Here is a 57,671-nt window from a genome sequence, read left to right as displayed (position 1 = left end):
GGTCGCAGGTGTCGAGTCCGGCGGCACGCCACACCTCCTCGCGCATCTCGACGATGACGGTGGAGGCGTCGGCGGCGTACGGGTAGCCGTGCAGCTGCATGACGCCGTACGGGGTCTCGGCGATCTCGAAGCGGAAGGCGTCGAGCGCGAAGTCTGCGGCGAGCCAGATGTAGCGGTTGCGGTGCTCGGTGACGGCCGGGCCGAAGGCGTCCGCGTGCGCCTCGCGGGTCGCGCTGTGCACCCCGTCGGCGGCGATGACCAGGTCGTGGCGGGCGGCGAGCTCGGCGGCGGGCGGGGCGGCGGTGCGGAAGCGGAGGTCGATGCCGAGGGCGGTGCAGCGCTCGTGCAGGATCTCCAGCAGCCGGCGGCGCCCGAGGGCGGCGAAGCCGTGGCCGCCGGAGGTGTGGGTGCGGCCGCGGTGGACGATGTCGATGGTGTCCCAGCGGACGAACTCACGGCTCAGTGCCCGGTAGACCTCCGGGTCGGCGTGCTCGATCCCGCCGAGGGTCTCGTCGGAGAGGACGACGCCGAAGCCGAAGGTGTCGTCGGGTGCGTTGCGCTCGTACACGGTGATCGCGCGGTCCGGGTCGAGCCGTTTGAGCAGGGCCGCGGCGTAGAGGCCGCCGGGGCCGCCGCCGATGACCGCGACGCTCCGCACAGGGGTCGGCATGGCCGTCACCTCCCCCGCCACTTCGGCGGCCGCTTCTCGGTGAAGGCGGCGTGGAACTCCGCGTAGTCCTCGCCGTGCATCAGGAGGGCCTGGGTGTTGGCGTCCAGCTCGACGGAGGCGGCGAGCGGCATGTCCAGTTCGGCGGTGAGCAGCGCCTTGGTCTGGGCGAGGGCGAGGGCGGGGCCGTCGGCGAGGCGGCGGGCCAGCTCGGCGGCGCGGGCGTCGGCCTGCCCCTCCTCGGCCAGCTCGCTGATCAGCCCGATCCGCTCCGCCTCGGGGGCCCGGACGGGGTCGCCGAGCATCAGCAGCCGGGTGGCGTGGCCGAGGCCGACGACCCGGGGCAGAAGGTAGGCGGCGCCCATGTCCCCGCCGGAGAGGCCGACCCGGGTGAAGAGGAAGGCGAAGCGGGCGGAGGGGTCGGCGACCCGGAAGTCGGCGGCGAGGGCGAGGACGGCTCCGGCTCCGGCGGCGACCCCGTGGACGGCGGCGACGACCGGGAAGGGGCACTCGCGCAGGGCCCGTACGACCTGGCCGGTCATCCGGTTGAACTCCAGGATCGCGGCGGTGTCCATGGCGAGGGTGGCGCCGATGATCTCCTCGACGTCGCCCCCGGAGCAGAAGCCGCGCCCCTCGCCGGCCAGCACGAGGGCGCGGGCGGATCGCTCCCGGGTCAGCTCGGCGAGCAGGTCGCGCAGATCGGCGTAGGCACCGAAGGTGAGGGCGTTGAGTTTCTCGGGGCGGTCCAGTGTGACGGTCACCACACCGTCGTCCCGGGTGATCCGCAGATGGCGCCACTCCTCCACGCGCGGGGCGGAGCTGGGAAACGAGCTCATGAAGGGGTTCCCTTCAGCATTCGGGCGGGTTGCCGACCGGGCGCGGGTCGCGTTCCACCACCGAAGTTATCACTCGTACGTGACCGTCGTCACGAGGTCGCGATACGCCGACCGTGAGACTGTTGTGGCGAAAGTCCTGTTTGCACCGGCCGACCGCCTCTATGGCCAGGGCCGTGCGGTTCGTAAGGTTGACCCCAGGAAGTCTCGATACGCGATGCCGATGAGTCGAGTGATGAGTCGAGTGAGTCGAGAAACCCCGACGAGGAGTCGGGAGAGCCCGATGACGAGTCGGAAGACCCCGATGAGTCGAGAAGTCCCGCTACAAGGAAGACCCGCTCCCGAACGGAACCCCGCCGTGCCGCCCGATGTCCCTGTTCCCGCCTCCTGGCGGATCGCCCTGCCGCACTCCACGGCAGCCGTGCCGATCGCCCGCGCTCTCGTCCGTACCGCCCTGTCGGACATCCATGCCCCGGCGGACAGCGACACCGCCGAGCTGCTCACCGCCGAGCTGGTGGCCAACGCCGTCGAGCACACGGTGAGCAGCGAGCCGATCGAGCTGGTCGTGGAGCTGCTGCCCACCGGCTGCCAGGTCGAGGTGCACGACCACGACCCCGCTCCGCCCGGCGACCTGTCCCGGCCGCCGCACGGTTACGAGGTCGACCCCTGGCAGGAGCACGGCCGCGGCCTGCTGCTCATCCGGACCCTCAGCTCCGCCTGCGGTCACCGCACCACGGAGCACGGCAAGGCCGTCTGGTTCACGCTTCCGGCGATACCGTCCCAGCCGGGCCCGTCCCCGGAGAGCTGACCAGCCGGGACCGCTTGCGCCCGTAGCAGGCGTAGAGCAGCGAACCGGCGGCGAGGAAGACCGCGAACTGGACCCAGGTCGTCCAGCCGGTCCCGTACATCAGATACAGGCAGAACACCACGCCGAGCACCGGGCTCACCGGGTAGAGCGGCACCCGGAAGGAGCGTTCCAGCTCGGGGTTGCGGCGGCGGAGCACCACGACGGCCACATTGACGGCGACCATGGTGGCGAGCGTGCCGATGGTCGTCAGGTTGACGACGACGTCGAGCGGGACGAAGGCCGCCGGTACGGCGAAGACGCAGGCCACGATCCAGGTGTTGGCGACCGGCGTGTGGGTCTTGGGCGAGACCCGTTCGAAGACGCGCGGGATCAGCCCGTCGCGGGACATCGACATCAGGATGCGGGTCTGCCCGTACATCACGGCGAGCACCACGGAAGCGATGGCCACGACCGCGCCGAAGGCGATGATGCCCCCGCCGACCGAGGAGTCGGTGACCTGGTTGACGACCAGCGAGAGGGCCGCGGGCCGGTCGGAGACGGCGTCCGCGCCGAGGGCTCCGATGGCCGAGAGCGCCACCGCGCAGTAGAGCAGCGTGACGACGCCGATGCAGATCAGGATGGCGATCGGAATGTTCCGGCGGGGGTTCTTGACCTCTTCGCCGGCGGTCGTGATGGCGTCGAAGCCGATGTACGAGAAGAACGCCAGCGAGGCGCCCGCCGTGATCCCGCCGAGGCCGTGGCCCGCGAACGGCACGAGGTTGTCGTCCTGGAACGCGGTGAACGCGATCACGCAGAACGCGAGCAGGATGCCGATCTTCAGGACCGCCATGGCGGCGGTCGCGGTCGCGCTCTCCCGGACGCCGCGCACCAGCAGGGTGGCGGCCATCGCGATCACGACGACCGCCGGGAGGTTGATCACGCCGCCGTCGCCGGGCCCGGCGGAGACGGCCGCGGGCAGCTCCCAGCCGATCAGGCTGTTCAGCAGCTCGTTGACGTACTGGCTCCAGCCCACCGCGACCGCGGAGACCGAGACGCCGTACTCCAGCATCAGGCACCAGCCGACGAGGAACGCCGTGCGCTCGCCGAGGGCGGCGTACGCGAAGGAGTACGAGCTTCCCGAGACCGGGATCGCGCTGCCCAGCTCCGCGAAGGAGAAGGCGGTGAAGATGCAGGTGATCGCGGCCAGGACGAACGAGATGACGACGGCGGGTCCGGCCTCGGCGACGGTGTCGGAGAGGCCGACGAAGATGCCGGTGCCGACGATGGCCCCGACGCCGAAGCAGACGAGCTGGAAGAGGCCCATCGTCCGCTTGAGGCCGTGGCCCTCCAGGTCGCCGCCGGACTCGGCGATGAGCTGGTCGGGGCTCTTGCGGCGCAGGCCGGGACGGTGTGCGGTGCCGGGATTCGGCAGGCCGGGGCTCATGCGGGACGTTCTCTTCTCTGGTGGTGCAGTGGGGGGACGGCCCCGTGTGCGCGTGGGCGGCGACACAGGTAAGGGGTTCGAGCGTGCGAGCCCGAACCCCACCAGAGGCGACATCGTAGCCACCCCCGCGCATGTTCACCCAATCGGGCGAGGAACCATGCAAACCGCTGACCCCGAGGCGGCTACACGTCCGCCAGCGTCGCCACCAGCACGGCCTTGATGGTGTGCATCCGGTTCTCGGCCTGGTCGAAGACCACCGAGTGCGCCGACTCGAAGACCTCGTCGGTGACCTCCAGCTCGGTGAGCCCGTGGGCGGCGTGGACGTCCCGGCCGACCTGGGTGCCCAGGTCGTGGAAGGCGGGCAGGCAGTGCAGGAACTTCACGTCCGGGTTGCCGGTGGCCCGCAGGACGTCCATCGTCACGGCGTACGACGCGAGCGCGGCGATGCGCTCGTCCCAGACCTCCTTGGGCTCCCCCATCGAGACCCACACGTCCGTGGCGACGAAGTCGGCGCCGCGGACGCCCTCGGCGACGTCGGCGGTGAGCGTGACCTTCGCGCCGCTGACCGCGGCGAGCTTCTCCGCCTGCTCCACGACGGAGGGGGCCGGCCAGTACATCTCGGGGGCGACGATCCGGATGTCCAGGCCGAGCAGGGCGCCGGTGATCAGGTAGGAGTTGCCCATGTTGAAGCGGGCGTCGCCGAGGTAGGCGAAGGCCATCCGTGTGACGGGCTTGTCGCTGTGCTCGGTCATGGTCAGGACGTCGGCGAGCATCTGCGTGGGGTGCCAGTCGTCGGTGAGCCCGTTGAAGACGGGGACGCCGCCGTACGCGGCCAGCTCCTCGACCACCTGCTGACTGTCGCCCCGGTACTCGATCCCGTCGAACATCCGGCCGAGCACCCGGGCGGTGTCCTTCACCGACTCCTTGTGGCCCATCTGGGAGCCGGAGGGGTCCAGGTAGGTGGTGAAGGCGCCCTGGTCGGCGGCGGCGACCTCGAACGCGCAGCGGGTGCGGGTCGAGGTCTTCTCGAAGATCAGCGCGATGTTCTTCCCACGCAGCCGCTGGGTCTCGGCCCCCGCCTTCTTGGCCGCCTTCAGCTCGCCGGCCAGCGCGACCAGGCCGAGGAACTCCTCCGCGGTGAAGTCCAGCTCCTTGAGGAAGGGGCGGCCGGTGAGGTCGATGGCCATGGTGACGGCTCCAGGGTGGGACGGGATCTGGCGGTGATCCCAGCAGGGATCGTGCGGGGATCGACGAACAGTGCTGGAAGTCTATACGACTACCTGCATTCCTATACAGCCCCCTGGGTCCGGAATCCGCTGGTCCCCTGTCTGATAAGTGCCTGCACTACACAGGGTCCCGCACCACCGGGCAGCTCATGCAGCGCGGTCCGCCCCGCCCCCGGCCCAGCTCGCTGCCCCGGATCTCGATGACCTCGATGCCCTGCTTGCGCAGATAGGTGTTGGTGGTCGCGTTCCGCTCGTACGCGACGACGACGCCCGGCTCGACCGCCAGGACGTTGCAGCCGTCGTCCCACTGCTCGCGCTCCGCCGCGTGCACGTCCTGGGTGGCGGTGAGCACCCGGATCGAGTCGAGGCCGAGCGCTGCGGCGATGGCGCGGTGCATGTGCTCGGGCGGGTGGTCGGTGACCTTCAGCTCGCGGGGGCCGCTGCCCGGCTCGATCGTGTACGAGCGGAGCATGCCGAGCCCGGCGTACTGGGTGAACGTATCGCCGTCGATCATGGTCATCACCGTGTCCAGGTGCATGAACGCCCGGCCCTTGGGCATGTCGAGCGCCACGATCGTGCGCGCGGAGCCCGCGTCGAAGAGGCCGCGGGCCAGCATCTCCACCGCCTGGGGGGTGGTGCGCTCGCTCATCCCGATCAGGACCGCCCCCTGCCCGATGACCAGGACGTCACCGCCCTCGATGGTGGAGGGGTAGTCGTCCTGCCCCTCCGACCAGTGGTGGAAGACGCCCGCGTCCGGTCCGGTGAAGAGCGGATGGTGGCGGTAGATCGCCTCGAAGTGGACGGTCTCGCGCTGCCGCGCGGGCCAGCGCATCGCGTTGATGGAGACCCCGTCGTAGATCCAGGCGGAGGTGTCCCGGGTGAAGAGGTGGTTGGGCAGCGGGCCGAGCAGGAAGTCGTCCAGGTCCATGACATGGAAGCGGACGGAGGTGGGTTCGCTGTGCCGCTCCAGGAACTCGCGCTTGGTCATCCCGCCGACCAGCGCCTCCGCCAGCTCGGCGGACGGCAGCTCCTCGAAGACGGCGCGCAGGTGCTCGGTGGCGAGCGGCCCGTACTCCTTCTCGTCGAAGACCCGGTCGAGCACGAGCCGCCGTGCGACGGGGATGTCCAGGGACTCCTGGAGGAGGTCGCCGAAGAGGTGCACCTCCACTCCCCGGTCGCGCAGGACGTCGGCGAACCCGTCGTGCTCCTCCCGGGCCCGGCGCACCCATAGGACGTCGTCGAAGAGGAGCGCGTCCTTGTTGGAGGGGGTCAGCCGTTTCAGTTCCAGATCGGGGCGGTGCAGTATGACGCGGCGCAGCCGCCCGGCTTCGGAGTCGACATGGAATCCCATGTCTTCATCCTCACCGGGCGGAGCACCGTTCACCCCGCGAATCGCCCACGGTTCGCGCGGGTCTCAGAGCCGGGGGTCCACCGGCTCCGACTCCAGGGCCAGGACGGCGAAGACCGCCTCGTGGACCCGCCACAGCGGCTCGCCCTCCGCCAGCCGGTCCAGGGCCTCCAGTCCGAGCGCGTACTCCCGCAGCGCGAGCGAGCGCTTGTGGCCGAGGAACCGGGAGCGCAGGCGCTCCAGGTTCTCCGGGCGGGTGTACTCGGGGCCGTAGATGATGCGCAGATACTCCCGGCCGCGCACCTTGATGCCGGGCTGGACCAGGCGGCCCTTCGTGTCCCGGACGAGGGCGCCGAGCGGCTTGACGACCATGCCCTCGCCGCCGCGCCCGGTCATCTCCAGCCACCAGTCGGTGCCCGCGCGGACGGACGCCTCGTCGGCGGGGTCCACGACGAGCCGGCGGGTGACCTGGAGCAGCCCGGTCGGGTCGTGCTCGACGAGGCGGTCCAGCCAGGCCAGCTGCTCGTCGTGGGGGACGGCGGCCAGCGAGCGGCCCTGCACGGCGAGGATCTGGAACGGGGCGATGCGCATCCCTTCCAGCCCCTCGGTGGGCCAGCAGTAGCGCCGGTAGGCCTCGGTGAACGCCGCCGCGTCCTCGGCCCGGCCGCGCTGCCGCCCGCCGAGGCCGCCGACGTCGATTCCGCGGGCGGCGGCCGTCTCCAGGGCGGCGATGGCGGAGGGGAGGACCGCGCCGGAGGCCGCGCCGACGGCGGCGTACTGCGAGCGCAGCAGTCCGCCGGCCTTGAGCGACCAGGGCATCAGCTCGGCGTCCAGGAGCACCCAGTCGGTGTCCCACTCCTCCCAGAGCCCGGCCGCGGTGACGGCGGTACGGAGCCGGCCGAGGACCACTTCGGTCACGGCCCGGTCGTCCAGGAAGGGCCGCCCGGTGCGGGTGTACAGCGCGCCGGTGGGGCCGTCCGTGCCGAAGCGGGCGGTCGCAGCGGCGGCGTCCTTGCAGATCAGGGCAGTGGCCCGGGAGCCCATGTGCTTCTCCTCGCACACCACCCGCCCGACGCCGTCGCTGCGGTACTGCGCGAACGCCTCGGCCGGGTGCTCCAGGAAGCCTTCCTCGCGGGAGGTGGCGGTGGGGGCCATGGTGGGCGGGAGGTAGGCGAGGAGCTGCGGGTCGACGGCGAACCGGCTCATGACTTCGAGCGCGGCGGCCGCGTTCTCCTCGCGCACGGCGACACGGCCGAGGTGCCGGGTCTCCACGACCCGGCGGCCCTGGACGTCGGCGAGGTCCAGCGGCCTGCCCTCCCGGCCCCCGGGCGCCTCGGTGGTGAGCGGCCTGGTGGGCTCGTACCAGACCTTCTCGGCCGGTACGTCGACGAGTTCGCGCTCCGGCCAGCGCAGCGCGGTCATCTTCCCGCCGAAGACCACGCCGGTGTCCAGGCAGATGGTGTTGTTGATCCAGGAGGTGGTGGGCACCGGCGTGTGGCCGTAGACGACGGCGGCGCGGCCGCGGTAGTCCTCGGCCCACGGGTAGCGCACGGGCAGGCCGAACTCGTCGGTCTCGCCGGTGGTGTCCCCGTACAGCGCGTGCGAGCGGACCCGGCCCGAAGTGCGGCCGTGGTACTTCTCGGGCAGTCCGGCGTGGCAGACCACCAGGTTGCCGCCGTCCAGCACGTAGTGGCTGACCAGCCCGTCGATGAACTCCCGCACCTGCTGCCGGAACTCGGGGTGCTCGGCGTCCTCGCGCGCCAGCTGCTCGATCGTCTCGGCGAGGCCGTGGGTCTGCTGGACCTTGCGGCCCGCGAGGTAGCGGCCGAGCTTGTTCTCGTGGTTGCCGGGGACGCAGAGGGCGTTGCCCGCCGCGACCATGGACATGACGCGGCGGAGCACACCCGGGCTGTCGGGGCCCCGGTCGACGAGGTCGCCGACGAAGACGGCCGTACGCCCTTCGGGGTGGGCACCGTCCACGTATCCGAGCTTGCCCAGCAGGGTGTCCAGCTCGGAGCGGCAGCCGTGGATGTCGCCGATGATGTCGAACGGGCCGGTGAGGTGGCGCAGGTCGTTGTACCGGCGCTCCAGGACCACTTCGGCGCTCTCGGCCTCCTCCTCGGTGCGCAGGATGTGCACCTTGCGGAAGCCCTCGCGCTCCAGGCCGCGCAGTGAGCGGCGCAGCTCGCGGCGGTGGCGCTGGATGACGTGGCGGGGCATGGACGCGCGGTCGGGGCGGGCTGCGTTGCGTGCGGCGCAGACCTCTTCGGGGAGGTCGAGCACGATGGCGATGGGCAGCACGTCGTGCTCCCGGGCCAGCCGGACGAGCTGCTTGCGGCTCTCGGACTGGACGCTGGTGGCGTCGACGACGGTGAGCCGTCCGGCGGCCAGGCGCTTGCCGGCGATGTAGTGGAGCACGTCGAAGGCGTCGCGGCTGGCGCTCTGGTCGTTCTCGTCGTCGGCGACGAGGCCCCGGCAGAAGTCCGAGGAGACGATCTCGGTGGGCTTGAAGTGCTTGCGGGCGAAGGTGGACTTGCCCGATCCGCTGGCGCCGATGAGGACGACGAGGGAGAGGTCGGTCACCGGCAGGGTGCGGGAGGCGCCGCCGCCGGTGGTGGTGTCGGTGCTCGTGCTGTCGTCGTTCGTCATGCGGCTTCCGCCTCCTTCTTCTTGTCGGTCTTCTTGTCGATTTCCGTGTCGGTCAGGGTGAAGACGGCGAGCTGGGTGGGCGGGCCGACCTCGGGGTCGTCCGGGCCGACGGGCAGATGCGCGACGGTGTACCCGTGGCGCTCGGCCACCTTCCCCGCCCACACCCGGAACTCGGCCCTGGTCCACTCGAAGCGGTGGTCCCCGTGGCGTACGTGCCCGGCAGGGAGGGTCTCCCAGCGGACGTTGTACTCCACGTTCGGCGTGGTCACGAGCACCGTGCGGGGACGCGCCGAACCGAAGACCGCGTACTCCAGCGCGGGCAGCCGGTCCAGGTCCAGGTGCTCGACGACCTCGCTGAGCACGGCGGCGTCGTACCCCTTGAGCCGCTTGTCCGTGTAGGTGAGGGAGCCCTGCTGAAGGGTGACCCGGCCCGCCTGCCGCTCCCCCATCCGGTCCAGCTTGAGCCGGCGCGAGGCGATGGTGAGGGCGCGCATCGACACGTCGACGCCCACGATCTCGGTGAACCGCACGTCCTTGAGGAGCGCCTGCACCAACTGGCCCTGGCCGCAGCCCAGGTCGAGCACCCGGTGCGCACCGGCCCCGCGCAGCGCTTCGAGGATCGCGGTGCGCCGGTGCTCTGCCAGCGGGACGGGCTTCTCCTCGGTGTCGGTGCTCTCGTCGACCGCGTTGTCGACGCTGTCCACGTCGAGGTCGTCGGACTCCGCGAGCCGGACCAGCTCCAGGGCCTGATCGGCCTGGCGGGTCAGTCCCCAGCGGTGGGAGAGGTAGCGCCGGGTGATGAGGGGGCGCTCGGGGTGGTCGGCGAGCCAGCCCTCACCGGCCCGCAGCAGCTTGTCCACCTCGTCGGGGGCGACCCAGTAGTGCTTGGCGTCGTCGAGCACCGGCAGCAGGACATAGAGCTGGCGCAGCGCGTCGGCGAGCCGCAACTCCCCTTCCAGCACGAGGCGTACGTAGCGCGAGTCGCCCCACTCGGGGAACTGCTCGTCCAGCGCCACCGCCGTCGCCTCGACCCGCTCCCAGCCGAGCGGCACGAACAGCTTGCGCACCAGCTCCGCACCGCCCCGGGCCGGCAGCGCGGGCACCTCGATCCGCAGCGGCAGCGGGGCCCCGGCCCGCTCGGGCATGGAACGGCAGACACCGCTCAGCGCGGACGTGAACACCGTGGCGAGCGCGACCGAGAGCAGCGAGGAGGCCGCGTAGGGGCGGTCGTTGACGTACTGCGCGAGCGCCGCGTCGGGCGCACCGCCCCGGCCCTTGCCCTTGCCGCGCCGCACCAGCGCCACCGGATCCACCTCCAGCAGGAGTGCGGCCGTGCAGCGCTCGGCGGACGCCTCGGGATAGAAGACGTGCGCGGTGCCGTGCGAGGTGGAGAACGCCTGCGCCCGGTCGGGATGCTTGTGCAGCAGGAAACCGAGGTCCGTGGCGGGACGTTCAGGGGTGCCGGTCGTACCGATTGTCAGGAACACCTGTCCGAGTATGGTCTTCATTCCGCACCTCCCACCAGGCATTTTCAGCGCTCCAGCAGCCCCGCCAGCTCCTTGATCCGGTCCGGCCCCACCCGGCAGCAGCCCCCGACGAGCCGCGCCCCGGCCCCCGTCCAGGCCCGCACCCGCCCCGGGTCGAAGGTGCTCCGCCCGGTCCACCCCCTGCCTCCGGCGTCCCAGCCCTCCCCGCTGTTCGGGTAGACCACGGCCGGCTTGCCCGTGACCGCCACCGCCACCCGGACCGCCTCCTCCGCCTCGGCCGGATCGCAGCAGTTGACCCCGACGGCCACCACCGCCTCCCGCCCGGCGGCCACCGCGAACGCCTCCTCCAACGGCTGCCCGGCCCGGGTCCGCCCGCCCGCGACGCTGTACGAGAGCCAGACCGGCAGCCCGGTCTCCTCGGCGACCCGCACCACCGCCTCCGCCTCGTCCACGTCCGGCACCGTCTCCAGCGCCAGGACATCGGGTTCCGCCTCCGCGAGCGCCGCCATCCTGGGGCGGTGGAAGCGCTCCAGCTCCCGGACGGTCAGCCCGTACCGCCCCCGGTACTCGCTGCCGTCCGCGAGCATCGCCCCGTACGGGCCGACCGAGGCGGCGACCCAGACCTCCCGCCCGGGATCGGCCCGGCGGGCCGCACCGGCCGCCCGCCGGGCCAGCTCCACACTGCGGGCGAGGAGCGCCCCGGTCCGTTCGGGGCCGATCCCGTGGCGGCCGAACCCTTCGAACGTGGCCTGGTAGCTGGCGGTGATGAGCACCTGCGCTCCGGAGCGCAGATAAGCCAGGTGGGCGGCCTCGATCTGTTCCGGGGCGTCGGCCAGCAGCCGGGCCGACCAGAGCGCGTCGGAGAGATCGCACCCCTGTGCCTCCAACTGGTTGGAGAGTCCGCCGTCCAGCAGGACGGGGCCTTCCGCCAGTGCTTCGGCGAGCGTACGGCCGGTGCTCACAGCCATCTCCTCCTCGTCAGTCCCCCTGTGGGAGGAGCGGTTCAGTTCAGCTGGGACTGGATCTGCGAGGAGATCAGCTCCAGGTGGTCCAGGTCGTCCAGGTCGAGGACCTGGAGGTAGATCCGGGACGAGCCGATGGCCGCGTACCGGCCGATCTTGTCGACCACCTCGGCGGGCGAGCCGGCCAGCCCGTTGGCCTTGAGCTCCTCCACGTCCCGGCCGATGGCCGCCGCCCGCCGGGCCACTTCGGCGTCGTCCTTGCCGGTGCAGACGACCAGGGCGTTGGAGTACACCAGGTCGTCCGGCTCCCGCCCGAACGCCTTCGCCGCGGCCCTGACCCGGCCGAACTGCTTCTCGCTGTCCTCCAGCGAGGCGAAGGGGATGTTGAACTCGTCCGCGTACTGCGCGGCGAGGCGCGGGGTGCGGGTCGCTCCGTGGCCGCCGATGAGGACGGGCACCTTGGCCTGGGCCGGCTTCGGCAGCGCGGGCGAATCGGTGAGCTGGTAATACGTGCCGTCGTAGCTGAAGGTCTTGCCGACCTCCGTCGCCCAGAGGCCGGTGACGATCGCCAGCTGCTCCTCCAGCCGGCCGAACTTCTCCTTGGGGAACGGGATGCCGTAGGCCTTGTGCTCCTCCTCGAACCAGCCCGCGCCCAGGCCGAGTTCGACGCGTCCGCCGGACATCCGGTCGACCTGGGCCACCTGGATGGCGAGCACGCCGGGCAGCCGGAACGTGCCTGCGGTCATCAGCGTGCCGAGCCGGATCCGCTTGGTCTCGCGGGCGAGACCGGCCAGCGTGATCCAGGCGTCGGTCGGTCCGGGCAGGCCGTCACCGGAGCCCATGTGAAGGTAGTGGTCCGAGCGGTAGAAGGCGTCGAAGCCGAGGTCCTCGGTGGCCTTGGCGACGGTGAGCAGGGTGTCGTAGTCGGCCCCTTGCTGGGGCTCGGTGAAGATTCGAAGATCCATGCACCCATCCTGCCCCTTCACCGGCGGCTCTTCCTCAGGGCCCCGCCGCCGACGGGGCGGGGCCGCGTATCCCGCCGTAGGGGCCGTCGCGCTCCCTTTCCCGCTCCCCCAGCCGTCTCAGCAGCCCGTGCACGCGGTCGAGCGACTCGTCGGCCGCGTCCATGGCCTCGATGCACTGCCAGTAGAGGCCGTCCTCCCCCGTGTCGCAGGCCACCGAGACGAGCGCGATCCCGGCCTCGCCGAGGAGCAGCGCCAGAGCGGTCAGGGCCGCCCGCACATCGGCGATCCCGGAGAGCTGCGCCGCCCGTGCGCCCCGGGAGAGGACCGCCGGTTGGTCCGGCGCCGAGCAGCCGCCGCCGATCTCACCGAGTGCCCGCGCCTCCCCCCGTAACTCCATCGGGCCGAGCAGCGCCAGCCGGCTGCCGACCGTCCGCGCGAGGGCCTGTGCCTGCCAGGCCTCCGCCATCACGTCCAGCGCACCCCGGCTCTCCGCCAGGGCCCGCCGCCCCGTCTCGATGAGTCGCTCCGCTTCCATGCGTTTCCCCCGTCCGTACGAAAACCCGCTCACCTCTTTCATTACCCACAGTGAGGTAGATGGCACCGTAAGGCCAGAGGAAATCGGAAATCTGTGGACACCAAGTCGATTGTGAATAAGTCGATCACTCCGAAGAGTGACGATCCTGGGGTTCCGGCGGGCTCGGGACGGGGAAGCGCTTCTCGTTCCGGTCCATCTTGGCCGCCAGCGCCTGGAGCGGGTCGATGCCCAGCACCTCGCAGAACTGGAGGAGATAGGCGAGGACATCGGCGACCTCGTCGGCGACGCGATGGGCCGCTTCGGGTTCGTCCATGATCCGGGCGGACTGTTCGGGCGTCAGCCACTGGAAGATCTCGACCAGTTCGGAGGCCTCGACACTGAGGGCGGCCACCAGGTTCTTCGGGGTGTGGTACTGCTCCCAGTCCCGGACCGCCGCGAACGCGGCCAGCCGCCGCTGGAGTTCTGCCACATCGAGTTCTGTCACGGCCCCAGGTCTACCACCGCCGCCCCGGACACCGCCGCCCCGGACGCCCCGAGGGGCGTCCGGCGGCGAGGCCGACGAGAAGGGGCGGGAGGGAAGGGCTTTACGACAGGCCCTAGGACTGGGCGAGCCCGGCCGGTGTGACCCCTTCGACCTCCATGCCCTCCGGGGCGAGCAGGAAGACGTTCCGGTCGACGCGGTGCATGCCGCTGCCGAGTCCGAAGACCACACCGCTGCTGAAGTCGAGAATCCGCTTGGCCACATCCGTCTCGGCCGCTGTCAGGTCGAGCAGCACCGGGACCTGGGCGACCAGGTACTCCGCGACCTCGCGGGCGTCCGCGAAGACCTGCACCCGCAGTACGACCAGGCGTCGCTGTTCGGCCGCACGCTCGTCCGGGACCGTGCGGTGGTCGATCCGGGACGGCCACTCGTCGCGGCCCCGCAGGGGTACGACCTGGGCGAGCCCCTCCCACTGTTCGTCGGTGGCGTCATATCTGTCGTACCTGTCATACCTGCTCACAGGGCCACCCCGTCGTCAAGCCGGTCGGGTTCGCGCCGGCTGCGCTCACTGTTCATCGGGCAATCCTCTCGCCCCTCACCCGTTCGGCGTACCAACGACACGGCTAAGGGCCGGATCGAGTCACTCACACCGAGCCCTCACACCGCGATTACCTGGACGCCCGCCTCGCCGAACCGGTCCCTCGCCTCCGCCGTGATGTGGGAGTCGGTGACGAGCACATCGACCAGGCCGAGGTCGCAGACCCGCGCGAAGGCCCGCTTGCCGATCTTCGAGGAGTCGGCCGCGACCACCACCCGCTGCGCCCGTTCCGCGAGGAGCCGGTTGACGCTGGCCTCGCCCTCGTGGTGGACGTAGGCGCCGCGTTCGATGTCGATGGCGTTCACCCCGAGGACGGCGACGTCCAGCGTGATCTCGTTCATCACGCCGACGGCCAGCGGTCCGGTCAGTTCGTACGACTGGGGCCTGGCGACACCGCCCGTGACGACCATCTTGATCTGCGGCCGGATCGCCAGCTCGCTCGCGATGTTCAGGGCGTTGGTCACGACGGTGAGCGTCGGCTGCCCGCCCGCGACCGCGGTCTCGCCGACGATGTCGGGGCGGACCGCCAGCGCGCGGGCCACCTCGGTCACCGTCGTACCGCCGGTCAGGCCGACCACCTCTCCGACGGCGACCAGCCCGGAGACCGCGCGGCCGATGGCCTGCTTCTCGGGGGCGTGGCGGCCGGTCTTGTAGCGCAGGGCCAGCTCGTAGGAGACGCCGTGCGCGACCGCTCCGCCCCGGGTCCGGGTGAGCAGGTGCTGTTCGGCGAGCTGGTCCAGGTCGCGGCGGATGGTCGCGGCCGACACGGCGAGCGCCGCCGCCGCCTCCTCGACCTCCACCCTGCCGTGCTTGCCGACGAGTTCCAGCAGCGCGTCCCACCGGGCGTCCCTGGCCACGTGCGTCTCCTTCACCGTCCGGTGCCGGGCTCCGCGCTTCCCGGGAACGCGGTCGCCGGTGGCCGGACCGCCGCAAGCGTCGCACAGGCGCCGGGCGTTCGACTCCGCACCCCGCGCATCTTGCTTGTTCTTGCTCGATAACTGCATGTAACGTGCAGGATTCTACATCGAGGCCCCATCCGCCCCTCGTCCCGTGGAGTGCAGACGTGTCGTACGCCGAGACCGAGACCGCCAGTCAGCCCGCCTGCTGGCGTCGCGCCGCCGCACTGGCCGATGACCACCGGGCCGTCCTGCCCGCCGCCGGGGAGCGCGTCGCCGTCGTCGGCTGCGGCACCTCCTTCTACATGGCGCAGGCCTACGCGGCGCTCCGCGAGGGCTCGGGCCAGGGCGAGTCGGACGCCTTCGCCGCCTCCGAGTTCCCCCACGGCCGCGGCTACGACCGGGTCGTCGCGCTGACCCGCTCGGGAACCACCACCGAGGTGCTGGAGCTGCTGGCCCGGGTGCGCCCGGCCTCACGCACGGTCGCGGTCACCGCCGATCCGCTGACTCCGGTACGGGAGGCGGCCGACGATCTCGTCGTGCTCGACTTCGCCGACGAACGGTCCGTCGTCCAGACCCGGTTCGCCACGAGCGCCCTCACCCTCCTCCGGGCCCACCTGGGTCTGCACACCGAGGAGGCGGTACGGGACGCGGAGCGGGCGCTCGCCGAGCCGCTGTCCGAAGGGCTGCTGGAGCGCACCCAGTTCTCCTTCCTCGGCCGGGGCTGGACGGTCGGCCTGGCCCATGAGGCGGCGCTGAAGATGAAGGAGGCGTCGCTGGCCTGGACGGAGTCCTACCCGGCGATGGAGTACCGCCACGGGCCCATCAGCGTCTCCACGTCCGGTACGGCGACCTGGATGTTCGGCGCAGCGCCCGAGGGCCTGGCCGAGCAGGTCCGCGCCACGGGCGCCCAGTGGGTGGAGAGCGGACTCGACCCGCTGGCCGACCTCGTACGCGTACAGCGGCTGGCGCTCGCCCGTGCGGCGGCGCAGGGGCTCGACCCGGACGCACCCCGCCACCTGACCCGGTCGGTGGTGCTGGACCAGGCCTGAGGGAGGATGGACGGCAGGAGGAGGCCGACGCCCCTCCGCGCACCCGACACCCCCACGCCGGAGAGCCCTCATGCACCTCGCACTGCCAGTCGCCGCCGAGGAACCCAAGGGCGGCATCGCGGGGTGGGCCACCGGCCTGGTCGAGACGTTCGGCGGGCCGGGTGCCGGTTTCGCCATCGCGCTGGAGAATCTGTTCCCGCCGCTGCCGAGCGAGATCATCCTCCCGCTGACCGGCTTCGCCGCGTCCCAGGGCGTACTCAGTCTGGCCTCCGCCCTGTTCTGGACGACGCTCGGCTCCGTCGTCGGGGCGGTGGCGCTGTACACGATCGGGGCCGTATTCGGCCGGGAGCGGATGCACGCCCTCTGGGCCAAGCTGCCGCTGGTCAAGGCCTCGGACCTGGTGCGTACGGAGGAGTGGTTCGCGCGGCACGGCACGAAGGCGGTCCTGCTGGGCCGGATGGTGCCGGTCTTCCGGAGCCTGATCTCCGTGCCCGCGGGTGTGGAGCGCATGCCGCTGCCGGTGTTCGTCGGCCTGACGACGGCGGGCAGCCTGGTGTGGAACACCCTGCTGGTGATGGCGGGTTACTGGCTCGGCGACCGCTGGGACGTCGTCGGGACGTACGTGGGGCTGGTGTCCAAGGTGGTGCTCGCGCTGGCCGCGCTGGCGCTGATCTGTTACGTGGTGATGCGCGCCCGGGGCCGCAAGGGTTCCCGGCGCGGCGAGTGACGGGCGACGCCCCGCACGGATCCACCGCCCGGCACCGCCCACCCCGGAGCACCGCCCGGCGCTCCCGGACGCCGTGGCGCTCCGGGAGGGCCGCCCGGAGGTGTCCGGGGTCCGGCCGGCCCGCTCAGGACTCCTCGAAGTAGGCGTCCAGGGCGGCGTCCAGGGCGGCCGGCCACTCCTTGAGCTGGGTCCGGCTCGCCGCCTCGACCTCGGCGTTGAACCAGCGCCGGGTCGACAGGTGCACGGTCACGGTGAACCGGCGGCCGAACCGGGCCGGGTTCATCTCCACCGCGCCGATCTCGGCCCAGTCGAACTCGGCCTCCTGGTCGTCCAGCCGGAACCTGATGCCTTCCCGGGCCACCCGGATCGAGCCCCGGCGGTCGCTGACCTCGAAGACCGGGCCTTCCCCGGCCTCCTTCTCCTCCGCCTGCTCCTGGGCGTCGGACACCTCCGCCTCCGGCTCGGCGTCGGATCCGGGCACCGCCGCGTCCTCCGCTCGGGGCGCGTCCTCCGGCTCCGGGTCCGTCTCCGTACCGGCCTCCGCTTCCGGTTCGGTCTTCCGGATCGCGGCGGGTGCCGACAGGCCGGGGAGGGGGATGAACGCCGGGTCGGTGCCTGCGGCGAACTCGGGCTTCTTGTTCGAATCTATGCTCTGCTCCACGGCGGGCAGTATGGTCCACGAACCTGTACGTGACCAGTCGTCACCGTCTCAGGACGGCCGCCGGAGCCCGAGACCGGCTGTCAGAGCACGCCCCGGCGCCACTCCCGTACCAGCAGATGGCCGAGGTACGCGCCGCCGATCGCCATGGTGTAGATCCCCACCGGCAGGTCCTCGAAGAGCGGGAGCTGCTGGGCGCAGAGGTCGGCGGCCACCAGCAGCAGGCCGCCGGTGACGGCGGAGAGCAGCAGGTGGGGGCCGGATCCGCGAGTGAGGCGCCGGGCGATCTGCGGGGCCGTCAGGGCGATGAAGGCGATGGGTCCGGAGACGCTGACGGCGGCCGCCGAGAGCACGATGGCGAGGACCACGGCGAGGGTCTTGGCCTTCTTCGGTTCGGAGCCGAGCCCTTCGGCGATGTCGTCGCCCATCTCGCCGATGTCGAGCCGCCGGGAGATCAGCGCGATCAGCGGGGCAGTGGCGAGCAGAACCAGCCAGATGGTGGTGGCGTCGGTCCAGGAGCGGGCGGTCAGGCTGCCGTTGACGTAGGCGGTCAGGACGGACGCCTTGTCGCGTTCCAGGGCGTAGACGACGTACTGGGTGACGGCGGCGCCCATCGCGGCGACCCCGATACCGGCGATGACGAGCCGGGCGGGGTTGCGGAAGCCGGTGCCGGTGGAGACGTACACGAGGGCCATCGCGACGACCGCGCCGATGAGGGCGCCGACGGCGACGGGGACCGTGTCGGGGAACATCAGCGCGCAGATCGCGGCGCCCGCCCCGGCTCCGGCGGAGAGCCCGATGACGTCGGGGCTGCCGAGGGGGTTGCGGGTGACGGACTGGAAGAGCGCGCCGGAGAGGCCGAGCGCCGCGCCGACCCCGATGGCGACGGTGAGGCGGGGGCCGCGCAGCCGGTTGAAGACGAAGCGGTCCTTGCCCTCCGCGTCCCCGACGAGGGCCGCGGGCAGGTCGGCGAGGTCGAGGCCGAGGCGCCCCCAGGTCAGCGTCGCCACGGCGGCGGCGAGGAGGAGCACGAGGAGACCCGCGCCCGCGAGGACGGAGGCGCGGCGCATCGGTATCGCCACGGTACGGCCGACGAGCAGGTAGCCGCGGGGGGCCTTGACGGACTCTCGAAGGGGTTCGGTGACGGTCATGTCGTGCCCCGCATCCTGCGTACGGCGATGAGCAGCGCGGGTGCGCCGATGAAGGCGGTGACGACGCCGACCATGAGTTCGGTGGGGCGCATGACGACCCGGCCCACGACGTCGGCGAGGAGGAGCAGGGTGGGGCCCAGCAGCGCGGAGAACAGCATCTGGACCCGGAAGTCGACGCCGACCAGGGCCCGTACGACGTGCGGTACGGCGAGGCCGACGAAGGCGATCGGGCCGACGGCGGCGGTCGCGGCGGCGCTGAGCAGGGTGGCGGCGAGGAGCCCGCCGCCCCGGGTGCGCGCCGGGTTCGAGCCGAGGGAGACGGCGGTGGCGTCGCCGAGGGCCAGGGTGTTGAGGCCGGGGCCGAGGGCCAGGGCTAGGAGGAAGCCCACGGCGGCGAAGGGCAGGACGGACCAGAAGACGTCGAAGTCCCGGCCGCCGAGCGCTCCGACCACCCAGTAGCGGTAGCTGTCGAACACCTGCGGCTTACTGAGGGTCACCGCCTGGATGAACGCCATCAGGACGGCGGTGAGCACCGCTCCGGCGAGCACCAGGCGCACCACGCTCGTGCCCGTACCGGCGGAGCCGATGACATGGACGAGCACTCCGGCGACCAGTGCCCCGGGCAGCGCCCACCACATGGTGTCGGTGGCACCCGACGCGCCGAACCAGGCGGTCGCGGCGACGATGCTCGCGGAGGCGCCCGCGTTGATGCCGAGGAGTCCGGGTTCGGCCAGCGGGTTGCGGGAGACGCCCTGCATGAGGGTGCCGGCGACCGCGAGGCAGAGTCCGGCGAGGACCCCGAGGACGGTTCTGGGGTAGCGGCTCTCGATGATGGCGGTGACGTTGGCGTCGGCACGGGAGCCGAGGACGTCGAGGACATCGCCGAGCGAGGTGGAGCGGCTGCCGAACATGACGCTCGCGCAGAGCGCGACCGTCAGCGCGGCGACGGCCGCGAGCAGGAGGAACGCCGTCCGAGCGGCGCCGGTACGGGAGGTACCGGCGCCGCTCGGCGGTGCGACCGTGGTGGTTGCCATGGGAGTGAAGTGTGCCTGGTGGCTTCGGCGGTTCGGATACCCGGCCGGGGTTACTTGCCGGCCTTCTTGACGGCCTCGTCGATGATCGGCAGGTAGCGCTCGATCGTCCACGGCACGGTCAGCGGGTTGATGATCGAGGAGGCGGTGACGAAGGAGTTGTCGTTGCTCGCGACGACGGCGCCCTTCTTGATCGCGGGGATCTCGCCGTACAGCTTCTGGCCCTCGATCTCCTTGCGGTTCTTCGCGTCCGTGTAGAACGTGAAGACGATGTCGCTGTCCTTGAGCTTCTCGGCGTTCTCCAGGCCGATGAGGGCCGAGTCGGTGCCGGGGGTCTCCTTGAAGCCGTTGACGACCGGGTCGACCTTCAGGCCGAGCGAGGAGACCATCTTGACGCGCTGCTCCTCGGGCTTGAAGACGCCGAGGGTGCCGGGGCCGGAGTTGTAGATGTAGGAGAAGGTGACGTCCTTGTAGTCCGGCCGGGTGGCCGCGGCGTCGGCGAGCTGCTTCTCGATCTTCGTCTTGAGGCCGTCGGTGTCCTCGGTCCGGCCGAGCGCCTTGCCGATGATGTCGATCTGCTGGTCCCAGTCGGTGCTCCACGCCTGGTCCGGGTAGGCGACCGTGGGGGCGATGTCCTTGAGGACGTCGTACTGCTTCTGCGTGATGCCCGACCAGGGGGCGAGGATGACGTCCGGCTCCAGCTCGGTGATGGCCTCGAAGTCGATCTCCTCGCCGCCCGCGAACTGCTTGGGGAGCTTGTCGCCGGACTTCTTCACGGCTTCGTTGATCCACGGGAGGTAGCCGGACTTGTCGCTGCCCCACGGGTAGCTCTCGATGCCGACCGGGGTCTGGCCGAGGGCTATCGCGGTCTCGGCGGAACCCTGGCCGAGGGTGACGATGCGTTCGGGCTTCTCGTCGATCTTCGCGGTGCCGAGCGAGCTCTTGATCGAGACGGGGAAGGCGCCTGCGCTCTTGCCCGCGTCCTTCGCCGTGTCCTTGCCGCTGTCACCGTCCGAGGAGCAGCCGGCCAGGACGACGGCGAGGGCGACGGCGGTGGCCGAAGCGGCAAGGGTGTGACGACGCACGCGGGTGAAGCCGAGCATGGGTGTTCCTCATGGTTGGACGAGCGAGTGAAGGTTAGGCAAGCCTAAGCTAAACGTAACAGGCGCCCTTGGCGGGCCCTTCACCTACCACCCCAGGAGCGGGATTGGATCTCTGCCAGCTGGTGCTCCGTCCCAGCGCACAGTGTCGTTCAGCCTGATCAGCACCGTGTAGCACGGCGCCTCATCCAGCAGGTGATCAACGGTGCCGAGCCATCCGCGCACGCACACCTGCCCTATGGGCCGCTACAAGGCTGGGACGTCAGCTCCGCGAGGCACGCCTCAAGGCCGGTTCGACCCCCGATCAGCGCCCGACGGCACGCGTCGCCCGCGGTGACTGTTTCGCTTCCTACGGAGGATGGAGTCAGGCTGTCGCAGTGTCCGTTCCGCGGAAACCGCGAATCATCACGTTAAGCACCGGCGAGGCCGGTGAAGGCTGACTCTGCCCGATATCCTCGTACCCCCACGACTTGTAGAGCGCGTGGACCTTCCCGTCGCCCGCGGCCCGGTTGACCATGAGCGTGACGTACGGCTCGTCGCGGGTGGCGAGGAGGGCGTCGTGGATGCGGCGGGCCGTGCCGGTCTTGCGCCAGGCAGGATGGAGGCCGCCCTCTTTCAGGACCACGGCCGGACGCTCGGTGTACTTCTCCGCAGGTGACGGGCTTATCCGTTGCCAGTAGCGGTCGCCGTGCTCGATGGTGTTGCCGTACCCGTAGCCGACCGGGTGCCCGTCCGCGTACGCGAGGACGACTGTGAACCCTGGTTCGGCCGCGTGCCGGTCGATGCGTTCGCCGAACGAGGTCACCGCGTAGTTCGGCAGGTGGAGCAGTGGGGCGCGTACCTCGGCGTACACATCGAGGAGGTCGCCGCGGATGGCGTCCAGGCTGGTGAAGGTGCGCAGCTCGGTGGCGGGTGCCGTGGTCATGCGGCCGTCCTCCAGGTGGTGGTGTGCTCGGTCCAGGTCTGGACGGTGGTGCTGCGCGGGGCGGTGGCGCGGAGCGCGGACCCGAACTCTTGGAGCATGCGCGACACCCGGGCGTGGCGGGTGGCGGCGTCTGCGGGGACCTTCATCGCGGTGGCCGTGGCGGCGTCGGCTTCGCCCTGCCCAAGCTGGGCGTGTGCGAGCCGGGCGGTGTTGATGGCGCGGTCGCGCTGCATCTGAGGGCGGAGCAGGGTCAGGCTTCGGTGGGCGTGCGATTCGGCCTGTTCGAAGTTGCCCAGGCGGAGGTGCGCGGACAGAGCGAGTGTTTCAAGCTCTGCTCCGTCGTGGACGGCAGCCATCCACACCGGGCGAGCGAGATCCGGATCCGCGCGTTCCAGTGCGTCCTGAGCACAGCCAAGGGCATGCCGTACGGCTGAGGTGTCGCCGGTGAGGCCGAGGGTGGCAGCCTGGCGGGCATGTCCCAAGCATGCGAACAGCGGGTCGCGGCGGGTGAGGTGGAGGTTGCGGGCGACATCGTTGGCGGCGCACGCGTCGGCTGGGCGGCCCATGTGCCGGTACATGGTGCCCGCGTGACTCCAGATGCGGAACTTGATTGCCTGGTCCCCCGACATCTCCGCGAGGGACTGGGCCTCGCGCATGTGCGCCTTCGCGACGTCGTAGCGCCGACCGTCAATTGCGGCCCACATCGCAGATGAGCGGAATGCGGCTCCGGAGGCGTAGAGACTGCTGCGTACCCGCTGCGTGGCGCTGCCCGCGTTCTGGAGGTTGAGTGCCTCGTCGGCGAGCGCGGCGGCCCGCTCCTCGATGCCAGGTTGCCCGCCGTGGCGGTGGTCGCTGGCGATGATCTCGGCGAAGCGCTTGTTCAGCCGGTTGACGTCGCTCATGCCGATTCGGCGCGGTGACGCAGTCCCTGGCGCTGCTGCTGCGGCAGCCGCCGCTGCGATGCCGCCGACGAGGGTACGGCGCTTCATGTCGTGCTCCTCCTGATGCGATGGCGCTGGGGTGGGCGAAGGCCGGCCCCGTGGCACGAACCCTAAGGCGACGGCGGGTAATCCGGTGACGTCCTCAAGTGCGGTACGGGTTGCTGATTTTGGCCAGGCAACTCGGCCCGCTTTCCACGCCCGGACCGATGACCCGTCGAGCCCGCCTACGCGTCCCGTCAGTTGTTCAACGGCCCTGTTCACGGCGTCGGCCAGGCTGTTGGAGCTGTATCCGTGCTCGGTCATCCACGCCTCAAGGACGGTGTTGCGGATCGCGTCCATGCGGGCACGGTAGCCCGCGCGCTCTCCAGCCACCAGGTAAAGGGCAGGTCAAAACGCCCTAGGTGAGGCCGTCGGGCGAGCAGCTGAACGCCCTAACCAGGCTGCCACGCAGCGGAGTTATCTGGGTGTCGGTCGCTCCCCGCGAGCGGCTGTTGACGGCTCGGTCTGCCCCTGGAAAGTCACAAAGGGTGGAGCGGGCACCGAGACGACACGAAGGCTCCATCCCATGCCGATTCTGAAGAAGCCAGTTGAGGCGGTCCTCGCCAGCCACCCCACGTACAGCGAGATCTTCCCGTGCGAGCCGTCCACGGCCGAGACCGGACGCAAGCTCGTCCGGGGGGTTCTCGGGATGTGGCACCTCAACGACCTCGCCGACCGTGCCGAGCTGATCATCACGGAGTTGATCGCGAATGCCTCCAGGCACACCCCGTGCCCCCAGATCCGCCTCGTTGTCGGGCGGCCGAGCGCGACACGGGTACGCGTCGGGATCGTGGACGAGGAGCCTTCGCGTCTGCCGGTGCTGAGCCATGCGGGCGAGGAGGACGAGTCGGGGCGCGGACTGCTCCTCATCAGTGCCGTGGCCGACCGCTGGGGCTGTGATCTTCAGAGCTCGGGCGGACGCCTGCGGGGCAAAGAGGTCTGGGCCGAACTCGGTACTGAGGGCGCCGAGTGAGACCGCGGCTGCGGTGCCCTCGCTTCTTCTGGCTATCGTCCGCCCGCCGATTCAGTTCTGGGCCGGCGCCGCCAGATATCAGGCCGCCGGACCGACCGTATCGACGTTCTGGGGGAAGGGCCGTTCCTCGATGGATTCGTCATGGATCACCGGTGACTGCTGGCTCGGTTGCGAACGCACCGGAGTGCGGGTGATCTGGCTCGGCCCCGTGCAGTGGGACGGGCAGCACGCCCCCTTCTATGCATGTGCGCCGTGCCTTGATCGTCTCAAGGTTCAGGCCCTCACCCACCTCATGGAGCGTTGATCGACCTCTGCTTGATCAGCCCTCATTCACACAACTTCCCGGCGTGAGCGGGCGGTCCGGCCAGAACCTCCTGCGCGGGCCACGTCCCCTCGTGCCGGGTGGCCAGGAGTTGGTCCGAGGGCCGGCCGTCCGGCATCGCCTCTCTGGCGGCTCCTGGTGGGCATTCCAGCCCAGCTCACCAACAACCAACGATGAAAAGGAGTGCAGCATGACGCGCAGCACCGTAGTGGCTAGCCGTACCGAAGTACGCCCCCGGATTCCGGGCACATCGGACGGCTTCGACCTGGACGTCTCGCTCGTGGAGATCGCTGACTCGGCAGGTCTGGTCAACCTGACCGACGACAACTGCGGTTCCACCTGCGGCGCCTGCACCACCAACGTCGCCTGACGCCTGGCCCCAACCCCAGGTTCCCTTCGGTCTGGTGCCGTCGCGTCTTCGCGCGGCGGCACCAGCCGCCCATCCCCTCGCGCTTGGAGGTCATCGGTGGTTGCTCAGCCCACAGAGTTCCGCGCCGGTTCCACCGCTCTCGTACGTGCCGTGGCTCGACGGTTTCTGTCGGTTCCTGCGTGCCCTGACCCGGATGACCACTCGCCCGAGGGCTCCTCCGCCTGCGTGACGTGGCTTCGCGGTGTCTGGGCGGACCAGGACATCGCCGACGCCGTGGAGCACTCCAGCCCAGCCTTGGCCATGCAGGTGCGGGCCGTGTGTACTGCCGAGAATCCTCCCCATCGAGACGTACGGCGCGCGGCGCTGTCGGTGGCCCGTTACCTGTCGCGGGCCCAGCACCGGGCGACACCCTTCGGTCTGTTCGCCGGCGTGACCACTGCGGCGTTCGGCCCTGGGGTGCGTGCGGACTGGGGCGAGGAGCACGTAGCCGTCGGTCGTGCGGGGTCCGAGTGGCTCACTGCTGTGGTCGAACGGCTCGAGTCCTGCCCGGAACTCCTCGACCAGCTGCCCGTCGTCGTCAACAACACCGTGATGAGCCGGGGAGACCGGCTCATCGTGCCGTTCCAACCCGATGCCAAGGATGACCGGATGCGCGCGGTCGAGGCATCCCTGGCGCTGACAGAACCGGTGCGAGCGGTCCTCGCCGAGGCCCGGACGCCGATTCGCTGCGGAGCTCTCACGGAAAATCTCCGGGCGGAGTTCCCCGAGGCCGGGACGGAGAAGGTGCGCCGTCTACTGGCGGAGCTGGTCCGGCGGCGAGTGCTGATCACCAGCCTGCACGCTCCAAGTACCGAGACCGACGCCCTCGGGTATCTGCTCGACCAACTCGACGCGATCGACGTCGACAACCTTGCGCCCGTCGCGGAGGCAACACGTGAGCTGCACGCGGTCCGGACGGGTTTGGAGGAGTGCGCCACGCGCGGCGGCCGGAACAGCACCGCAGCGCGCATGCGGGCCCTCGTGCCCGGCCTGCGTCGGCACCCTGTCGCGCTTGACCTGCGGTTGGATGCGCAGTTCGTCCTACCCGAGGAAGTGGCCCGGGAAATCGAGCGCGCCGCCTTCATCCTGACCCGGGTGAGCACCCGCCCGTACGGGACAGCCGCGTGGAACGCCTACCACCAGCGCTTCTACGAGCGCTACGGCATCGGCACGATGGTCCCGCTCGCGGAGGTCGTCGCGGACAGCGGCACCGGCTACCCAGACGGCTACCCGGGCAGTCCTGCCGGTTCGCGTCGGCCCGGTGTCTCCGCTCGGGATGACGCCCTCGTACGCCTGGCGCAGGGTGCCGCGCTCGATGGCCGTGACGAGGTCGTGCTCACCGACGAACAGGTCGAACTCTTGGACGTGGGCTCCGACGAGCCACGACTGCCGCCGCATCTGGAGGTGGGGGTGCGCGTGCACGCCGCCAGTCTGGAGGACTTGCAGCGCGGACGATTCCGGCTGGAGGTCGTGAGCGTGTCGCGCGGGGCCGGAGTTTCGACAGGCCGGTTCCTCGGCGTACTGGCGCCCTCCGAGCGTCAGGCCCTGACCACGGAGCTGGCCGATCTTCCGGCCGCGGACAGCGACACCGTGTCCGCCCAGCTCTCCTTCCCGCCGCTGCTCCCGGAGAGCGCTCATGTCACCCGCGCCCCGCAGGTCCTGTCTACCCTGATCAGCCTCCAAGAGCACTGCGCACCGAAAGACACCGTTCTCACCCCGAAGGACCTGGCCGTGGGGTGCGACGGCCGCCGCATGTACCTGGCCGCTCCGGAACGGGGGCACCGCGTCGAGGCCGTCGGCATGAACGCGCTGAACCTGCACACGCATACTCCGCCGTTGGCGCGGTTCCTCACCGAGCTGTCCCGCGCCCAGTGCGCGCAGGTCACCGCCTTCGACTGGGGCGTCGCAGCAGCGATGCCGTTCTTGCCGCGCCTGCGGTACGGGCGTACGGTGCTGACCCCGGCGCGCTGGCGTCTGGAGGCGTCCGAATTACCCGGTCGTGCTCGCCCGCGTACTGAGTGGGACACCGCGCTCTCCGAATGGCGGGCGCAGCGGGGATTGCCTCGCCGCGTGCTCCTCGCAGAGGACGACCGGCGTCTCTTCCTCGACCTCGACGAAGCCGGCCACCGGACGCTCCTGCTCCGACACCTCGACCGCACTCACCGGGCCGTGCTCATCGAGGCCCCGGAACCAGAAACGTACGGCTGGTGCGGCGGGCGAGCCCACGAGATCGTGGTGCCGCTCAGAGCGACCCGATCGCCGTCCTGGCCGCCCCTGCCCGTCCCCACTCAGGCTCGCGCCCTCTCGGCGGCTCAGCTGCAGACTCCCGCCGCTTCGTCAGTGCTGCTCGCCGCCTTGTACGGAGACCCCCGCCGCCAGGACACCTTGCTTTCCCAGCACCTCCCCGGCCTCCTCGAACGACTGGGCAACCCGCCGTGGTGGTTCATCCGCTTCCGTGACCCGGACCAGCACCTCCGCGTCCGCATCGCCCTCCCTGACCGCAGAACTTTCGCTCAGACGGCGCGCACCGTGAGCGCGTGGGCCGACGACCTGCGCAACGCCGGCCTGCTGGCAGACCTGCGCTACCCCACCTCTTATCGAGAAATGGGTCGTTGGGGTTCCGGCGCCGCCTGGGAGGTGGCCGAGGAAGTGTTCCGGGCGGACTCGCGCAGCGTTCTGGCCCAGCTCACAGAGCCCCAGAGACCGGCGCAACGCACGCTGGTGGCGGCCCACACCGTCGCCATCGCCTCTGCGTTCCTCGGCAGCACCGAGGCCGCGATGCGCTGGCTGGCCGACCACGTCTCGCCGAAGGCGCCTGCGTCCGTTCCCCGCCCGCAATTCAGCGAGGCCGTACGGCTCGCGAACCCAGCCGACGATTGGGCCGCCCTGCGCGCTGTCCAGGGCGGAGACGCCATCGTGTCGGGTTGGGCAGAGCGCGATGCGGCACTCGCCGCGTACCGGTTGCACCTTCCCGGCCCGGACACCCAGGGCATCGCCGTCGATGATGTCCTGACCTCCCTCCTCCACGTCCACTTCGTGCGGCACGTCGCGGTGAACTTCCCCGAGGAAGAGGTGTGCCTCTACTTGGCGCGCGCTGCTGCTCTGGCGTGGACTGCCCGCACCACCAGGAGGCCGACGTGACCGTGCTCCCAACGCTCGGCCTGGTCGATGCCATTGCTGCGCAGCTCGCCGACCCCGGCACGGTGCCTTCCGTCCTTCAGACACATCGGCAACATCTCGCCTATGGCCCGCCCGGAATCGCGCTTCTCCACATCGAGCGGGCCGCTAACGGCCTCGGACCGTGGCAGCATGCGCACGGCTGGCTCGCTGCCGCGTCTCACGGATCCCTCACGAGCGGACCCGACAGCCACCCCTTCTACGGGGTGCCCGCCTTCGCCCACGCCCTTGCCTGCGCCGCCGACAGTCTTCCTGGCTCCTACCAGCGCGCCTTGGACGCGATGGACCGGCAGATCAAGATCGATGTCAGACGCCGCCTCGACGCAGCGCAGCGCCGCATCGACGCCGGATGTCTGCCGCAGCTGGCTGAGTTCGACACCATCCGGGGCCTGACCGGGTACGGTGCCTACCTTCTTCGCCGGGACTCCGGCAGCCCTATGATGCGCGCTGTCCTCGACTACTGCGTACGCCTCACCGAACCGATCAGGCAATCCGGCGAGGACCTTCCAGGTTGGTGGACGGCAACCGGGCCCTCGGGCAGCCCGGACGAACGATTCCCCGGTGGGCATGCCAACACCGGCATGGCCCACGGCATCGCCGGAGTGCTCGCGCTTCTAGCCCTCGCCGCCCGGAAGAGCACCGTTACGGACGGGCACCTCAGAGCACTGCGCGCCATCCTGGCCTGGCTCGACCGCTGGCAGGAGGAGACGGGCCGAGGACCGGCCTGGCCGTATTGGGTCACTCGGGGCGAGCTACGCACCGGTCGCCGCGCCGCGTCCAAGCTCCGGCGGCCGTCATGGTGTTACGGCACCGCCGGCCTCGCCCGCGCTCAGCAACTTGCCGCGCTCGCCATCGGAGACACCGAACGCCAGATCACGGCGGAGAACGCGCTCGCCGCCGCCCTCTGCGACCCGGACCAGCTCGGAGCCACGACGGACAACGGCCTTTGCCACGGTTTCGCCGGCCTCACCCACATTGCCGTCCGCACGGCCGCAGACGCCCATCCCTCAACCGTCGGCCGACTCCGAGCCGCGATCCCGGGGCTTCTGACCGCGATCTGCTCGGTGGACAACGACCTCGAACGCGAGGCCACGGCAGGCGTCACCGGCACCGGAGCGGGGCCTGGCCTGCTCGACGGAGCTGCCGGAACCGCCCTGGCTCTTCTCGCTGCCGATGCCGCCACACCACCCCAGTCCGACTGGGATTCCTGCCTGCTCATCGCCTGATGCACCGACCGAAGGACTTTCATGCCCCCCGACCGCTGGCACCAGCACAACATCACCTTCATCGACCGCGACAGCGCCCGGCACGCCATCGACGAACGCGTCGGGCCCGCCCTGATCACAGCCGAGACCGCAGGGCAGCTCACCGCCTGGTGGTTCATGAACAAACAGCCCTGGCCGCTGCGGTACCTTGCCGACGAGCCCTCCCCGATCATTGAGTCACTGCTCAGCGATCTCGTGGGCGAGGGGGCGGTCGTGTCGTGGCTGCCCTGTGTCTACGAGCCCGAGTGTGCGGCGTTCGGCGGCCCGGACGCCATGAAGGCCGCCCACGGACTGTTCCACAGCGACTCCCGCCACCTGCTCACCTACCAGCCGGGCCCGGAGCACCTGGGGCGCAAGGAGACTGCGGTCCTGCTGGCGAGCGTCATGATGCGCGGCGCCGGACTCGACTGGTTCGAGCAGGCGGACGTATGGGCGAAGGTCGCCGCCCTCCGGCCGGTCACCAGTGCTCTGTCACCCGCACGAGTCGCCGAACTGACTCCGTTCGTGCGGAAGCTCATGAGCGCTGATGCTCACGCCCTGTCCCTCCGGGACGGTCCGCTCCACGGGCACGGGGCGTGGGTGACCGCTTTCGAGCGGACGGGGGCCACACTCGCCCGCCTCGCGCAACGGGGCGCTCTCACACGCGGACTGCGAGCCATCATTGCCCACCACATCATCTTCCACGCCAACCGCGCCGGTCTCCTCAGGGACGACCAGAGCGCTCTGTCCAACATTGCACGAGAGGCAGTCATGGGAACGAGTGACCACACTGCGCCGCCGACCGAGTCAACGACCAACGTCGATAGCGTGAAAGGGGTGAACACCGACACGATCACCACCCCGACGTCCGATGCCGAGCGCCTCCGTAACGCCCTGGTGGACCAGCTCCGCGCTGACGGAAGCGTCCGCACTCCCGCCGTGGAGACCGCGTTGCGGACCGTGCCCCGTCACGTGTTCGTGCCCGATGTGCCGCTCGAAGACGCATACGCCAACGCGCCGGTGCACATCAAGTACGACACCGACGGCAGCTCGATCTCTTGCGCCTCCCAGCCGGGCGTGGTCGCCCTCATGCTGGACCAGCTCGACGCCCGGGAGGGCGAGCGCATCCTCGAACTGGGCGCAGGCACCGGTTACAACGCCGGTCTGCTCGCCCATCTGGTCGGTGAGAGCGGTCACGTCACCACGCTCGATGTCGACGACGACCTCGTGGAGGGCGCCCGCGCGCATCTGTCCGCCGCCGGAACCACCAATGTTGAGGCGGTGGCGCGAGACGGGGCCCTCGGCTACGCGGAAGGTGCGCCGTATGACCGAATCGTTGCCACCGTGGGCGCGCACGGCGTGCCACACGCCTGGTTGCAGCAGCTCGCTCCCGGTGGTCGGCTCCTCGTTCCGCAGCGCCTCAAGGGCACGGTGTCCCGGTCCATCGCCTACGAGCGGCGCGATGGCCGGTGGATGTCCCTCGGTAGCGAGATGAACACCTTCATGCCGCTCAGGCGGGGCATCGCCGACGACGACCGCCGGGTCATCCCGCTCAGCACGGACGGAACCGTACGGCTGCAGGCCCCCGCCGGGCAGAAGATCGACGCCGAGACCCTCGTCGGCGTCCTGCACCAGCCGCGTACCGAGGAGTGGACGGGCATGACGGTCCGCGCCATGGAGTCGCCGGAGTGGATGGAACTGTTCCTCACCTGCTCCCTTCCCTCCGGCCTGATCCGGATGCTGTTCCCGCAAGCCGCCAAGGGCACTCTGCTCACCGAGGACCCCTACCCCTCCTCGACGGCAGCCGTCGACGAGGGGGCTGTCACCTACCTCGCCCGGCGCCTGTCGGAGAAGAAGACCCCCGAGGGCGGCAAGCTGTGGGAGTTCGGGGTCATCGGCCACGGCCCCGGCAGCGATGAACTGGCAGCGAAGGTCGCCGCAGCCATCCGCACATGGGACCTGGAGTACCGAGACCGCGAGGCCGCGTTTGAGCTCCAGCCCCTCGACGCCCCCGCGATCGAGCAGCGCGCCGGCCTCTTCGCGCTCGACACCCCGCTGAACCGCATCGTCGTCGACTGGCGGTGACACCTCACGCGTAGTGGACGGTGGCCGCCGGTAGGCATCCGGCGGCCACCGTCGTCCTGCCCGTCCTCACGCACTCCGGGGGAGTCCATGGACCCGCAAGGATCCACAGTTCAGCGCTTTCCACTCGTCGCCCGATTCCGGCCCGCCTGCCTTCCCCTGTCGAAGCGCGTGCGCGCGCTCGTCGACCTGGCCGACACTGCGGTGACGGAGACCGATCAGGGGGTGGCGTCCTCCGTCTACAACCAGGCCGCGCTCATTGCCTCCGATCTCGGCCTTCCCGACCTGGCGCGCGAGATGTGCCATGAGCACGCCGCCGCCTATCTCCATGCCTGCCCCCTGTCCGCCATGAGCGCGATTCGCTGCCTGGAGCCTGTCGTCAATCTCGCCCGCCTCCAGATCCGTGGCGGATACGCCGACGTGGGCCGTCAGCGGCTGCTTGACTTGTACGCGGCTGTCGAGGCGGGCAGGCCTGCCCGGTTCGAAGGTGTCGCAGTTCCGGCTGACCTCACCGCGGCGGACAAGGACCGCCGCGAAGTCGTTGCGTGGCTATGGCGCGTGCTCCTGGCCGACGGCACGCGCACCCTCACCACCGAGGGACGCTGGACCGAAGCCCTGGCACACATCGAGGCCCACCGAGGCGTGGGCAAGCGAATGCTCGATGGACGCCAAGTAGCGGTACTCGCCTCGCTCGCCGAGGGAGATACGGCACACGCCTCGGCACTCCTCGCCGACACGATGCCCGGCGAGACGTGGGAGCAGACCGTCACGGCATGCTTGACCGTCCTGTCGCGCCGCGCCGCGGGACAGCTGGCCGACGCTCAGCTGGCGGACCTTGCCACCACCTACCTTGACCGGCAGGCCGAACCAGGGATGACTGTCTTCGACATCAGGCTCGGCCTGACCGTCCTCGACGCAGTCGGACCCGCCGATCTCCCCGCAGCGCGCCGCATCGTCGAGGACTTGCACCGGAGGGCGACAGAGGCCGAGGACGGCTACGCGGCCCGTGAGAGCTTGGCGAACCGTCTGTTCATCGAGCTCGCCACGGACCGGCATGAGCAGGACTGCCGTGCTCTGGTGCGAGCTTGTGCCCTCGAGGCAGCAGCCCTCCCGGACCATATGCAAGGGGCGCTGTCGACGGCTCTGCGCGCCGCCGACTGCGTCATCCGGGAGAGTCTCGCGCTGTCAACGCCGGAGCGCCCGCGGCAAATGCGAAGCCGGGACGGCGGCTACAACGCAAGGCGAGGGGGCCGAGCGCTGTGCTGAGCTACGGGCCGTTGCTGCACGAGCTTGAGCACCGGGCGCCGGACGTACGCTGAGACGCTGGATACGCCAGGCCAGGGTCCTTGCCACGGAGCGGGCGTCATCCAGGGCGCACTGGTCGGCATAGAGCGTATCCCTGGGGAAAACCCCCAGTTCAGTGCGGAAATGCGATGTGCCCCTGACAGGATTCGAACCTGCGACACCCGCTCCAGTAAAGCGATGCTCCCTACAATCACCAACCATTCAATCTCCCACAAGATGATTGACCCACAGACTATTTCTCCGTACCGTCGGGCGGACCGCCGGCCTTGCCGACCGCCGTACGGACGGAGCCTCATGCCCCCGCTCGACCTGACCGCCGACGAAGTCCTGACCACCACCCGGGCGGTACGCAGACGCCTGGACCTGGACCGCCCGGTGGAACGCGCCCTGATCGAGGAGTGCCTGCGGCTCGCCGCCCAGGCCCCCACCGGACGCAACCGGCAGCGCTGGGACTTCGTCCTGGTGACGGATCCCGCCAAGCGCGCGGCCCTGGCGGACCTGTACCGGCTGGGGCTCGCGCGCCCGCGTCAGCAGGTCGTACGGGACGGGGTCGACCGGGGCGATCCGGTGCGGGGGCGGCGGATCGCGGAGAGCGCGCAGTACCTGTTCGACCATCTGCACGAGGTCCCGGTCCTGCTGGTGCCGTGCATCCGGGTCCAGGGCCGGCACGAGAACGCCTCGCACGTCGGACAGGCGAACACCTGGGGCTCGATCCTCCCGGCCGTCTGGCAGTTCATGCTGGCCGCCCGCTCCCGGGGGCTCGGCACCGCCTGGACGACCCCGCACCTGCACTATGAGCGGGAGGCGGCCGAGCTGCTCTCCATCCCGTACGAGACCGTGCTCCAGACCGCGTTGATCCCGGTGGCGCACACGATCGGCACGGACTTCCGGGCCGGGCCCCGGACGGAGGTGGACGAGATCGCGCACTGGGACACCTGGTAGGCGGTCGGGGCGCCCCTGGCAAGAGGTAAGGGCGGGGCGGGCGGCTCTACCCTCGCGGCAGCGGGATCCTCCCGAGCGCCGCACCGATCCGGTCGGCGAGGACGTACTCGCCCTCGGGCGTGGGGTGGAGGCCGTCGGCGTAGACCTGGGCGGCGTCCGCGACGGGGACGAGGGTGAGCCCGTCCACCAGGTGCAGGGCCCGGTCCCCCAGGCGCTGGAGAACGCGCACAGCTCGTGCGGTGGCGGTCCGGGTCTCCACCAGTGTCATCCCGGCGCTGTTGACGGCCTGTTCGCGGCCGGGCGCGGCGAGCGAGGTGAGCACCACGACCGGGGTGTCCGGGTGGCCGTCGCGGACGGTCTCCACGAAGCCGCAGACGGCGGGCCCCCAGGTCCGCGCGGTGAACCCGCCCCTGATGTAGGCGTTGATGCCCAGCTCCAGGGTGATCAGGTCCGCCGGCGCGTCCCGGATCGTCCGCGCGAGGAGCGGATCGAGGTAGGCCTCCCCCGCGAGCCCCAGGTTGCGCAGCCGCCACCCGCGCTCCGCCGCCACGAGGGCGGGCCAGGTCTCCGAGGGGCCCGCCGCGTACATGCAGTGGACGATCGAGCTGCCGTACACCACCCACCGGGCGCCCGGCCGGTCCACGGCGACCGGCGGCGAGCGGTGGCCGCTCAGGGAGACCGCCGCGATCCGGGTGGCGCTCAGATGCGGCAGCCAGACCTCCACCTCAGCCGGGCGGGCACCTCCGCCGGGCAGGGCGAAGGCGATCCGGTGGCGGCCGGGTCCGCCCGTCCAGCGGTGGGCGAGGAGGCCGTCGACCCGGACGTCCAGCGGTGAGCCGCCGGGGCTGTTCTCCACCTCGAGCTCGATGGAGGCCGCGTCGGTCCGGACCGCGAAGCGGACCCCGGCGGTGGTGCGGGCCAGCCGCGCGAGGTTGGCCGACAGGGTGGTGTCGAGCCGGTCCAGGGGCATCCGCAGCGGGAGCAGACCACCGCCGGCGCCGGCACAGTCGCCCTCAGGGCTCCAGCCGGTGATGCCGTCGAAGGAGAGCCGGGGGTCGTCCGGGGTCAGCCGCTTCACGGGCGGACGCGGCGGGGCGGGGGTGGCGTCGGTCGACATGGGCGGTCACCTTCCGGGGCCGGGCGGCAGGGTGCGGATCCGCGGCGGCGCGGGGCCGACGCGGACCCCAAACGTATCAGCGTAAATAATCTGTGCACAGACAATCTTGCGGCATAGTTATCCGCCTCCGGCCCCGGCATCGCCCGTCGGCGCCGGTCAGCCGCGTCGATGCGGCGCTAGGGTGGTGGGCCTGAACCCAGGAGGAGCAGTCATGGCCGCCCCACAGCCTTCCCGCCTCACCTCGCCCAGCCGGGAGCCGGAGGCCGGCGGGCGCGACCGGTACTTCTCCCGGCTGGCGCAGGAACGGCCCGACATCGCCCTGTGCCGGGCCACGACGGTGGTGACCCGCACGCTCGACGAGGAGCTGGCCGGGCGGCAGCTCACCATGGCTCAGCACCTCGTGCTGAAGATGCTGAGCGATGTGGGCCCCTGTTCCCAGCAGGAGCTCAGCGAGCAGCTGCGGATCGACCGGAGCGTGATGGTGGGGTGCATCGACGGGCTGGAGGACTCCGGTCTCGTACGCCGTGAGCGCCATCCCCGGGACCGCCGGGCCTACGCGGTGACGCTGACGCCGGAGGCCGGGCCGGTGCTGGAGGAGGCCGAGAGCGGGGTGCCGCACCTGCTGGACCGGGCCTTCGTCGCCCTCACGGCGGCAGAGCGCCGGACCCTGACCCGGCTGATGGGCAAGATCCTCGACGTGCACTGAGCCGAGGCCGGTGCGCCGGCCCGGCCGACGAGTGCCGGGCCCGGCCAATCCCCCTGCCGTGCGGCTCCGAATCACTGGTGGGAGCCCGTCCGGACTCCCGTAGCGAGGCAGGTGGGATCCATGGTCCAGGCACGGTCACTGCTCACCCCCGACCTGCCGCCCCGCTGCGCGACGCCGGACCTCCCGGGGGCGCGTGTCCCGGTCGACCCGTCGCCGCCCGGCCCTTCGGATACGGTCGTCAGCCCCTTCCCGCCGCGTCGAGCGCCAGCCACACCCGGTCGCGGGTCAGCGGCAGTTCGGTGAACCTGATCCCCGTGGCGTCGCGCAGCGCGTTGGCGAAGGCCGGGGCGACCGGGTTGAACGGGCTCTCGCTCATCGACTTCGCGCCCAGCGGGCCGATCGCGTCCGAGGTCTCCATGAAGTGCACCTCGGTGCGCGGCACATCGGCGTACTGCGGCAGCCGGTAGCGGCGGAACGCGGCCGTGGTCACCTCGCCGCGCCCGTCGAGCCGTACGTTCTCGAAGAGGGTCGCCCCGAGCGCCTGCGCCACCCCGCCCTCGACCTGGCCCCGGCACTGCATCGGGTTCATCACCTTGCCCGCGTCGGCGGCGTGCACGCTGCGCAGGATGCGGATCTCGCCCGTGCCCGGATCCACCGCCAGCCGGAACCACTGGGCGTTGAACGCCACCGAGCGTGGCGAGCCGCCCCAGTGCCCGTCCGCGAGAAGCTCGCGCCCGGCTGCGCGGGCGGCCTGGAACAGCTCCTTCAGGCTGACCGCACGCCCGGCGCACTCCACCGCGTCCGCGGTGAGCCGGCACTCCCCCGGCGCCGAAGCTCCCAGATACTGCGCCGCGAACTCCAGGAGCTGTACGGCGAGGGCGTCGGCGGCCTTCATCACCGCCTTGCCCGCCACCACCGTCCCGGCCGAGCCGAAGGCGCCCGTGTCGTGCCGGACCACATCGGTGTCCGACTGGCGGATCGCGATCCGGTCGACGGTGGTGGAGAGCGCACCGGCGGTGATCTGTTTGTGGACGGTCGTGGTGCCGTTGCCGAACTCGGCGGTGCCGACGGCGATGTCGTACGTGCCGTCCTGGAGCAGCTTCACCGTGGCGTCCGCGAAGTGGCCGCCGGGCGGCCCGGTGGCGATCATCGACATCCCGGCGCCCTGGCCGACGAGCCACCCTTCCGGGACGTCGTCGCCGGGCCCGTCCCCGTACTCCCGGATCGCGTCCCGTACGACCTGGAGGCACTGGTCGAGACCGTAACTGGCGATCTCCAGGTCCTCCTCCTCACCGCCGGGGCTGATCATGTGCTCGCCGGGGCCGATGATGTTCAACTCCCGGAAGACCAGCGGGTCGAGGCCGGTGCGCCGGGCCAGTTCGTCCATCACCGACTCGACCGCGAAGACGACCTGGCCCAGGCCGTACCCCCGGAAGGCGCCCGCCGGAACGGAGTTGGTGTAGACGGAGTAGGCGTTCACCTTCTTGTGCGGGGCGCGGTAGACGGCCATCGACTCGCCGACGCTGTGGAACATCACGGCCGGGCCGTGGTTGCCGTACGCCCCGGTGTTCGACACCACCCGGACCTGGAGCGCGGTGAGTGTGCCGTCCGCCCGTGCGCCCGCCCGGACCCCGATGGTGAAGGGGTGGCGGGTGGTCGCCCCGTAGAACTGCTCGGCGCGGGTGTACTCCAGCTTGACCGGGCGGCGCAGCCGCATCACGGCGAGCGCCACGATGTCCTCGACGATCATCTCCTGCTTTCCGCCGAAGCCGCCGCCGACCCGGCCCGCCAGCACCCGTACCTGCTTCAGCTCCAGGTCGAACAGGGCGCACAGGGCGCGCCGGGTGAGGAAGGGGGTCTGGGTGCTGGAGCGCACGGTGAGCCGTTCCTCGCCGTCCTCCCCCATCTCGTACCAGGCGACCGCACCGTGCGTCTCCAGGCTGGCGTGCTGGACGCGCTGGGTGCGGAAGGTCTCCTCGTACACGACGTCGGCCTCGGCGAATCCCCGCTCCACCGAGCCGATCTCGCCGTGGACCTCCCCGACGACGTTGTTCTCGGGGCGGGCGATGCGGGACTCGGGGCCCTTGTCGTGGACGACCGGGGCGCCGGGGGCCATCGCCTCCTCCGGGTCGGTGACGTACGGGAGTTGCTCGTACGTCACCTCGATGCGGCGGCACCCCTCCTCGGCCGCCGCCTCACTGTCGGCGACCACGGCCGCGACGCGCTGGCCGATGTAGCGGACGGTGTCGTCCAGCAGCCGGGTGTCGTCGGGGTCCTCGGTGGGGTGCTCGTGGCGGGCGGTGGAGTAGAGCCGTTCCGGGGCGTCGTGGTGGGTGAGGACCAGGTGGACGCCGGGGACGCGCAGGGCGGCGGCGGTGTCGATGGCGAGGATGCGGGCGTGCGGGTGCGGGGAGCGCAGGAGCTTCATGTGGAGGAGGCCGGGGACGTCGAGGTCGAAGGTGTAGCGCGCGGTGCCGGTCACCACCTGCGGCCCGGCCGGGGCGCCCAGGTTGCGGCCCACAGCCCGCCCGGCGTCCGGCTCCTCGGTGTGCCGTACGCCGCGCACCGCGTCCTCGATGGCCCGGTAGCCGGTGCAGCGGCAGATGTTGCCCTTGAACGCCCGTGGCAGGTCGGTCAGTTGCTCCTCGTCGAGGGCGGCCGTCGTCATGAGGTACCCGGCGGTGCAGAAGCCGCACTGGAAGCCCTGCGCGTCCAGGAACTTCTGCTGTACGGGGTGGAGTTCACCGCCCTCGTCCGCCAGACCCTCCACCGTGGTGACGGCTCGCCCCTCGGCCCGGACGGCCGGGTAGAGGCAGCTGTGCACCGGCTCCCCGTCCACGTGGACGGTGCACGCCCCGCAGTCACCGGCGTCGCAGCCCTTTTTCACGCCGAACCAGCCGCGCTCGCGGAGGTAGGTGCGCAGGCACTGGCCGGCGCGGGGCTCGTCCTCGAAGGGGCGGCCGTTGATGTGGATCCCGTAGCTCATGCCGTCTCCCCTGCGTTCGGCTCTGTCCGCGTGGTGAGTTCCCGGCGGATCTCCTCCGCGAAGCGCAGCGCCATGTGCCGCCGCCACGCGGGCAGTCCGTGGATGTCGTCGAACCAGTCGTCGGCGCCGATCGTGGCGTCGATCGTGGCGTGCAGCGTGTCCCGGTCCGGCGGCAGCGGGAACCAGAAGCGGAACGGCCGGACCGTCGCCGCGCTCACCGTCACGGCCAGCGAGCCGTCGACCGGGTCCAGGACCCCGATGACCAGGGCCCCCGAGCGCCCGAGCCCGTACAGGGACGCCTGGCGGAACGCCGTACGGGAGGCGAGGGCGCGGGCGGGCAGGGTGACCGAGCGCAGGAGCTCGCCCTCGGCCAGGTCCTTGCGGCCCGCGCCGGTGACGAAGTCCGCGACCTTCACGCGGCGCAGCGAGCCGTCCTGGGCGCGGAGCAGGCAGGTGCCGTCCAGCGCCGCCGTGAGCGAGATCATCGGTCCGGCGGGCAGGGCGTTGCAGAGGTTGCCGCCGACGGTCGCCATGTTCCAGATCTTGAACGAGGCGAGGAAGGCCCGGCAGCACTGCTCGACGAGCGGGGCGGCCGGCGCCCGCCAGGTCTTCCCGAACCGTGACAGCTGCGCGATCGTGCAGGTCGCCGCCAGCTCCAGCGAACCGTCCGGCAGCTCGCACACCGGCTTCCAGCCCATCCGGCTCAGGTCCACCAGCCGGCGCAGGTGCGGCTGCGGTTCGGAGAAGAGGTAGGTGCCCCCGCCGAGCCAGGCGTCGCCCTGCCGCCAGGGAACGCGGCTGCGGGCGTCCCGTACATCGAGCACCGTGTTGAGGTCCATGCCCGTCAGTGAAGCCCCGCGACAGGGGTCCGCACGACTGGTTCACCGTACGGAAATACACCAGGCCCAAGACGTAACACTGGAGGATCAACCAAGAGGTGTTTGCCTCCTCTGGCCTTGCATTTACGATGCAGTGACTCGCATTGGCCTCGTGAATGTGAGATGCCGGGTGTGGTGCCCGGCAGCCCCGCAAGGAGACCGCCCATGCACGTCGAAGACCTCCTCCGGCTGGAGTCCCTGGACCTCACCCTGCTCTGGGGCTCCCCGCCGCTCCTCGCTCGGGAGATCAGCGGGGTGACCGCGACCGATCTGGAGGACCCGGGGCGGTTCCTGCAGCGGGGCGAGATCGTGCTCAGCGGTCTGGTGTGGTGGAGCGCGGCGGACGAGGAGGCGAAGACGGACCGGTTCGTCGCGGCCCTGCGCGATGCCGGTGCGGCCGCGCTGCTGGCGGGCGAGGAGACGCACGGGACGGTGCCCGAGGTGCTGGTCGACGCGTGCCGCCGCCACGGGATCGCGCTGCTCTCGGTGCCGGTGCACACCTCCTTCCGGGCCATCACCGACACCGTGTACCTGCGTCAGTGGGGGGACCTGAGCAGGCGGCCCGCCGACCACTACGCCCTGCCGGAGAACGTGCGGGGCGAGCTCAGCCGGCTCCTCGCGGACGGCGCGGACCCGGACACGCTGCTCACCCGTGCGGTAGCCCACCTGGGGGCCCCGCCCTGTTACGTGCTCAGCGCCACCGGCCGCACGATCGCCCGCACCCCGGCAGCGCCGCCCCTGCCCGCACGGCAGGCCGCCCGGCGCCTCAAGGCCGCCGCGCCCTTCGCGGCCGCCCCGGCCTCGACCACCCTGCGGGTGGACCCGGACGCGTCCCCGTACGGGCAGTGGTACCTGCACCTGCCCGGACCGGTGGACGCTCCGCCACGGATGCTGCACGAGATAGCCGAGGTGTTCGCCCAGTACCGGCAGGGGCTGCTGCGCCGCCGGGCCGCCGCCCGCGTACCGGCCACGGAGCTGCTGGAGCTCGCCGCCGCCCCTCGTCCCGGTTCGGCCCCGCTCCCGGCGGCCCTGCGCGCCTGCGGTCTGCCGGACCACGGCCCGTACACCGTCATCGCGGTCTCCATGGGAGCGGAGGAGGGGGCGGCGGAGGCGGGCGCCGAGGCCCTGGACGAGCTTCTGCGCCACTTGCCGGGCCGCCGGTTCGCGACGGCCCGCCTGGCGACGGGCGGGGCGGCCGCGGTCATCGCCACGGACTCCGGTGCCCCGGGTGCTGGTGCCCCGGGTGCTGGTGCCCCGGCTGCTGGTGCTCCGGGTGCCGTGGTCGCCACGCTCAAGGGCCTCTGGCCCACGCTGGACGCCTGCGACGACGCCACCCTCCCGTACGGCGGGATCAGCACCCCGGCCGCCGGTCCGCAGGAGCTCAACGGCGCGCTGGAACAGGCCTGTTACGCGCTGACGGCGGCGGTTCGGGCGGGCAGCGCGGACGGCACCGCGCAGCTCACCGCGGTCGAGGACCTCACGACTCTGGACGCCCTCCTCGCGGGCATCCCCGCCGACGTACGGACGGCCTTCGGCGTCCACGCGCTCGGCCCGCTCGCCGACGACACGAACCCCTCGCACCGGATGCTCCTGGAGACCCCCGACACCTTCCTGGCGCACAACGGCTCCTGGGCGCGGACGGCCGAGGCCCTGCATCTGCACGTCAACACGGTGCACTACCGCATCGGGCGCGTGGAGCTGCTCACCGGCCGCGACCTGGCCCGCCTCGACCACAAACTGGACCTGAAGGCGGCGCTGCTCTGCCGCTGACCGATGGCGCGGCTCAACCCCGGCGCAGGGTGAGCGCGCTGCGCTTCTCCGGCTGCGGGCGGCTGGCCCAGAGGGTCCGTACGTGTTCCAGGTGGTGGCGCATCAGGGCCTCCGCCGCCGCCCCGTCCTGGGCGATCATCAGGTCGAGCAGCGTCACGTGCTCCTCGGCGGAGTCCACGAGCACCCCGGCCTCGTCGAGCTCGGTGAGGCCGTAGAGCCGGGACCGCTTGCGGAGGTCGCCGACGACCGCGACGAGGTGGCGGTTCCCGCCGAGGGCGAGCAGGTCGAGGTGGAAGCGGCGGTCGGCGTCGAGGTAGCCGATGAGGTCGTGTCCCCGGGCCGCCGCCACGATGGCCTCGGCGCCGGGGCGCAGGGCTTCGAGCTGCTCGCGGGTCGCGGTCCGGACCACCTTGCCGACGGTGGGCACCTCGATGAGCGTACGGATCTCCGTGTACTCGTCCAGGTCCTGTTCGGTCATCTCGGTCACCCGGAAGCCCTTGTTCCGGACCACCTCGACCAGCCCCTCACGGGCGAGGTCGAGCATCGCCTCCCGGACCGGTGTGGGCGAGACGCCGAACTCGGCGGCGAGGGCGGGGGCCGAGTAGACGCCACCGGGCTTGATCTCCCCCGCGATGAGCGCGGCACGCAGCGCGTGGGCCACCTGGTCGCGCAGGTTCTCGGTGGGGGACACGAGCTTGCGCGACTGCAGGGTGACCACGGCGTCCTCCGGGACTTCGGACTTCTTCACTTTCGGGCTTCTTCGCTACGGAACCGTCGGCGCCACGGGGAGTCGTCGGTGCAATGTCACGTTACCCGAAGGGGGTTCGCCTCCGGAGGGGGTCGGGACCGACCTCCCTCACAGCAGGAAGCCGTCCGGGAACGGGTCGCTGGGGTCGTGGTGGAACTGCGAGGTGCCGGTGATCCAGGCGCGCCCGGTGATCGTCGGGACGACCGCCGGCTCCCCCGCCACCCGGCATTCCTCCACGAGCCGGCCGGTGAACGACGTACCCAGGAAGGACTCGTTGACGAAGTCGCGGTGCAGGGGCAGTTCGCCCCGGGTGTGGAGCTGGGCCATGCGCGCGGAGGTGCCGGTGCCGCAGGGCGACCGGTCGAACCAGCCCGGGTGGATGGCCATGGCGTGGCGGGAGTGCACGGCGGTCGAGCCGGGGGCCAGGAGCTGGACGTGATGGCAGCCGGTGATCGACGTGTCCTCCGGGTGGACGGGCGGGTCCGTGGCGTTGACGGCGGCCATCATGTCCAGCCCGGCTCGCAGGATGTCGTCCTTGCGTGCGCGGTCGAAGGGCAGACCCAGGCGGTCGAGGGGGAGGATCGCGTAGAAGTTGCCGCCGTAGGCGAGGTCGTAGGTGACCGTGCCGTACCCGGGGACTTCGACGCGGCGGTCCAGGGCGACGGTGAACGAGGGCACGTTGCGCAGGGTCACGGCGGTGGCGGCCCCGTCCTCGACCCGGACCTCGGCGACCACCAGCCCGGCGGGGGTGTCCAGCCGGACCGTGGTCACGGGCTCGGTGACGGTCACCATCCCGGTCTCCACGAGCACGGTGGCGACGCCGATGGTGCCGTGCCCGCACATCGGCAGCAGCCCCGACACCTCGATGAACAGCACGCCCCAGTCCGCGTCGGGCCGGGTGGGCGGCTGGAGGATCGCCCCGCTCATCGCCGCGTGGCCGCGCGGCTCGTACATCAGCCAGGTCCGGAGGTGGTCGAGGTGCTCCTGGAAGTAGGTGCGCCTCTCCCTCATGGTCGCTCCGGGTACGGTCCCGATGCCGCCGGTGACCACGCGGGTCGGCATGCCTTCGGTGTGGGAGTCCACGGTGTGGATGATGCGGCGGCTGCGCACAGCTCTGCTCCTTCGTAGGGGGACGGGTGGGCTTCGCCGACTCAGTCCAGGCCCTCGGCGAGCAGCTTCTCGGTCAAACCCCTTACGGTCGCCTCGTCCTGGGGGGAGAGCGGGGTACGGGGAGGCCGACAGGGTCCGCCGCTTCCGTCGGCCACCACGTCCTGGGACGCCTTGATCGCCTGGACGAACTCGGTCCTGGAGTCCCAGCGCAGCAGCGGGTGCAGACGCCGGTAGAGGGGTACGGCGGTGTCCAGGTCACCGGCGACCGCCGCGCGGTAGAGGGCGGTGCAGGAGCCGGGGAGCGCGTTGGGGAATCCGGCGATCCAGCCGACGGCCCCGGCCACGGCCAGTTCCAGCAGGACGTCATCGGCACCGATCAGCAGGTCGAGCCCGGGGGCGCGCTCGGCGATCTCCCAGGCCCGGCGCACATCACCCGTGAACTCCTTCACGGCGACGACGTCCCCCGCCTCGTGGAGCTGCGCCAGCAGGGCCGGGGTGAGGTCGACCCGGGTGTCGTACGGGTTGTTGTAGGCCACCACGGGCAGCCCGGCGCGGGCCACCTCGGCGTAGTGGGCGCGTACGGCGGCCTCGTCGGCCCGGTAGACGTTGGGCGGCAGCAGCAGCACCGAGCCCGCCCCGGCCTCTGCCGCCTCCTCGGCCCAGCGCCGGGCCTCCGCACTCCCGTATGCGGAGACGCCCGGCATCACCCGGGCCCCGTCGCCCGCCGCATCGACGGCGGTCTCGACCACCCGGCGGCGCTCGTCGTCGGTGAGTGTCTGGTACTCGCCGAGGGACCCGTTCGGGACGACGCCGTCGCAGCCGGCGTCGATGAGTGAGCGGACGTGGTCGGCGAAGGCGTCGAGGTCGACGGAGAGGTCGTCGCGGAACGGCAGCGTGGTGGCGACCATGACGCCGTGCCAGGGGTGGGTGCGGGTGCCGGTGCGGGTGTTGGTGCGGGTGCTGGGCATGGGTGAACTCCTTCGGTCCGAGGCGGTGGGCATGCGGGTGGGGAACTGGGAGGTCAGAGGGCTGGGGAGCCTGATGTGCCTGGGGTGCCTGAGGTGGTGGCAGGGCCGGGGCCGGATGCCGGGGCGGACTCCGCGAGGTCCTGGAGCGACACCGGGCAGGAGAGCGGGCGGCGGGCGGGGGCGAGAGGGGCGGAGCCGTCGCCGCCGGCCGCGAGGCAGGTGACGGCCGTCTCGCACAGGCGCCCCTGGCACCAGCCCATCCCGGCCCGGGTGAGCAGCTTGGCGCTCCGCGCGTCCCGGGCCCCCAACTCGTGTGCCTGCCGCAGTTCATGGGCGGTCACCTCCTCGCAGCGGCAGATCTCGGTGTCCTGGGTGACCCACTGCGGCCAGTGCGCGCCGGGGCGGTGGACCGAGGCCATGAGGTCGGCGAAGCGGCGTTGTCGGGCAGTGGCCGCGCGCGGTCCGCGGCCGCGCACGCTGCCGTGGAGGGCGGCGGCCACGCTCAGGGCTGCCGACCGGCCCTCCAGCAGGGCGAGTTCGACGCCTCCGATGCCGGTCGATTCACCTGCCGCCCACAACCCCGCTATGTCGGTGCGCTGTTGGTCGTCGGCCTCGACGGCGGGTGTCCCGTCCGGTGCGGTGCGCAGTGTGCAGCCGAGAGCGACGGCCAGTTCGAGCTGGGGGACGAGGCCGTGGCCGACGGCGAGCGCGTCGCAGGCGATCCGCACCTCGGTCCCGGCCACCGGCCGCCAGTCCCGGTCGAGGGTGGCGAGGGTGACCGCCTCGACCCGGTCCGTACCGTGCGCCCGGACGACCGCGCTGCGGGTGCGCGGCCGGATCCGGTACCGCAGGAGATCCGCCGCGAGCCGGGCTCCCTCCACCGCCTTCGCCGGGTTGCGGGCGAGCACACCGAGGCGCCCGGCATAGCCGGTGTACGAGGCGGCCTCGGCCAGCACGGGGATGTCGGCACCCGCCTCCGCCAGGGAGACGGCGACCGCGAGCAGGAGCGGTCCGCTGCCGGCCACGACGATGCGCCGGCCGGGGAGCGCGCCGGAGTCCTTGAGGATCGCCTGGGCACCTCCGGCGGCGACCACCCCGGGCAGGGTCCAGCCGGGGAAGGGGAGTTGGCGTTCGTAGGCGCCCGTGGCCAGCAGGAGGCAGCGGGCTCTCGTGACCCGTATGCCGTCGGCGGGGGTCGGGGCGGCCGGTGCGCCGTCGACCGGGACGTGGCGGAGCGTCCAGCGTTCGGGGCCCGCCGCCGGGCCGCTCTCCTCGGCCGTCCAGACGTGTCGTCGCGGGAGGCGGGTGATCCTGCCTCCGCGCACGTGTGCCGCCAGGCGGGCCGACAGCGCGGCGAAGGTGGCCCGTTTGTGGTGGACGGGGTTCCCGCGCGGGGCGAGTCCGGGGGCGGCATGGCGGAAGTACTGGCCGCCCGGGCGTTCCGAGGCGTCGATCAGGACGACGCTCAGGCCGCTGTCGGCCGCGGTGACGGCGGCGGCCAGCCCTGTGGGCCCGGCGCCGATGACCGCGAGGTCGTATCCGCCCGGCGCGGGGCCGCCACTCCCCCGCGTGCCGTCAGCTGCCGAGCCCGTCACGCCCGTGCCCTTCCTGCGAGGTGACCGTGTCGCCCTCCGACACCCTTACGAGGCACGCGCGTTGACCGGGTGCGCCATTGACGACGACCAGGCAGTCGAAGCAGACGCCCATCCCGCAGAACGCCCCTCGCGGCCGTCCGCCGACGCGTGTGGTGCGCCAGGCCACGATGCCGTGGTCCCACAGGGCGCCCGCGATGCTCTGTCCCTGGCGGGCGGCGACGGCACGGCCGTCGAAGGCGAAGCGGACGGGCCCGGCCTCGGCGGGTGGTTCGGCTCGGTGTCGCATGTACCGCTCTTCCCCTCTCTCGTACGGGAACCCGGGAACCCGGGTACGCGAATGCGCGTATGCCGGAAGGTCAGTTGCCGTTCCGTGGAGACACACCGGCGGGTTCGGCCAACCGGCCCGGGTCGAAGGGGCCGACGTCGAAATCCGTTGCCGCGCCGGTCAGTTGCCGGGCGATGGCCAGTCCGGTCGCCGGGGCGAGGCCGATCCCGGCACCCTCGTGGCCGCAGGCGTGGAAGAGGCCGGGTACGTACGGGTCGGGGCCGATGGCCGGCAGGTGGTCGGGCAGGTACGGGCGGAAGCCGCAGTAGACCCGGAGGACCCGCACCTGCGCCAGCACCGGGAAGAGGCCGGTCGCGGCGGCGGCCAGGCGTTGGACGGCTTCGGCCGAGATGCGGCGGTCGAACCCCACCCGTTCCCGGCTCGCGCCGATGAGGACGGGCCCGGCGGGGGTGCCCTCCACGACCGGCGAGGTCTGCAGCCCGGCGTCCCCGCTCGCCACATCGGCGACGTACCCGGCCGCGTAGACCTTGTGCCGGACCAGCGGGGGCAGGGGTTCGGTGACGAGGACGAAGCCCCGTCGCGGCTGGACGGGGAGGTAGGAGCCCGCGAGCTCCGCGATCCGGCCCGCCCAGGTGCCCGCCGCGTTCACGACCGCTCCGGTCAGCAGCCGGCGGCGTGCGGTGCGCACCCCGCTCACCCGGCCTTCCGGGGTGGTCGTGACGGCCGTGACCTCCTCCCCCAGGAAGAGCCGCGCCCCCGCGCGCCCGGCACACTCCAGCAGGCGGGCGGCGGCCCGGGCGGGCTGCACCTGGGCGTCCTCGGGGTAGTGGAACCCTCCGGCGAGACCGGGCGCGAGGTGGGGCTCCCGGTCGTGGAGACCGCCGGGACCGACCTCCTCCACGGTGACCCCCGACCGGGCCTGCGCGGCGGCGAACTCACGTAACGCTGAAAGCTGTTCACCGTCCTCCGCGACAACGAGACCGCCCTTGGCCTCGAACTCGATGTCGGCGGGCAGGACTTGTGCGAGGTCACTCCAGAGCCTGAGCGAAGTCCTGGCCAACTCCAGTTCGGGGCCGGGCTCCTTGTCCGAGACGAGGAGGTTGCCCTCACCCGCTCCGCTCGTGCCGCCCGCGACCGGCCCCCGGTCGACCACGGCCACGGACAGACCGGCCTGAGCGGCGTAGTAGGCGCACGCGGCACCGACGACTCCGGCGCCGATCACGACGAGATCCACGGACTCTCCCTTGAGCACGTCAGTAACATGTCACATGGCTCAGAGCCTGCCAAGACCCCGTCCCGGCCTGCTTCTCACCCGCTTCCGACCCGCCCGACGACCCGCCGACGACCCGCTCCCACCGGGCAGGAGCGGGTCGTCGGCGTCGGAAGCGCCGGTCTCGCCGGGCTCCCCAGGGTCAGTACTCGGCGGAGACCACGAGCCCCGACACCGCCTGTTCAGCGGCGATCGAGACGTAGTTCCACCCCGGGGCGGGGTTGTTCACGGTCACCGACTCGGAGTTGCCGGGCTTGGCGGACCGGTGGGTGAAGTCGGTCTTCGACGGCCAGGAACCGGCCCGGTGGTACAGGTCGGCGTTGCCCGTTCCACCGTGGGTGCTGATGCGCAACTTCGTTGTCCCGGCGGGGACATAGAGGGTGAGGTAGGCGTAGTCGCCGGCCCTGGCCGAGACGCCGGACCGTGCGCAGTTGCGGTCGAGCCGGGTCCGCTCGGGGAGGGTGCACTCGGGCAGGTCCGGCGGATCGGTCGGGTCGGTGGGGTCGGTGGGGTCCGTGGCCTCTCCGCAGTCGCCTGCGGCACAGGCGGTGAGCCAGGCGTTCCAGCCGGCGTCGTAGCGGGTGCCGATGGTGGTCTTGAGGTGGGTGCGGGCCGCGTTCCAGTTCCCGGCGCGGTAGTGGCGGAGGGCGGTGTCCAGGTCCGCGCGGTGGGACTGGAGCAGGTAGCGGACCGCGAGGTAGCCCCAGCGGTAGACGCGTGTGCTGTCGCTGTTGTCGTAGGTGGTGTCGAACAGGGTGCTCAGCGGGTAAGTGCGCTTTTCCGCCTCGGCGATGGCCGCGTCGTAGGTGAGTTGGCGGTACGAGTAGGAGACGTACTCCGCGAATCCCTCGACCCACCAGACGGTCGGGGTGGTCATGCCGTCGGCGAAGTCACCGGCCATGGTGAAGCGGCCGTCGAGGTAGTGGGTGTACTCGTGGTTGAGGTTCCAGATCTGGAAGTCCGGCCTCAGCCACTCGGCCTCGTAGGCGATGAAGCGCGGCTGGTTGCCCGCGGCGGAGGGGTCGCCCTCCAGGTACATGCCACCGTTGTTCGTGTCGATGCCGAACATGGCGCCCGCGTAGGTCCCGTAGTCGTCGCTGGAGTTGTAGACGACCACTTCGAGGCGGGTGTTGAGGTCGCCGGCCACCGGTCCTTCGTCACGCGCGATGCCGTGGAAGAAGGCGTCCTGGCCCGCCAGGCTGGCACAGGTGGAGGCGAGTTGGGCGGCGGACATCTCCTGAGCCCGGATGCGCAGGCTCGCGCTGCAGTCGTGCCGGACCGGCAGGGCGGCCCTGTCGAGGCGGTCGGGGAGGTCGCAGGTCGCGAAGTAGGCGCAGTTGCCCGCGTCGTAGTAGTTCGCCGACTCGGCCAGGCCCACCCACAGCGGTGCCGTCGCCCCGGTGATGGACGTCCGGTCGAGCAGCCCCTTGACCTGCGGGCGGACCGTGGGGCGCAGCGCCTCGTACGGCAGGAAGCGGGCGAGTTCGCGGCCCGCGTTGGTGACGAGGAAGGCGTGCTCGGTGCCAAGGAGGGCGAGGTTGCGGGAGGCGAAGGAGTGGACCGTGTCGGCCGTGGACCGGTCCGCCGTCACCGCCGTGACAAAAGCGGGGAGTTGGTGCCCCCGGAAGAGCACGGTGAAGGTGTTGTTCACGGCGGCCCGCATGTTCCAGAGGGCGTTGTACGAGGTGTCGTAGCCGGTGAGCAGCCGCCGGACCACATCGAGGTAGCGGGCGTTCTCCTGGGAGCTGTCGATGAGGATGACCGCTTCGGAGAGCGTCTCGCCATTGGCGTCGGTGACATCGCGGGAGCGCGGGGAGGCGAAGAACGCGTCGAGCGCGGACCGTATCGCGGTGGTGAGCGCCGGTCCGTACGGGCCGACGACCGGCTCGTTGTACCACTGCACGTAGTACCCGGCCCGCAGGTACAGCACCAACTGGGGTACGCCGGTGGTCCCGTTCCCGGGATAGGCGGCCGAGGCGTCGCGCAGCGCGTACGCCACGGTCACCATCTGCGCCTCACGGAACGCCAGGCGCGCGTTCTCGCCGGTGAGGCCGAACAGCGTGTTGACGCACTCCGTGGTGGACGCCTTGATCTGCTGGACGAGGGCGCTGCCGGTACGCGAGGTGAAGTCCGCCGGATCGCAGGCGGCGGCAGCGGTGGCGGACCCTTCCGCAGGCTGGTCGTAGTCCCGCCTGAGCGCCGCGTCGGACGCGGGGGCCGGACCTCGCTCGTCGACGGGCAGGGCCGAGGCGCGTACGTGGTCGGGTTCGGGCGCAGCGTCCGGCAGGAGGGACGCGGCGGGCGGGATCTCCGCGCCACCGCCGTCCACCGGGTCCGTGACGGCCGCCGGGGGGCGCGGGGCTGAAGCGAACGACGGGGTGCTGAACGAGGTCGTACCCAGGCACATGCAGAGCGCCAACGCGGCTAAGGTCGCGGCGCGTCTGCGCATCGATGCTGGTTTCACCAGCTGCCTCCTCTTAAGGCTCACCCGGGACGGGTGTGGGGGATGAGGGCGGGTGGGGATGGCGGAGCGGCACCTCGCACATCGATGTCGTTGACATGGACACGCAAGGTGCTGTGCGACAGTACAATTTCACACAGCACTGGTTTTGAGAAGGCACCCGGCGCGACTTTCGGCCCCGGGGGGCACGACGACGGCCCCCGCTGAACGTGTCAGCGGGGGCCATCGTCGTAACGGCGTCGGATCAGGCGCTCAGGTCGCTGTCCTTGACCGCAGAGACGAACGACGACCAGCCGTCGGCCGCGAAGGTGAGCGCGGGGCCTTGGGGGTTCTTGCTGTCCCGGACCGGAACGACCGGGGCGAAGTCGTCGGCAACCTCAAGGCACTGGCCGCCGTCCTGGTTGCTGTAGCTGCTCTTGCGCCAAGTGGCTGCGTTCAGATCAAGGGCTCGCACGTACTTCCTCCAGGATGCGCAGAATGAATCTCCGCGACGCCCGTCAGGCAGGCAGGCAGGCTGAGGTGCATGACGTCAGCGTCGGCGAGACCGTGCGGGCTCCCGCCGAACGTGGCAGCGGGGGCCATCTCGTACCGGCGCCGGATCAGGCGCTCAGGTCGCTGTCCTTGACCGCAGAGACGAACGACGACCAGCCGTCGGCCGCGAAGGTGAGCGCGGGGCCTTGGGGGTTCTTGCTGTCCCGGACCGGGACGACAGCGGTGAAGCCGTCCGCGACCTCAAGGCACGCGCCGCCGTCCTGATTGCTGTGGCTGCTCTTGCGCCAGGTCGCGGCGGTCAGGTCGATGGATCCCACTTCAGCTCCTCCAACACGCCTAGGACGAAGTTTCGCGACTCGGCCGGGGAAAGTGCCAGGTCACGTGTCGCATCGTACACACGCTGCACACGCTCCACCGCGGCGTTCTCCTCGATGAGGTCACCTCCGTATCCGTTTTCCGTGTAGGCCACCGTACGAGCATCCGGAAGCCGAAGGAACCAGACGTCAGTGCTCGACAGACCGTGCAACCCAGCCTGCTGCGGAAGGACTTGAAGCGTCAGGTTCGGCCGCTCGGCCATCTCAGCCAGGTACTCCAGCTGCTTGCGCCACTCCCCCGTATCCCGCAGCGCCGTCCGCAGTGTCGCCTCCGACAGGATCGTCCGGAACGGCGGAGCCCCCTCACCCTCCAGCAGGCTCTGCCGCCCCATCCGGGCCTCGACCTGCTGGTCCAGCGCCTCGCCCTTGAGACCACCGGCCGCCAGCAACTCCCGTGCGTACGCAGGTGTCTGCAACAGCCCCGGCAGCACGCTCACCGCGAAGTGCCACAGGCTCACCGCCTCGGCCTCCAGCGCCATGTACCGCCGGTACCGCTCCTTGAACTGCGTCTTGTCGCTGACGGCCAGTTCCCAGAGCGCCAGTAGCAGCCCCGGCGTCCCGTAGTGGACGTCCAGCGCCTGGACCACCTCCGGGCCGCCGACCGTCTCACCCTTCTCCATCTTGCCGAACAGCGACCAGTCCCAGCCCAGCCGGTCGCCCAGCTGCCGCAGGCTGTGGCCGCGTGCCGTGCGCAGGAGCCGTAGCTCCTCCGCGAAGCGCGCTCGTGGTTCCCTGCTGCGGCCCGTGACCGCTCGCCTCGTCGGCATCGCGTCCTCCGTGGAACGTGTGGAACGTGGTTCTCCCGGCCGGGAAGCTGCTCCCGGCTCCTGCCGGATCGCACCCCTGGCCAGGCCATTCTCGTAATGAGCCCCTCACGCACGGTAGTTCAGGACGTGCGGCCGGGGCGCCCCTTCCGTCCAACATCCAGCCGAAGGAGGACGTCATGACGTCCAGGCCGCCCCTCCCCCGCCGTACCCCGCAGAGCGCCGCCCTCAACTCCGGTCCCGCCAAAGTGAAGGAGGCACTGGACGCGCGGGACGCACTCGCCACGGCTCTCACCCGGGCCGGTATCCAGCTTCCCGCCATGGATGTCCGTACGCCGTGGGCCGACACCGTCCCCGAGGAGCGTTCGGGCGAGATCCGGTACGCCCTCGTGCACCTCGGGGTCTGCTCCGCACCCGTGGCCCACGCGTTGGCGACCGCCATCACGAACGGGCTGGCCGGGTGAGGGAGGACTCCGGCCCGGCGGTCGGGGCGGCCGTCCACGACAGCGGGTGCGACCGGGTGGGCGTGGTGCTCGGCCACCACGGCGCCCGCCTCCGGCTCGCCCCGCTCGGGGGTGGCCGCGCGTGGGAGGCGGACCCCGCCGACGTACGGCCGCTCAGCCGCGCCGAACTGCTGAGCGCCCAGCTCGCCGAGGTGAACGCCCGTAGCCGGAGCCCGCTCTGACGTCAGCCGCAGGACTCCTTCGTGGGCTGCCGGCGTCCGGGAGCCGGGGAGCCGGGGACCTCGCCCAGGGGGGCGCTGCCCTGTTCGAGCAGCCGCCGCTGGGAGAGCAGGTAGCCCAGCTCGGCCCTGCTGCGGCTCCCGAGCGCTTCGGAGACCTTGCGGATGTGGGTGGACACGGTGCGGGCGCTCATGCCCAGCCGGGACGCGATGGATTCGTCCGTGTGGCCGGTCACGACCATGCGAAGCACGGTTCTGCGGACCGAGCTGGTGAGCAGGTCGGGGCGGTGCCGTTCGATGCTGATGGCGACGGGCTCGGCCCGCTCCCACGCATGGTCGAACATCTTGGCCAGGAACTCGATCACGCCCGGGTCACGGAGAGCCAGCGCGGTGCTCTTGCGTTCCGCGGTCCCCGGGATGAAGGCGACCGAGCGGTCGCAGATGATGACGCGCTCGAAGATCTCATCCACGGTACGGACCTGGGCACCTTCGGCGAGGACCTGTTCGATGTAGGCCAGGGTGGGCGCGTGCGACCGCACACTGTGCTGATAGAGCGTGCGCTGCCGTACGCCCTTCCGCAGCAGAGCAAGATCGCGGGGCAACGCCTCGGCGAGCAGCGCGGGCGGCCGGCCGCCGCCGGGCTGCGCGGTCAGCAACTCCTCCTTGCAGGACCCGACGGCCTTCCGGAGCGCCTCGCCGATCACCTCCTCACCGCTCAGCGGCTCGATGGGCAGCTCCGCCCGGCGCTGGACCTTTCGGTAGACGGCTTCCGCCGCCAGGAAGGATGAATGCAGGACTTCCAGGGTGTTCCGTCGCTCTTCGATGTCACGCTCGATATGACGCGCGAGTTGTGATTCGGCGATACTCGGGGGAACAGGCACGTACACGGCCCGTCCGCCGGGCAGCGGCCGCAGAAGCCCGGACCTGATGAGGCATCCGGGCACATCACCGGATACCGTCCCCGCCTCCAGCGCCTCACGGTAGCGCCGCAGTCCCTCCTCGCACAGGCGCACCTCGGTAAGTGGCGTTATGTCAGGTTCTGGCGCCATCTGCTCATCCTTCGTGTTGCCGCAATGCGTGGTCAGGACGACAGGCAGGCTCGCATCGTCGCCGGAATATGCGAAAGGATGGCCGTGACGCAAAAAAAGCGCCCGGACAAATGCAGTAGTGGCACCTTCCCGGAGTCGATTCACAGGAACTCGCCCGGGAAATTTCACAAACGGGAAACGCCCGCAGTGAAACATGGAAACAATCACATCGATAAGGTGATGGTATGTATCGGACCGTCAGCGCTGCGCATACTTGCTTTTCACAGCGCGCACGCCGTGCACAACAGACACGAAAAGACTCGGCCTGGGGCTGATGCACAAAAAGCGCAATCGGCATCATTCCCTATCCGGCCTTTTTCTCCTCGAAATTGACAGAGAAACGTCTCGCATCCTGAGACGGGCGGTGCGGCGGGCGCGCTCCCTGCGGGGCCCGGAGGCACCGCCTCAGTCCTGGGCGAGATCGTCCGGGGCCGACCTGGCGAGGTCGCCGAGGGTCGCGAGGGCCCTGGAGAGGGTCTCGGCGCCCGGCGAGGCGAGGCCGAGACGGATCGCGTGCGGTCCGCGGTGGCTCCGGCCGACGGAGAACGCGGCGGCCGGAGTCACCGCGATACCGTGCCGCGCCGCAGCGGCGACGAAGGTGTCGGCGCGCCACGGCCTCGGCAGCTCCCACCAGCGGTAGTACGACCCCGGTGCGCTACGGGTCACGAAGTCACCGAGGTGGCGCTCCGCGATCTCCTGCCGCTCGACGGCCTGCCGCTGCTTGGCCCGTACGAGAGTCTCCACGGCACCGTCCGCCTGCCACTGGGCCATCGCTTCCAGGGGAAACCGCATGGGCGTCCAGCCACCCGAGCGCAGAGCGGCCGCGACGCCGGCCGACATGGCGGCGGGGGCCACCGCGAACCCGAGAGACAGCCCCGGGGAGAGCCGTTTGGACAGACTGTCGACAAGGACCGTCCGCTCCGGCGCACGCGACGCGAGGGGCGGCAGATCGTCCCGGAGGAAAGCCCAGACGGCGTCCTCGATCGCATGGATCCCGCACGTCAGCAGCACATCGGCCAGGCGGTCCAGCCTGCCCGCGGACATGGTCAGCGACAGCGGATTGTGCAGGACCGGCTGTACGTAGACGGCGTGCAGCGGCCCGGCCCGGTGCGCCTCCTCCACCGCTTCCGGAATGAGCCCGTCCGCGTCCATCGCCAGCGGCACGAGGGTGACGCCGAGCCGGGTGGCGATCGCCTTCAGCACCGGATACGTCAGCTCCTCGACGCCCAGCCGCGCGCCCGGCCGGGTCAGCGCGGCGACGACCGCCGAGATCGCCTGGCGGCCGCTCCCGGCGAACAGGATCCGCGCCGGATCGGGGCGCCAGCCGCCCCGCGCGAGCAGGTCGGCCGCGGCATCGCGCGCGGCGGGGGTACCGGCCGCTCCGACCGGTCGCAGTACCGGCTCCAGACGATCCGGGAGCAGCAGCCTGCCGAGACCGGCGGCGAGCAGCCCGGCCTGCTCGGGCACCACCGGGTAGTTGAGCTCAAGGTCGATCCGGCTGTCGGCGGGCTCGGACAGTGCGGGGGCGGCGGCCGCCGGGCCGGGGGCGTCGCAGACGAAGGTGCCGCGGCCCACATGGCCGACGGTGAAACCCCGGCGGGCGAGCTCCTGATAGACGCGGGTGGCCGTGGAATTGGCGATGCCGTACTTCCGGGCGAATTCCCGTTGGGCGGGGAGCCGTTCACCCGCCTTGAGCCGGCCCGCTCGGATCTCCTCCGCCACCGCATCGGCGACGCTCCGGTAGTCCTTCACGAACCTCACCTCCCGTACTCATCACTCGCCGGCATCACCCGCCGACCCGTTCATCGTCTTGCTCAGCGACAGCGAAGCACAGCATTGCACCGAGTTCAATATTCCGTATTGAACCGAGGAAAGATTTGACCTTACACTCGAATTGCTCCGATGCCCGGCTCCGCAGGAGACCGGAAATGCACGGAGCCGGCGACGGAACTGGCCGCAGAACAGACCCACGGAACAGACCACGGAACAGAAGGCGGCGCGCAAGCAATGGTTGAGCTGACCGGAGTACTGGGAGTCGCGATGGTGGCCCTGGGGATGGTGCTCACCCCCGGCCCGAACATGATCTATCTCGTCTCCCGGAGCATCACCCAGGGCCGGCGCGCCGGAGTCGTCTCCCTCGGCGGTGTCGCGGTGGGGTTCCTGGTCTACCTGCTGGCGACGAACCTCGGCCTCTCGGTGGTCTTCATCGCGGTGCCCGAGCTGTACATCGCGGTGAAGCTGGCCGGCGCGGCGTACCTGGCCTACCTCGCCTGGACGGCCCTGAGGCCCGGGGGTGTCTCCGTCTTCGCCCCCCAGGACATGCCGCACGACTCCCCGCGCAAGCTCTTCACGATGGGGCTGATGACGAATCTGCTCAACCCGAAGATCGCCATCATGTACCTCTCGCTCATCCCGCAGTTCATCAACCTGGAGTCGGGGCACGTGCTGTTCCAGGGGTTCGTGCTCGGCTCCGTCCAGATCGTGGTGGCCCTCACGATCAACCTGAGCATCGTCCTGGCCGCCGGATCCATCGCCATCTTCCTGGCCCGCCGCCCCGGCTGGCTCAAGGTGCAGCGCTACATGATGGGAACGGCACTCGCCCTCCTGGCCGTCTCGGTCGCCCTGGACACCTCGATGCCCGCCAGTTCGAGCTGATCCCGCACGGTCATCGCGGTGAGCTGCTCGGCGTGTTCTTGGAGTGAGCGGACGCCGACGTCGCCGTGGTTGAGGGCGTCGATGCCCTGGACGGCCGCGGCGAGGGCCTGGACCGTGGTGAGGCACGGGACGGAACGGGCGACCGCGGCGGTGCGGATCTCGTAGCCGTCGAGCCGGCCCCCGGTGCCGTAGGGGGTGTTGACGATGAGGTCGACCTGCCCGTCATGGATGAGCTGGACGATCGTCCTCTCCCCGTTCGGGCCCTCCCCTTCGGACTGCTTGCGCACGACGGTGGCGTTGATCCCGTTGCGCTTGAGGACCTCGGCGGTCCCGGAGGTGGCCATCAGCTCGAAGCCGTGGGCGACGAGCTCACGGGCCGGGAAGATCATCGAGCGCTTGTCCCGGTTCGCGACCGAGATGAACGCCCGCCCCGACGTCGGCAACGGCCCGTAAGCCCCCGCCTGCGACTTCGCGTACGCCGTGCCGAAGACGGAGTCGATGCCCATGACCTCGCCCGTGGAGCGCATCTCCGGACCCAGGACCGTGTCGACGCCCCGGCCGTGGATGTCCCGGAACCGGGACCAGGGCATGACGGCTTCCTTGACGGAGATCGGCGCGTCCAGCGGCAGCGTGCCCCCGTCGCCGGTCTTCGGCAGCAAACCCTCGGCGCGGAGTTCGGCGATGGTCGCGCCGAGGGAGATACGGGCGGCGGCCTTCGCCAGCGGGACAGCGGTCGCCTTCGAGGTGAAGGGGACGGTGCGGGAGGCACGGGGGTTGGCCTCCAGGACGTAGAGGATGTCCCCGGACAGGGCGAACTGGATGTTGATCAGCCCGAGGACACCGACACCCTTGGCGATGCCCTCGGTCGAGGCCCGCAGCCGCTTGATGTCGAACCCGCCCAAGGTGATCGGGGGCAGGGCGCAGGCCGAGTCGCCGGAGTGGATCCCGGCCTCCTCGATGTGCTCCATCACACCGCCGAGGTAGAGCTCGGTGCCGTCGTACAACGCGTCGACATCGATCTCGATCGCGTCGTCGAGGAACCGGTCGACCAGGACCGGGCGGGTGGGGCTGATCTCGGTGGACTCCGCGATGTAGGAGGCCAGGCGGGTCTCGTCGTAGACGATCTCCATGCCCCGGCCGCCCAGGACGTAGGAGGGGCGGACCAGAACCGGGTAGCCGATCTCGTCCGCGATCGCCTTCGCCCCGGCGAACGTCGTCGCCGTCCCGTGCTTCGGCGCCGGGAGTCCGGCTTCGGCGAGGACCTGGCCGAAGGCGCCGCGGTCCTCGGCGGCGTGGATCGCTTCCGGGGACGTGCCGACGATCGGGACCCCGTTGTCCTTCAGCGCCTGGGCGAGGCCCAGGGGCGTCTGGCCGCCGAGCTGGACGATGACCCCGGCGATCGGGCCGGCGAGGGATTCGGCGTGGACGATCTCCAGGACGTCCTCCAGCGTGAGCGGCTCGAAATACAGCCGGTCGGAGGTGTCGTAGTCCGTCGAAACCGTCTCCGGATTGCAGTTGACCATCACCGTCTCATAGCCCGCGTCGGACAGGGCGAAGGAGGCATGCACGCAGGAGTAGTCGAACTCGATACCCTGCCCGATCCGGTTCGGACCCGAACCGAGAATGATCACAGCAGGCTTCGTACGGGGCGCGACTTCGGACTCCTCGTCGTAGGAGGAGTAGAAGTACGGGGTGTTCGCCGCGAACTCCGCCGCACACGTGTCAACCGTCTTGTACACCGGGCGGATCCCCAGCGCGTGGCGGACCTCACGAACCACGTCCTCACGCAGCCCACGGATCTCACCGATCTGCGCATCGGAGAACCCGTGCCGCTTGGCCTCGGCCAGCAACTCAGGGCCGAGCTTGTCAGCAGCGGCCAGCTCGTCGGCGTACTCCTTGATCAGGAAGAGCTGGTCGACGAACCAGGGGTCGATCTTCGTGGCGTCGAAGACCTCCTCCTGGGTGGCGCCGGCGCGGATCGCCTGCATGACGGTGTTGATCCGGCCGTCCGTGGGCCGGGTCGCCTCTGCCAGTAGCTCCGACTTGTCGCGGACCGGCCCGGTGAAGGCGAACTGCGAACCTCTCTTCTCCAGCGAGCGCAAAGCTTTCTGGAGGGCTTCGGTGAAGTTCCGGCCGATCGCCATCGCCTCACCCACCGACTTCATCGTCGTGGTGAGCGTCGAGTCGGCGGAGGGGAACTTCTCGAACGCGAACCGCGGCGCCTTCACCACCACATAGTCGAGCGTCGGCTCGAACGACGCCGGCGTCTTCTCCGTGATGTCGTTCGGAATCTCATCCAGCGTGTAACCCACGGCCAGCTTCGCAGCGATCTTGGCAATCGGGAAACCCGTCGCCTTGGAGGCGAGCGCGGAGGAGCGGGAGACGCGGGGGTTCATCTCGATGACGATGACCCGGCCGTCGGTGGGGTCGATCGCGAACTGGATGTTGCACCCACCGGTGTCGACACCCACCTCACGGATGATCGCGATCCCGACATCCCGCAGCCGCTGATACTCCCGGTCGGTGAGGGTCATGGCGGGGGCGACGGTGATGGAGTCACCGGTGTGGACACCCATCGGGTCGAAGTTCTCGATCGAACAGACGACCACGACATTGTCGTTGCGGTCCCGCATCAGCTCCAGCTCGTACTCCTTCCACCCCAGAATCGACTCCTCCAGGAGCACCTCCGTGGTCGGAGACAGGGTCAGGCCCTGGCCGGCGATGCGGCGCAGCTCCTCCTCGTCGTGGGCGAAGCCGGAGCCGGC

Annotated in this window: 50 protein-coding genes (1 of these 50 running past the window's edge); 15 read left to right on the top strand and 35 right to left on the bottom strand. The window is 71.0% G+C overall.

The window, feature by feature from the left end:
- Nucleotides 1-670 carry the 5' end (the start) of a bifunctional salicylyl-CoA 5-hydroxylase/oxidoreductase gene (locus IE264_RS18445; protein WP_032753932.1) on the bottom strand. The gene continues 1,613 nt to the left of window position 1, outside the view, so the window shows 670 of its 2,283 coding nt (coding positions 1-670); its start codon is at nucleotides 668-670; the stop codon falls past the left edge of the window.
- A gap of 5 nt (nucleotides 671-675) precedes the next feature.
- A complete protein-coding gene (locus IE264_RS18440) occupies nucleotides 676-1,503 on the bottom strand; it encodes an enoyl-CoA hydratase family protein (RefSeq protein WP_015612072.1) in 828 nt (275 codons plus the stop codon).
- 355 nt (nucleotides 1,504-1,858) lie between these two features.
- Here IE264_RS18440 and IE264_RS18435 point away from each other — a divergent pair, with 355 nt between their 5' ends.
- Nucleotides 1,859-2,308, top strand: coding sequence for an ATP-binding protein (locus tag IE264_RS18435; RefSeq protein ID WP_031126996.1), 450 nt, complete (start codon nucleotides 1,859-1,861; stop codon nucleotides 2,306-2,308).
- Here the strand turns inward: IE264_RS18435 and IE264_RS18430 are convergent.
- The 11 genes from IE264_RS18430 to IE264_RS18380 all read right to left on the bottom strand — a co-directional run bounded on the left by IE264_RS18430 (nucleotide 2,259) and on the right by IE264_RS18380 (nucleotide 14,839).
- Entirely contained in the window at nucleotides 2,259-3,731 is a 1,473-nt protein-coding gene (locus IE264_RS18430) for an amino acid permease (RefSeq protein WP_032753511.1), read from the bottom strand. The genes IE264_RS18435 and IE264_RS18430 overlap by 50 nt on opposite strands.
- Before the next feature lie 182 nt (nucleotides 3,732-3,913).
- Nucleotides 3,914-4,918: an ornithine carbamoyltransferase gene (argF, locus tag IE264_RS18425; protein ID WP_032753509.1), complete on the bottom strand. Its 1,005-nt coding sequence runs from the start codon at nucleotides 4,916-4,918 to the stop codon at nucleotides 3,914-3,916.
- Nucleotides 4,919-5,075: 157 nt separating this feature from the next.
- Nucleotides 5,076-6,308 carry an arginine deiminase gene (locus IE264_RS18420; RefSeq protein ID WP_032753508.1) on the bottom strand — a complete coding sequence of 411 codons (1,233 nt, stop codon included), beginning with the start codon at nucleotides 6,306-6,308 and terminating at the stop codon, nucleotides 5,076-5,078.
- 63 nt (nucleotides 6,309-6,371) lie between these two features.
- Entirely contained in the window at nucleotides 6,372-8,954 is a 2,583-nt protein-coding gene (locus IE264_RS18415; protein WP_032753507.1) for a polynucleotide kinase-phosphatase, read from the bottom strand.
- Nucleotides 8,951-10,441, bottom strand: a complete 1,491-nt coding sequence (locus IE264_RS18410) for a 3' terminal RNA ribose 2'-O-methyltransferase Hen1 (protein ID WP_032753930.1) — start codon at nucleotides 10,439-10,441, stop codon at nucleotides 8,951-8,953. Before IE264_RS18410 ends, IE264_RS18415 begins: the two co-directional genes overlap by 4 nt.
- 44 nt (nucleotides 10,442-10,485) lie before the next feature.
- Nucleotides 10,486-11,409, bottom strand: a complete 924-nt coding sequence (gene mmuM / locus IE264_RS18405; RefSeq protein ID WP_032753506.1) for a homocysteine S-methyltransferase — start codon at nucleotides 11,407-11,409, stop codon at nucleotides 10,486-10,488.
- 35 nt (nucleotides 11,410-11,444) lie between these two features.
- The gene (locus tag IE264_RS18400; RefSeq protein ID WP_015612064.1) at nucleotides 11,445-12,368 is read right to left on the bottom strand and encodes an LLM class F420-dependent oxidoreductase; all 924 of its coding nucleotides are present in this window, start codon (nucleotides 12,366-12,368) and stop codon (nucleotides 11,445-11,447) included.
- A 34-nt stretch (nucleotides 12,369-12,402) separates the two neighbouring features.
- Nucleotides 12,403-12,903: a DUF6099 family protein gene (locus IE264_RS18395; RefSeq protein ID WP_032753505.1), complete on the bottom strand. Its 501-nt coding sequence runs from the start codon at nucleotides 12,901-12,903 to the stop codon at nucleotides 12,403-12,405.
- 124 nt (nucleotides 12,904-13,027) lie between these two features.
- Complete coding sequence (locus IE264_RS18390; RefSeq protein ID WP_078657330.1) at nucleotides 13,028-13,387, bottom strand: nucleotide pyrophosphohydrolase; 360 nt, start codon at nucleotides 13,385-13,387, stop codon at nucleotides 13,028-13,030.
- Nucleotides 13,388-13,499: 112 nt separating this feature from the next.
- Nucleotides 13,500-13,904 (bottom strand): cell division protein SepF, encoded by a 405-nt coding sequence (locus IE264_RS18385; protein ID WP_015612061.1) that lies wholly within the window; start codon nucleotides 13,902-13,904, stop codon nucleotides 13,500-13,502.
- A 137-nt stretch (nucleotides 13,905-14,041) separates the two neighbouring features.
- Nucleotides 14,042-14,839, bottom strand: a complete 798-nt coding sequence (locus IE264_RS18380) for a DeoR/GlpR family DNA-binding transcription regulator (RefSeq protein WP_032753503.1) — start codon at nucleotides 14,837-14,839, stop codon at nucleotides 14,042-14,044.
- 206 nt (nucleotides 14,840-15,045) lie between these two features.
- On the opposite strand from IE264_RS18380, the gene IE264_RS18375 reads away from it, so the two are divergent.
- Together IE264_RS18375 and IE264_RS18370 are read left to right on the top strand one after the other, a co-directional pair.
- Nucleotides 15,046-15,930 (top strand): SIS domain-containing protein, encoded by an 885-nt coding sequence (locus IE264_RS18375; protein WP_032753501.1) that lies wholly within the window; start codon nucleotides 15,046-15,048, stop codon nucleotides 15,928-15,930.
- Between the two features lie 70 nt (nucleotides 15,931-16,000).
- Nucleotides 16,001-16,657 carry a DedA family protein gene (locus IE264_RS18370; RefSeq protein ID WP_015612058.1) on the top strand — a complete coding sequence of 219 codons (657 nt, stop codon included), beginning with the start codon at nucleotides 16,001-16,003 and terminating at the stop codon, nucleotides 16,655-16,657.
- 124 nt (nucleotides 16,658-16,781) lie between these two features.
- Here the strand turns inward: IE264_RS18370 and IE264_RS18365 are convergent, their stop codons facing one another.
- From IE264_RS18365 to IE264_RS18340, 6 genes are all read right to left on the bottom strand, one after another.
- A complete protein-coding gene (locus IE264_RS18365; protein ID WP_032753499.1) occupies nucleotides 16,782-17,318 on the bottom strand; it encodes a hypothetical protein in 537 nt (178 codons plus the stop codon).
- An 80-nt stretch (nucleotides 17,319-17,398) separates the two neighbouring features.
- Nucleotides 17,399-18,466, bottom strand: a complete 1,068-nt coding sequence (locus IE264_RS18360) for a FecCD family ABC transporter permease (protein ID WP_032753498.1) — start codon at nucleotides 18,464-18,466, stop codon at nucleotides 17,399-17,401.
- A complete protein-coding gene (locus IE264_RS18355) occupies nucleotides 18,463-19,500 on the bottom strand; it encodes a FecCD family ABC transporter permease (RefSeq protein ID WP_032753496.1) in 1,038 nt (345 codons plus the stop codon). Before IE264_RS18355 ends, IE264_RS18360 begins: the two co-directional genes overlap by 4 nt.
- Before the next feature lie 50 nt (nucleotides 19,501-19,550).
- Nucleotides 19,551-20,600, bottom strand: coding sequence for an iron-siderophore ABC transporter substrate-binding protein (locus IE264_RS18350; RefSeq protein WP_032753494.1), 1,050 nt, complete (start codon nucleotides 20,598-20,600; stop codon nucleotides 19,551-19,553).
- A 361-nt stretch (nucleotides 20,601-20,961) separates the two neighbouring features.
- Complete coding sequence (locus IE264_RS18345) at nucleotides 20,962-21,522, bottom strand: GNAT family N-acetyltransferase (RefSeq protein WP_032753492.1); 561 nt, start codon at nucleotides 21,520-21,522, stop codon at nucleotides 20,962-20,964.
- A complete protein-coding gene (locus IE264_RS18340; protein ID WP_106973056.1) occupies nucleotides 21,519-22,802 on the bottom strand; it encodes an NsdA family TPR-like regulatory protein in 1,284 nt (427 codons plus the stop codon). The genes IE264_RS18345 and IE264_RS18340 overlap by 4 nt, the downstream gene beginning before the upstream one ends.
- A gap of 226 nt (nucleotides 22,803-23,028) precedes the next feature.
- On the opposite strand from IE264_RS18340, the gene IE264_RS18335 reads away from it, so the two are divergent.
- The 7 genes from IE264_RS18335 to IE264_RS18305 all read left to right on the top strand — a co-directional run bounded on the left by IE264_RS18335 (nucleotide 23,029) and on the right by IE264_RS18305 (nucleotide 32,956).
- Nucleotides 23,029-23,475 (top strand): ATP-binding protein, encoded by a 447-nt coding sequence (locus IE264_RS18335; protein ID WP_032753489.1) that lies wholly within the window; start codon nucleotides 23,029-23,031, stop codon nucleotides 23,473-23,475.
- 512 nt (nucleotides 23,476-23,987) lie between these two features.
- Nucleotides 23,988-24,167 (top strand): FxLD family lanthipeptide, encoded by a 180-nt coding sequence (locus IE264_RS18330; protein WP_015612045.1) that lies wholly within the window; start codon nucleotides 23,988-23,990, stop codon nucleotides 24,165-24,167.
- Nucleotides 24,168-24,392: 225 nt separating this feature from the next.
- The gene (locus IE264_RS18325; RefSeq protein ID WP_032753487.1) at nucleotides 24,393-27,347 is read left to right on the top strand and encodes a lantibiotic dehydratase; all 2,955 of its coding nucleotides are present in this window, start codon (nucleotides 24,393-24,395) and stop codon (nucleotides 27,345-27,347) included.
- Complete coding sequence (locus IE264_RS18320; RefSeq protein WP_032753928.1) at nucleotides 27,344-28,609, top strand: lanthionine synthetase C family protein; 1,266 nt, start codon at nucleotides 27,344-27,346, stop codon at nucleotides 28,607-28,609. Before IE264_RS18325 ends, IE264_RS18320 begins: the two co-directional genes overlap by 4 nt.
- 21 nt (nucleotides 28,610-28,630) lie before the next feature.
- Complete coding sequence (gene fxlM / locus IE264_RS18315) at nucleotides 28,631-30,712, top strand: methyltransferase, FxLD system (protein ID WP_032753486.1); 2,082 nt, start codon at nucleotides 28,631-28,633, stop codon at nucleotides 30,710-30,712.
- Nucleotides 30,713-30,799: 87 nt separating this feature from the next.
- A complete protein-coding gene (locus IE264_RS18310; RefSeq protein WP_051821670.1) occupies nucleotides 30,800-31,975 on the top strand; it encodes a hypothetical protein in 1,176 nt (391 codons plus the stop codon).
- 333 nt (nucleotides 31,976-32,308) lie between these two features.
- On the top strand, nucleotides 32,309-32,956 hold the full coding sequence (locus IE264_RS18305) for a nitroreductase family protein (RefSeq protein WP_032753484.1): 648 nt from the start codon (nucleotides 32,309-32,311) through the stop codon (nucleotides 32,954-32,956).
- A gap of 46 nt (nucleotides 32,957-33,002) precedes the next feature.
- Here IE264_RS18305 and IE264_RS18300 read toward each other — a convergent pair whose 3' ends face one another.
- Nucleotides 33,003-34,073, bottom strand: coding sequence for a GDSL-type esterase/lipase family protein (locus IE264_RS18300; RefSeq protein ID WP_032753483.1), 1,071 nt, complete (start codon nucleotides 34,071-34,073; stop codon nucleotides 33,003-33,005).
- Nucleotides 34,074-34,284: 211 nt separating this feature from the next.
- Between IE264_RS18300 and IE264_RS18295 the strand changes: the two genes are divergently transcribed.
- The gene (locus tag IE264_RS18295; protein ID WP_015612037.1) at nucleotides 34,285-34,779 is read left to right on the top strand and encodes a MarR family winged helix-turn-helix transcriptional regulator; all 495 of its coding nucleotides are present in this window, start codon (nucleotides 34,285-34,287) and stop codon (nucleotides 34,777-34,779) included.
- A 238-nt stretch (nucleotides 34,780-35,017) separates the two neighbouring features.
- Here the strand turns inward: IE264_RS18295 and IE264_RS18290 are convergent, their stop codons facing one another.
- Together IE264_RS18290 and IE264_RS18285 are read right to left on the bottom strand one after the other, a co-directional pair.
- Nucleotides 35,018-37,765 (bottom strand): molybdopterin-dependent oxidoreductase, encoded by a 2,748-nt coding sequence (locus tag IE264_RS18290; protein WP_032753482.1) that lies wholly within the window; start codon nucleotides 37,763-37,765, stop codon nucleotides 35,018-35,020.
- Complete coding sequence (locus IE264_RS18285; RefSeq protein ID WP_032753481.1) at nucleotides 37,762-38,604, bottom strand: FAD binding domain-containing protein; 843 nt, start codon at nucleotides 38,602-38,604, stop codon at nucleotides 37,762-37,764. The genes IE264_RS18290 and IE264_RS18285 overlap by 4 nt, the downstream gene beginning before the upstream one ends.
- Nucleotides 38,605-38,808: 204 nt before the next feature.
- On the opposite strand from IE264_RS18285, the gene IE264_RS18280 reads away from it, so the two are divergent.
- Nucleotides 38,809-40,413, top strand: a complete 1,605-nt coding sequence (locus tag IE264_RS18280; protein ID WP_032753480.1) for a helix-turn-helix domain-containing protein — start codon at nucleotides 38,809-38,811, stop codon at nucleotides 40,411-40,413.
- Nucleotides 40,414-40,426: 13 nt separating this feature from the next.
- On the opposite strand, the gene IE264_RS18275 is transcribed toward IE264_RS18280, so the two are convergent.
- The 10 genes from IE264_RS18275 to IE264_RS18230 form a co-directional block, all read right to left on the bottom strand.
- The gene (locus IE264_RS18275) at nucleotides 40,427-41,131 is read right to left on the bottom strand and encodes a GntR family transcriptional regulator (protein WP_032753924.1); all 705 of its coding nucleotides are present in this window, start codon (nucleotides 41,129-41,131) and stop codon (nucleotides 40,427-40,429) included.
- 138 nt (nucleotides 41,132-41,269) lie between these two features.
- Nucleotides 41,270-42,271: a proline racemase family protein gene (locus tag IE264_RS18270; protein ID WP_032753478.1), complete on the bottom strand. Its 1,002-nt coding sequence runs from the start codon at nucleotides 42,269-42,271 to the stop codon at nucleotides 41,270-41,272.
- A gap of 41 nt (nucleotides 42,272-42,312) precedes the next feature.
- Entirely contained in the window at nucleotides 42,313-43,239 is a 927-nt protein-coding gene (locus tag IE264_RS18265; protein ID WP_051821669.1) for a dihydrodipicolinate synthase family protein, read from the bottom strand.
- Between the two features lie 53 nt (nucleotides 43,240-43,292).
- Entirely contained in the window at nucleotides 43,293-44,834 is a 1,542-nt protein-coding gene (locus IE264_RS18260) for an NAD(P)/FAD-dependent oxidoreductase (RefSeq protein WP_051821668.1), read from the bottom strand.
- Nucleotides 44,815-45,120, bottom strand: coding sequence for a (2Fe-2S)-binding protein (locus IE264_RS18255; RefSeq protein ID WP_032753476.1), 306 nt, complete (start codon nucleotides 45,118-45,120; stop codon nucleotides 44,815-44,817). Before IE264_RS18255 ends, IE264_RS18260 begins: the two co-directional genes overlap by 20 nt.
- 70 nt (nucleotides 45,121-45,190) lie before the next feature.
- Nucleotides 45,191-46,354 carry an NAD(P)/FAD-dependent oxidoreductase gene (locus IE264_RS18250; RefSeq protein ID WP_106973054.1) on the bottom strand — a complete coding sequence of 388 codons (1,164 nt, stop codon included), beginning with the start codon at nucleotides 46,352-46,354 and terminating at the stop codon, nucleotides 45,191-45,193.
- 178 nt (nucleotides 46,355-46,532) lie between these two features.
- Complete coding sequence (locus tag IE264_RS18245; RefSeq protein WP_032753472.1) at nucleotides 46,533-48,854, bottom strand: M9 family metallopeptidase; 2,322 nt, start codon at nucleotides 48,852-48,854, stop codon at nucleotides 46,533-46,535.
- 241 nt (nucleotides 48,855-49,095) lie between these two features.
- On the bottom strand, nucleotides 49,096-49,305 hold the full coding sequence (locus IE264_RS18240; protein WP_190167667.1) for a DUF397 domain-containing protein: 210 nt from the start codon (nucleotides 49,303-49,305) through the stop codon (nucleotides 49,096-49,098).
- Nucleotides 49,306-49,450: 145 nt separating this feature from the next.
- A complete protein-coding gene (locus IE264_RS18235; RefSeq protein WP_190167666.1) occupies nucleotides 49,451-49,660 on the bottom strand; it encodes a DUF397 domain-containing protein in 210 nt (69 codons plus the stop codon).
- Entirely contained in the window at nucleotides 49,642-50,484 is an 843-nt protein-coding gene (locus tag IE264_RS18230) for a helix-turn-helix domain-containing protein (protein WP_032753470.1), read from the bottom strand. Before IE264_RS18230 ends, IE264_RS18235 begins: the two co-directional genes overlap by 19 nt.
- 176 nt (nucleotides 50,485-50,660) lie before the next feature.
- Between IE264_RS18230 and IE264_RS18225 the strand changes: the two genes are divergently transcribed.
- The gene (locus tag IE264_RS18225) at nucleotides 50,661-50,945 is read left to right on the top strand and encodes a hypothetical protein (protein ID WP_032753468.1); all 285 of its coding nucleotides are present in this window, start codon (nucleotides 50,661-50,663) and stop codon (nucleotides 50,943-50,945) included.
- Nucleotides 50,942-51,166, top strand: a complete 225-nt coding sequence (locus IE264_RS18220) for a hypothetical protein (protein WP_032753466.1) — start codon at nucleotides 50,942-50,944, stop codon at nucleotides 51,164-51,166. The genes IE264_RS18225 and IE264_RS18220 overlap by 4 nt, the downstream gene beginning before the upstream one ends.
- A gap of 2 nt (nucleotides 51,167-51,168) precedes the next feature.
- Here the strand turns inward: IE264_RS18220 and IE264_RS18215 are convergent, their stop codons facing one another.
- Together IE264_RS18215 and IE264_RS18210 are read right to left on the bottom strand one after the other, a co-directional pair.
- Nucleotides 51,169-52,212 (bottom strand): LuxR C-terminal-related transcriptional regulator, encoded by a 1,044-nt coding sequence (locus IE264_RS18215; protein ID WP_032753465.1) that lies wholly within the window; start codon nucleotides 52,210-52,212, stop codon nucleotides 51,169-51,171.
- Between the two features lie 444 nt (nucleotides 52,213-52,656).
- On the bottom strand, nucleotides 52,657-54,003 hold the full coding sequence (locus IE264_RS18210) for an aminotransferase-like domain-containing protein (RefSeq protein ID WP_032753916.1): 1,347 nt from the start codon (nucleotides 54,001-54,003) through the stop codon (nucleotides 52,657-52,659).
- A gap of 255 nt (nucleotides 54,004-54,258) precedes the next feature.
- On the opposite strand from IE264_RS18210, the gene IE264_RS18205 reads away from it, so the two are divergent.
- A complete protein-coding gene (locus tag IE264_RS18205; protein WP_031126948.1) occupies nucleotides 54,259-54,906 on the top strand; it encodes a LysE family translocator in 648 nt (215 codons plus the stop codon).
- Here IE264_RS18205 and carB read toward each other — a convergent pair.
- A partial coding sequence (gene carB, locus IE264_RS18200) for a carbamoyl-phosphate synthase large subunit (RefSeq protein WP_190167665.1) occupies nucleotides 54,828-57,671 on the bottom strand: 2,844 nt, incomplete at its 5' end. The genes IE264_RS18205 and carB overlap by 79 nt on opposite strands.

It is taken from the genome of Streptomyces microflavus (assembly GCF_014650075.1).
Lineage (GTDB): Bacteria > Actinomycetota > Actinomycetes > Streptomycetales > Streptomycetaceae > Streptomyces > Streptomyces microflavus.
The sequence above is the reverse complement of the archived record's forward strand: the minus strand, read 5'-3'. Positions and strand labels throughout refer to the sequence as shown.

Coding starts and splice junctions, on each gene's coding strand:
- IE264_RS18440 (WP_015612072.1), bottom strand. CDS start 1,503: ATGAGCTCGTTTCCCAGCTCCGCCCCGCGCGTGGAGGAGTGGCGCCAT.
- IE264_RS18430 (WP_032753511.1), bottom strand. CDS start 3,731: ATGAGCCCCGGCCTGCCGAATCCCGGCACCGCACACCGTCCCGGCCTG.
- argF (WP_032753509.1), bottom strand. CDS start 4,918: ATGGCCATCGACCTCACCGGCCGCCCCTTCCTCAAGGAGCTGGACTTC.
- IE264_RS18420 (WP_032753508.1), bottom strand. CDS start 6,308: ATGGGATTCCATGTCGACTCCGAAGCCGGGCGGCTGCGCCGCGTCATA.
- IE264_RS18415 (WP_032753507.1), bottom strand. CDS start 8,954: ATGACGAACGACGACAGCACGAGCACCGACACCACCACCGGCGGCGGC.
- mmuM (WP_032753506.1), bottom strand. CDS start 11,409: ATGGCTGTGAGCACCGGCCGTACGCTCGCCGAAGCACTGGCGGAAGGC.
- IE264_RS18400 (WP_015612064.1), bottom strand. CDS start 12,368: ATGGATCTTCGAATCTTCACCGAGCCCCAGCAAGGGGCCGACTACGAC.
- IE264_RS18395 (WP_032753505.1), bottom strand. CDS start 12,903: ATGGAAGCGGAGCGACTCATCGAGACGGGGCGGCGGGCCCTGGCGGAG.
- IE264_RS18370 (WP_015612058.1), top strand. CDS start 16,001: ATGCACCTCGCACTGCCAGTCGCCGCCGAGGAACCCAAGGGCGGCATC.
- IE264_RS18360 (WP_032753498.1), bottom strand. CDS start 18,466: ATGACCGTCACCGAACCCCTTCGAGAGTCCGTCAAGGCCCCCCGCGGC.
- IE264_RS18355 (WP_032753496.1), bottom strand. CDS start 19,500: ATGGCAACCACCACGGTCGCACCGCCGAGCGGCGCCGGTACCTCCCGT.
- IE264_RS18350 (WP_032753494.1), bottom strand. CDS start 20,600: ATGCTCGGCTTCACCCGCGTGCGTCGTCACACCCTTGCCGCTTCGGCC.
- IE264_RS18345 (WP_032753492.1), bottom strand. CDS start 21,522: ATGACCACGGCACCCGCCACCGAGCTGCGCACCTTCACCAGCCTGGAC.
- IE264_RS18340 (WP_106973056.1), bottom strand. CDS start 22,802: ATGGACGCGATCCGCAACACCGTCCTTGAGGCGTGGATGACCGAGCAC.
- IE264_RS18335 (WP_032753489.1), top strand. CDS start 23,029: ATGCCGATTCTGAAGAAGCCAGTTGAGGCGGTCCTCGCCAGCCACCCC.
- IE264_RS18330 (WP_015612045.1), top strand. CDS start 23,988: ATGACGCGCAGCACCGTAGTGGCTAGCCGTACCGAAGTACGCCCCCGG.
- fxlM (WP_032753486.1), top strand. CDS start 28,631: ATGCCCCCCGACCGCTGGCACCAGCACAACATCACCTTCATCGACCGC.
- IE264_RS18310 (WP_051821670.1), top strand. CDS start 30,800: ATGGACCCGCAAGGATCCACAGTTCAGCGCTTTCCACTCGTCGCCCGA.
- IE264_RS18305 (WP_032753484.1), top strand. CDS start 32,309: ATGCCCCCGCTCGACCTGACCGCCGACGAAGTCCTGACCACCACCCGG.
- IE264_RS18300 (WP_032753483.1), bottom strand. CDS start 34,073: ATGTCGACCGACGCCACCCCCGCCCCGCCGCGTCCGCCCGTGAAGCGG.
- IE264_RS18295 (WP_015612037.1), top strand. CDS start 34,285: ATGGCCGCCCCACAGCCTTCCCGCCTCACCTCGCCCAGCCGGGAGCCG.
- IE264_RS18290 (WP_032753482.1), bottom strand. CDS start 37,765: ATGAGCTACGGGATCCACATCAACGGCCGCCCCTTCGAGGACGAGCCC.
- IE264_RS18285 (WP_032753481.1), bottom strand. CDS start 38,604: ATGGACCTCAACACGGTGCTCGATGTACGGGACGCCCGCAGCCGCGTT.
- IE264_RS18280 (WP_032753480.1), top strand. CDS start 38,809: ATGCACGTCGAAGACCTCCTCCGGCTGGAGTCCCTGGACCTCACCCTG.
- IE264_RS18265 (WP_051821669.1), bottom strand. CDS start 43,239: ATGCCCAGCACCCGCACCAACACCCGCACCGGCACCCGCACCCACCCC.
- IE264_RS18255 (WP_032753476.1), bottom strand. CDS start 45,120: ATGCGACACCGAGCCGAACCACCCGCCGAGGCCGGGCCCGTCCGCTTC.
- IE264_RS18230 (WP_032753470.1), bottom strand. CDS start 50,484: ATGCCGACGAGGCGAGCGGTCACGGGCCGCAGCAGGGAACCACGAGCG.
- IE264_RS18225 (WP_032753468.1), top strand. CDS start 50,661: ATGACGTCCAGGCCGCCCCTCCCCCGCCGTACCCCGCAGAGCGCCGCC.
- IE264_RS18215 (WP_032753465.1), bottom strand. CDS start 52,212: ATGGCGCCAGAACCTGACATAACGCCACTTACCGAGGTGCGCCTGTGC.
- IE264_RS18205 (WP_031126948.1), top strand. CDS start 54,259: ATGGTTGAGCTGACCGGAGTACTGGGAGTCGCGATGGTGGCCCTGGGG.